This is a genomic window from Hamadaea flava (genome assembly GCF_024172085.1).
GTDB lineage: Bacteria > Actinomycetota > Actinomycetes > Mycobacteriales > Micromonosporaceae > Hamadaea > Hamadaea flava.
Map to the genome: position 1 here is coordinate 57,672 of NZ_JAMZDZ010000001.1, position 53,922 is coordinate 111,593.

60 protein-coding genes and 3 pseudogenes (2 of these 63 running past the window's edge) are annotated in these 53,922 nt (G+C 71.0%); 32 read left to right on the forward strand and 31 right to left on the reverse strand.

The window, feature by feature from the left end; genetic code table 11:
- Window positions 1–509, reverse strand: partial view of a MarR family winged helix-turn-helix transcriptional regulator gene (locus HDA40_RS00220; RefSeq protein WP_253749847.1) — the 5' portion only. The gene continues 13 nt to the left of window position 1, outside the view; 509 of the gene's 522 nt are visible here — the first part of the coding sequence; the start codon lies at window positions 507–509; its stop codon lies beyond the left edge, outside the window.
- A gap of 88 nt (window positions 510–597) precedes the next feature.
- Between HDA40_RS00220 and HDA40_RS00225 the strand changes: the two genes are divergently transcribed.
- From HDA40_RS00225 to HDA40_RS00235, 3 genes are all read left to right on the forward strand, one after another.
- Window positions 598–1,827 carry an MFS transporter gene (locus HDA40_RS00225; RefSeq protein WP_253749850.1) on the forward strand — a complete coding sequence of 410 codons (1,230 nt, stop codon included), beginning with the start codon at window positions 598–600 and terminating at the stop codon, window positions 1,825–1,827.
- Window positions 1,828–2,001: 174 nt separating this feature from the next.
- Window positions 2,002–2,622, forward strand: a complete 621-nt coding sequence (locus HDA40_RS00230; protein ID WP_253749853.1) for a hypothetical protein — start codon at window positions 2,002–2,004, stop codon at window positions 2,620–2,622.
- Between the two features lie 118 nt (window positions 2,623–2,740).
- Window positions 2,741–3,520, forward strand: coding sequence for a class I SAM-dependent methyltransferase (locus HDA40_RS00235; protein WP_253749856.1), 780 nt, complete (start codon window positions 2,741–2,743; stop codon window positions 3,518–3,520).
- Here the strand turns inward: HDA40_RS00235 and HDA40_RS00240 are convergent.
- From HDA40_RS00240 to HDA40_RS00250, 3 genes are all read right to left on the reverse strand, one after another.
- Complete coding sequence (locus HDA40_RS00240; protein ID WP_253749858.1) at window positions 3,517–3,855, reverse strand: hypothetical protein; 339 nt, start codon at window positions 3,853–3,855, stop codon at window positions 3,517–3,519. The two genes, HDA40_RS00235 and HDA40_RS00240, sit on opposite strands and share 4 nt — an antisense overlap.
- Before the next feature lie 185 nt (window positions 3,856–4,040).
- Window positions 4,041–4,703 (reverse strand): response regulator, encoded by a 663-nt coding sequence (locus tag HDA40_RS00245; protein WP_253749862.1) that lies wholly within the window; start codon window positions 4,701–4,703, stop codon window positions 4,041–4,043.
- Window positions 4,700–5,851, reverse strand: coding sequence for a sensor histidine kinase (locus HDA40_RS00250; RefSeq protein WP_253749865.1), 1,152 nt, complete (start codon window positions 5,849–5,851; stop codon window positions 4,700–4,702). Before HDA40_RS00250 ends, HDA40_RS00245 begins: the two co-directional genes overlap by 4 nt.
- A 120-nt stretch (window positions 5,852–5,971) precedes the next feature.
- Here HDA40_RS00250 and HDA40_RS00255 point away from each other — a divergent pair.
- A pseudogene (locus HDA40_RS00255) lies at window positions 5,972–6,616 on the forward strand (ABC transporter ATP-binding protein); the annotation flags it as partial.
- A 71-nt stretch (window positions 6,617–6,687) separates the two neighbouring features.
- A complete protein-coding gene (locus HDA40_RS00260; RefSeq protein ID WP_253749871.1) occupies window positions 6,688–7,440 on the forward strand; it encodes an ABC-2 family transporter permease in 753 nt (250 codons plus the stop codon).
- Between the two features lie 33 nt (window positions 7,441–7,473).
- Here the strand turns inward: HDA40_RS00260 and HDA40_RS00265 are convergent, their stop codons facing one another.
- Together HDA40_RS00265 and HDA40_RS00270 are read right to left on the reverse strand one after the other, a co-directional pair.
- Entirely contained in the window at window positions 7,474–8,643 is a 1,170-nt protein-coding gene (locus HDA40_RS00265; protein WP_253749873.1) for a HAMP domain-containing sensor histidine kinase, read from the reverse strand.
- Entirely contained in the window at window positions 8,640–9,296 is a 657-nt protein-coding gene (locus HDA40_RS00270; protein ID WP_253749876.1) for a response regulator transcription factor, read from the reverse strand. Before HDA40_RS00270 ends, HDA40_RS00265 begins: the two co-directional genes overlap by 4 nt.
- Window positions 9,297–9,383: 87 nt before the next feature.
- On the opposite strand from HDA40_RS00270, the gene alr reads away from it, so the two are divergent.
- From alr to HDA40_RS00285, 3 genes are read left to right on the forward strand one after another with little or no spacing between them, the layout of a single operon-like run.
- The gene (alr, locus tag HDA40_RS00275; RefSeq protein ID WP_253749878.1) at window positions 9,384–10,499 is read left to right on the forward strand and encodes an alanine racemase; all 1,116 of its coding nucleotides are present in this window, start codon (window positions 9,384–9,386) and stop codon (window positions 10,497–10,499) included.
- Entirely contained in the window at window positions 10,496–11,461 is a 966-nt protein-coding gene (locus HDA40_RS00280; RefSeq protein ID WP_253749881.1) for a D-alanine--D-alanine ligase family protein, read from the forward strand. The genes alr and HDA40_RS00280 overlap by 4 nt, the downstream gene beginning before the upstream one ends.
- Complete coding sequence (locus tag HDA40_RS00285; RefSeq protein WP_253749884.1) at window positions 11,445–12,086, forward strand: M15 family metallopeptidase; 642 nt, start codon at window positions 11,445–11,447, stop codon at window positions 12,084–12,086. Before HDA40_RS00280 ends, HDA40_RS00285 begins: the two co-directional genes overlap by 17 nt.
- Here the strand turns inward: HDA40_RS00285 and HDA40_RS00290 are convergent, their stop codons facing one another.
- The 3 genes from HDA40_RS00290 to HDA40_RS00300 form a co-directional block, all read right to left on the reverse strand.
- On the reverse strand, window positions 12,087–13,064 hold the full coding sequence (locus HDA40_RS00290; protein WP_253749887.1) for an RNA polymerase sigma-70 factor: 978 nt from the start codon (window positions 13,062–13,064) through the stop codon (window positions 12,087–12,089).
- A gap of 129 nt (window positions 13,065–13,193) precedes the next feature.
- On the reverse strand, window positions 13,194–13,379 hold the full coding sequence (locus HDA40_RS00295; protein WP_253749890.1) for a DUF2188 domain-containing protein: 186 nt from the start codon (window positions 13,377–13,379) through the stop codon (window positions 13,194–13,196).
- A gap of 106 nt (window positions 13,380–13,485) precedes the next feature.
- Complete coding sequence (locus HDA40_RS00300) at window positions 13,486–14,391, reverse strand: GNAT family N-acetyltransferase (protein ID WP_253749893.1); 906 nt, start codon at window positions 14,389–14,391, stop codon at window positions 13,486–13,488.
- Between the two features lie 51 nt (window positions 14,392–14,442).
- Between HDA40_RS00300 and HDA40_RS00305 the strand changes: the two genes are divergently transcribed.
- Both HDA40_RS00305 and HDA40_RS00310 read left to right on the forward strand, forming a co-directional pair.
- Complete coding sequence (locus HDA40_RS00305) at window positions 14,443–15,393, forward strand: hypothetical protein (RefSeq protein ID WP_253749896.1); 951 nt, start codon at window positions 14,443–14,445, stop codon at window positions 15,391–15,393.
- Entirely contained in the window at window positions 15,393–16,094 is a 702-nt protein-coding gene (locus tag HDA40_RS00310) for a dienelactone hydrolase family protein (protein WP_253749899.1), read from the forward strand. The genes HDA40_RS00305 and HDA40_RS00310 overlap by 1 nt, the downstream gene beginning before the upstream one ends.
- Window positions 16,095–16,098: 4 nt before the next feature.
- Here the strand turns inward: HDA40_RS00310 and HDA40_RS00315 are convergent, their stop codons facing one another.
- Complete coding sequence (locus HDA40_RS00315) at window positions 16,099–16,971, reverse strand: alpha/beta fold hydrolase (protein ID WP_253749902.1); 873 nt, start codon at window positions 16,969–16,971, stop codon at window positions 16,099–16,101.
- A gap of 197 nt (window positions 16,972–17,168) precedes the next feature.
- Between HDA40_RS00315 and HDA40_RS00320 the strand changes: the two genes are divergently transcribed.
- Window positions 17,169–17,765, forward strand: coding sequence for a hypothetical protein (locus tag HDA40_RS00320; RefSeq protein ID WP_253749904.1), 597 nt, complete (start codon window positions 17,169–17,171; stop codon window positions 17,763–17,765).
- 25 nt (window positions 17,766–17,790) lie between these two features.
- On the opposite strand, the gene HDA40_RS00325 is transcribed toward HDA40_RS00320, so the two are convergent.
- The 5 genes from HDA40_RS00325 to HDA40_RS00345 all read right to left on the reverse strand — a co-directional run bounded on the left by HDA40_RS00325 (window position 17,791) and on the right by HDA40_RS00345 (window position 22,591).
- Window positions 17,791–19,041, reverse strand: a complete 1,251-nt coding sequence (locus HDA40_RS00325; RefSeq protein ID WP_253749906.1) for a DUF1501 domain-containing protein — start codon at window positions 19,039–19,041, stop codon at window positions 17,791–17,793.
- A gap of 13 nt (window positions 19,042–19,054) precedes the next feature.
- Window positions 19,055–20,362, reverse strand: coding sequence for a DUF1800 domain-containing protein (locus HDA40_RS00330; RefSeq protein WP_253749908.1), 1,308 nt, complete (start codon window positions 20,360–20,362; stop codon window positions 19,055–19,057).
- A gap of 62 nt (window positions 20,363–20,424) precedes the next feature.
- Window positions 20,425–20,838, reverse strand: coding sequence for an ASCH domain-containing protein (locus tag HDA40_RS00335; RefSeq protein WP_253749910.1), 414 nt, complete (start codon window positions 20,836–20,838; stop codon window positions 20,425–20,427).
- A 19-nt stretch (window positions 20,839–20,857) separates the two neighbouring features.
- On the reverse strand, window positions 20,858–22,075 hold the full coding sequence (locus tag HDA40_RS00340; protein ID WP_253749912.1) for an MFS transporter: 1,218 nt from the start codon (window positions 22,073–22,075) through the stop codon (window positions 20,858–20,860).
- A gap of 45 nt (window positions 22,076–22,120) precedes the next feature.
- On the reverse strand, window positions 22,121–22,591 hold the full coding sequence (locus HDA40_RS00345; protein WP_253749914.1) for a MarR family winged helix-turn-helix transcriptional regulator: 471 nt from the start codon (window positions 22,589–22,591) through the stop codon (window positions 22,121–22,123).
- Window positions 22,592–22,677: 86 nt separating this feature from the next.
- Between HDA40_RS00345 and HDA40_RS00350 the strand changes: the two genes are divergently transcribed.
- On the forward strand, window positions 22,678–23,052 hold the full coding sequence (locus HDA40_RS00350) for a cupin domain-containing protein (RefSeq protein ID WP_253749916.1): 375 nt from the start codon (window positions 22,678–22,680) through the stop codon (window positions 23,050–23,052).
- 66 nt (window positions 23,053–23,118) lie between these two features.
- Here HDA40_RS00350 and HDA40_RS00355 read toward each other — a convergent pair whose 3' ends face one another.
- From HDA40_RS00355 to HDA40_RS00365, 3 genes are read right to left on the reverse strand one after another with little or no spacing between them, the layout of a single operon-like run.
- The gene (locus tag HDA40_RS00355) at window positions 23,119–24,015 is read right to left on the reverse strand and encodes a hypothetical protein (protein ID WP_253749918.1); all 897 of its coding nucleotides are present in this window, start codon (window positions 24,013–24,015) and stop codon (window positions 23,119–23,121) included.
- Between the two features lies 1 nt (window position 24,016).
- Window positions 24,017–24,505 (reverse strand): SigE family RNA polymerase sigma factor, encoded by a 489-nt coding sequence (locus tag HDA40_RS00360; RefSeq protein ID WP_253749921.1) that lies wholly within the window; start codon window positions 24,503–24,505, stop codon window positions 24,017–24,019.
- A 40-nt stretch (window positions 24,506–24,545) separates the two neighbouring features.
- Window positions 24,546–24,914 carry a MarR family winged helix-turn-helix transcriptional regulator gene (locus tag HDA40_RS00365; RefSeq protein ID WP_253749924.1) on the reverse strand — a complete coding sequence of 123 codons (369 nt, stop codon included), beginning with the start codon at window positions 24,912–24,914 and terminating at the stop codon, window positions 24,546–24,548.
- A gap of 55 nt (window positions 24,915–24,969) precedes the next feature.
- On the opposite strand from HDA40_RS00365, the gene HDA40_RS00370 reads away from it, so the two are divergent.
- Window positions 24,970–25,989, forward strand: a complete 1,020-nt coding sequence (locus HDA40_RS00370; RefSeq protein WP_253749927.1) for a quinone oxidoreductase family protein — start codon at window positions 24,970–24,972, stop codon at window positions 25,987–25,989.
- A 101-nt stretch (window positions 25,990–26,090) separates the two neighbouring features.
- Here the strand turns inward: HDA40_RS00370 and HDA40_RS00375 are convergent, their stop codons facing one another.
- Complete coding sequence (locus tag HDA40_RS00375) at window positions 26,091–26,540, reverse strand: MarR family transcriptional regulator (RefSeq protein WP_253749930.1); 450 nt, start codon at window positions 26,538–26,540, stop codon at window positions 26,091–26,093.
- Window positions 26,541–26,597: 57 nt separating this feature from the next.
- On the opposite strand from HDA40_RS00375, the gene HDA40_RS00380 reads away from it, so the two are divergent.
- Entirely contained in the window at window positions 26,598–27,422 is an 825-nt protein-coding gene (locus tag HDA40_RS00380) for an alpha/beta fold hydrolase (protein ID WP_253749933.1), read from the forward strand.
- 15 nt (window positions 27,423–27,437) lie between these two features.
- Here HDA40_RS00380 and HDA40_RS00385 read toward each other — a convergent pair whose 3' ends face one another.
- Window positions 27,438–28,025 (reverse strand): TMEM165/GDT1 family protein, encoded by a 588-nt coding sequence (locus HDA40_RS00385; RefSeq protein ID WP_253749936.1) that lies wholly within the window; start codon window positions 28,023–28,025, stop codon window positions 27,438–27,440.
- Window positions 28,026–28,324: 299 nt separating this feature from the next.
- Between HDA40_RS00385 and HDA40_RS00390 the strand changes: the two genes are divergently transcribed.
- Window positions 28,325–29,455: an LCP family protein gene (locus tag HDA40_RS00390; RefSeq protein ID WP_253749939.1), complete on the forward strand. Its 1,131-nt coding sequence runs from the start codon at window positions 28,325–28,327 to the stop codon at window positions 29,453–29,455.
- Here the strand turns inward: HDA40_RS00390 and HDA40_RS00395 are convergent.
- Window positions 29,436–29,750: a putative quinol monooxygenase gene (locus HDA40_RS00395; protein WP_253749942.1), complete on the reverse strand. Its 315-nt coding sequence runs from the start codon at window positions 29,748–29,750 to the stop codon at window positions 29,436–29,438. The two genes, HDA40_RS00390 and HDA40_RS00395, sit on opposite strands and share 20 nt — an antisense overlap.
- 58 nt (window positions 29,751–29,808) lie before the next feature.
- On the opposite strand from HDA40_RS00395, the gene HDA40_RS00400 reads away from it, so the two are divergent.
- Window positions 29,809–30,183 carry a MerR family transcriptional regulator gene (locus tag HDA40_RS00400; protein ID WP_253749945.1) on the forward strand — a complete coding sequence of 125 codons (375 nt, stop codon included), beginning with the start codon at window positions 29,809–29,811 and terminating at the stop codon, window positions 30,181–30,183.
- Between the two features lie 67 nt (window positions 30,184–30,250).
- On the opposite strand, the gene HDA40_RS00405 is transcribed toward HDA40_RS00400, so the two are convergent.
- A complete protein-coding gene (locus tag HDA40_RS00405; protein WP_253749948.1) occupies window positions 30,251–30,733 on the reverse strand; it encodes a hypothetical protein in 483 nt (160 codons plus the stop codon).
- Between the two features lie 105 nt (window positions 30,734–30,838).
- The gene (locus HDA40_RS00410; protein WP_253749951.1) at window positions 30,839–32,899 is read right to left on the reverse strand and encodes a vWA domain-containing protein; all 2,061 of its coding nucleotides are present in this window, start codon (window positions 32,897–32,899) and stop codon (window positions 30,839–30,841) included.
- 199 nt (window positions 32,900–33,098) lie between these two features.
- Here HDA40_RS00410 and HDA40_RS00415 point away from each other — a divergent pair, with 199 nt between their 5' ends.
- The 3 genes from HDA40_RS00415 (at window position 33,099) to HDA40_RS00425 (ending at window position 38,828) form a co-directional block, all read left to right on the forward strand.
- On the forward strand, window positions 33,099–34,286 hold the full coding sequence (locus tag HDA40_RS00415; RefSeq protein ID WP_253749953.1) for an RNA ligase RtcB family protein: 1,188 nt from the start codon (window positions 33,099–33,101) through the stop codon (window positions 34,284–34,286).
- Entirely contained in the window at window positions 34,283–34,924 is a 642-nt protein-coding gene (gene prfH, locus HDA40_RS00420) for a peptide chain release factor H (protein ID WP_253749956.1), read from the forward strand. Before HDA40_RS00415 ends, prfH begins: the two co-directional genes overlap by 4 nt.
- A gap of 190 nt (window positions 34,925–35,114) precedes the next feature.
- Entirely contained in the window at window positions 35,115–38,828 is a 3,714-nt protein-coding gene (locus HDA40_RS00425; protein WP_253749959.1) for a S8 family peptidase, read from the forward strand.
- 63 nt (window positions 38,829–38,891) lie between these two features.
- On the opposite strand, the gene pseI is transcribed toward HDA40_RS00425, so the two are convergent.
- Entirely contained in the window at window positions 38,892–39,950 is a 1,059-nt protein-coding gene (pseI, locus tag HDA40_RS00430; RefSeq protein ID WP_253749962.1) for a pseudaminic acid synthase, read from the reverse strand.
- A gap of 71 nt (window positions 39,951–40,021) precedes the next feature.
- On the opposite strand from pseI, the gene HDA40_RS00435 reads away from it, so the two are divergent.
- From HDA40_RS00435 to HDA40_RS00455, 5 genes are read left to right on the forward strand one after another with little or no spacing between them, the layout of a single operon-like run.
- Window positions 40,022–40,945, forward strand: coding sequence for a LysR family transcriptional regulator (locus HDA40_RS00435; RefSeq protein WP_253749965.1), 924 nt, complete (start codon window positions 40,022–40,024; stop codon window positions 40,943–40,945).
- A 44-nt stretch (window positions 40,946–40,989) separates the two neighbouring features.
- Complete coding sequence (locus HDA40_RS00440; protein ID WP_253749966.1) at window positions 40,990–41,454, forward strand: hypothetical protein; 465 nt, start codon at window positions 40,990–40,992, stop codon at window positions 41,452–41,454.
- Entirely contained in the window at window positions 41,451–41,738 is a 288-nt protein-coding gene (locus HDA40_RS00445) for a transcriptional regulator (protein WP_253749969.1), read from the forward strand. Before HDA40_RS00440 ends, HDA40_RS00445 begins: the two co-directional genes overlap by 4 nt.
- Before the next feature lie 60 nt (window positions 41,739–41,798).
- Complete coding sequence (locus HDA40_RS00450) at window positions 41,799–42,197, forward strand: VOC family protein (RefSeq protein ID WP_253749971.1); 399 nt, start codon at window positions 41,799–41,801, stop codon at window positions 42,195–42,197.
- Between the two features lie 22 nt (window positions 42,198–42,219).
- Window positions 42,220–42,777, forward strand: a complete 558-nt coding sequence (locus tag HDA40_RS00455) for a dihydrofolate reductase family protein (RefSeq protein WP_253749973.1) — start codon at window positions 42,220–42,222, stop codon at window positions 42,775–42,777.
- A gap of 234 nt (window positions 42,778–43,011) precedes the next feature.
- Here HDA40_RS00455 and HDA40_RS00460 read toward each other — a convergent pair whose 3' ends face one another.
- On the reverse strand, window positions 43,012–43,626 hold the full coding sequence (locus HDA40_RS00460; protein ID WP_253749975.1) for a TetR/AcrR family transcriptional regulator: 615 nt from the start codon (window positions 43,624–43,626) through the stop codon (window positions 43,012–43,014).
- Between the two features lie 71 nt (window positions 43,627–43,697).
- Here HDA40_RS00460 and HDA40_RS00465 point away from each other — a divergent pair, with 71 nt between their 5' ends.
- The 3 genes from HDA40_RS00465 to HDA40_RS00475 all read left to right on the forward strand — a co-directional run bounded on the left by HDA40_RS00465 (window position 43,698) and on the right by HDA40_RS00475 (window position 46,476).
- Window positions 43,698–44,441 (forward strand): MBL fold metallo-hydrolase, encoded by a 744-nt coding sequence (locus HDA40_RS00465; RefSeq protein ID WP_253749977.1) that lies wholly within the window; start codon window positions 43,698–43,700, stop codon window positions 44,439–44,441.
- Between the two features lie 73 nt (window positions 44,442–44,514).
- Complete coding sequence (locus HDA40_RS00470) at window positions 44,515–45,450, forward strand: beta-ketoacyl-ACP synthase III (protein WP_253749979.1); 936 nt, start codon at window positions 44,515–44,517, stop codon at window positions 45,448–45,450.
- 192 nt (window positions 45,451–45,642) lie between these two features.
- Window positions 45,643–46,476, forward strand: coding sequence for an alpha/beta fold hydrolase (locus tag HDA40_RS00475; RefSeq protein WP_253749981.1), 834 nt, complete (start codon window positions 45,643–45,645; stop codon window positions 46,474–46,476).
- Here the strand turns inward: HDA40_RS00475 and HDA40_RS00480 are convergent.
- Together HDA40_RS00480 and HDA40_RS00485 are read right to left on the reverse strand one after the other, a co-directional pair.
- Complete coding sequence (locus tag HDA40_RS00480) at window positions 46,471–47,121, reverse strand: response regulator (RefSeq protein WP_253749983.1); 651 nt, start codon at window positions 47,119–47,121, stop codon at window positions 46,471–46,473. The genes HDA40_RS00475 and HDA40_RS00480 overlap by 6 nt on opposite strands.
- A 37-nt stretch (window positions 47,122–47,158) precedes the next feature.
- The gene (locus HDA40_RS00485; protein WP_253749985.1) at window positions 47,159–48,307 is read right to left on the reverse strand and encodes a sensor histidine kinase; all 1,149 of its coding nucleotides are present in this window, start codon (window positions 48,305–48,307) and stop codon (window positions 47,159–47,161) included.
- Between the two features lie 120 nt (window positions 48,308–48,427).
- Here HDA40_RS00485 and HDA40_RS00490 point away from each other — a divergent pair.
- Window positions 48,428–49,090 (forward strand): annotated as a pseudogene (locus HDA40_RS00490) (ABC transporter ATP-binding protein); the annotation flags it as partial.
- A gap of 50 nt (window positions 49,091–49,140) precedes the next feature.
- Window positions 49,141–50,172: an ABC-2 membrane transporter-related protein gene (locus HDA40_RS00495; RefSeq protein WP_253749988.1), complete on the forward strand. Its 1,032-nt coding sequence runs from the start codon at window positions 49,141–49,143 to the stop codon at window positions 50,170–50,172.
- 66 nt (window positions 50,173–50,238) lie between these two features.
- Here HDA40_RS00495 and HDA40_RS00500 read toward each other — a convergent pair whose 3' ends face one another.
- Window positions 50,239–50,415, reverse strand: a complete 177-nt coding sequence (locus HDA40_RS00500) for a hypothetical protein (RefSeq protein ID WP_253749990.1) — start codon at window positions 50,413–50,415, stop codon at window positions 50,239–50,241.
- 126 nt (window positions 50,416–50,541) lie between these two features.
- Between HDA40_RS00500 and HDA40_RS00505 the strand changes: the two genes are divergently transcribed.
- Both HDA40_RS00505 and HDA40_RS00510 read left to right on the forward strand, forming a co-directional pair.
- Window positions 50,542–51,435: an SDR family NAD(P)-dependent oxidoreductase gene (locus HDA40_RS00505; protein ID WP_253749993.1), complete on the forward strand. Its 894-nt coding sequence runs from the start codon at window positions 50,542–50,544 to the stop codon at window positions 51,433–51,435.
- Window positions 51,436–51,445: 10 nt separating this feature from the next.
- Window positions 51,446–51,919 carry a MerR family transcriptional regulator gene (locus tag HDA40_RS00510; RefSeq protein WP_253749996.1) on the forward strand — a complete coding sequence of 158 codons (474 nt, stop codon included), beginning with the start codon at window positions 51,446–51,448 and terminating at the stop codon, window positions 51,917–51,919.
- Window positions 51,920–51,923: 4 nt separating this feature from the next.
- On the opposite strand, the gene HDA40_RS00515 is transcribed toward HDA40_RS00510, so the two are convergent.
- Together HDA40_RS00515 and HDA40_RS00520 are read right to left on the reverse strand one after the other, a co-directional pair.
- Window positions 51,924–52,949 (reverse strand): fatty acid desaturase family protein, encoded by a 1,026-nt coding sequence (locus tag HDA40_RS00515; RefSeq protein ID WP_253749999.1) that lies wholly within the window; start codon window positions 52,947–52,949, stop codon window positions 51,924–51,926.
- 219 nt (window positions 52,950–53,168) lie between these two features.
- Window positions 53,169–53,471, reverse strand: a complete 303-nt coding sequence (locus HDA40_RS00520; RefSeq protein ID WP_253750002.1) for a hypothetical protein — start codon at window positions 53,469–53,471, stop codon at window positions 53,169–53,171.
- A gap of 91 nt (window positions 53,472–53,562) precedes the next feature.
- Here HDA40_RS00520 and HDA40_RS00525 point away from each other — a divergent pair.
- Window positions 53,563–53,844 (forward strand): annotated as a pseudogene (locus HDA40_RS00525) (ester cyclase); the annotation flags it as partial.
- Between the two features lie 77 nt (window positions 53,845–53,921).
- Here HDA40_RS00525 and HDA40_RS00530 read toward each other — a convergent pair.
- A protein-coding gene (locus tag HDA40_RS00530; protein ID WP_253750005.1) for a serine/threonine-protein kinase crosses the window boundary here: on the reverse strand, window position 53,922 shows a 1-nt sliver of it. 1,658 nt of this gene lie beyond the right edge of the window; just 1 of its 1,659 coding nucleotides falls inside the window; the start codon falls outside the window, past its right edge; the stop codon is cut by the window's right edge — 1 of its three bases falls inside, at window position 53,922.

Below are 53,922 nucleotides of genomic sequence, written 5' to 3' on the forward strand. Positions count from 1 at the left end.
GACAGCATCACCTTGCGCAGCAGGGTGTTGAGCTGGACCAATTCCTTTCCGGTCAGCGCGGAGAGCAGCCTGTTCTCCCGTTCCAGCCCTTCGGACAGGTGCCGCTGCCACACCGTACGCCCGGCGGCGGTGGGCCGGATCAGCACGCGGCGGCGGTCGTTCGGCTCGCTTTCGCGGGTGATCAGCCCCGCGCCCGCCAGCCGGTCCAGCCGGCTGGTCATCGCGGCGCGGGTGACGGCGGTGGCCTCGGCCAGTTGCCCCGGGGTCGCCTCGTTGGGATACGGCTGCACCATCAGCGCGTGCAGTGTCTTGTAGTCCTCGATGGTGAACTCGGAGCCGGCGAACGCGGCGACGTCGTCTCGCCGCATCCGGCGCAGGATGTGGCCCATCCGGATCACCGCCGCCTCGACCTCGGGGGAGAAGGCCGGGTCGTCCCGGAGGTAGTCGGCCCAACGGGCGACGTGGTGGTCGGCGGCGTCGCGGTCCGATGCCCGGTCCGGTGCGGTCATGGAGTTCATGATGGCAGGTCGCCGACCGCCTGGGCGGCGTCCGATAATTAGTTGTCGAATAGTTCGATGGTGAACTACTCTACGCGGCATGAAACAGATGAGCCGCGACTTCCGGCTGCTCGCCGCCGGGCAGGGACTGTCCTGGCTGGGCAACGGCTTCCAGACCGTCGCCCTCGCGGTGGCGATCCTGCTCGCGGGCGGCGGCGCCGGCGACCTCGGCCTGGTCATGGCGGCCTCGGTGGTCGCCATGCTCTGCGGCACGCTCTTCGGTGGTGTCTGGGCCGACCGGATGCAGCCCCAGCGGGTCATGGTCCTCTCCGATGTCGTACGGGCGGTCGCCGCGACCGGCATCGCGCTCGTGTTCGGCACCGGTCACTACGCGTTGCCGCTCGTCATGGCGTTCGCCGCGATCTCCGCCGGGGCCGGGGCGTTCTTCGGGCCCGCGTTCACCTCCCTCAAGCCGATGCTCGTCCCGGCCGATCGGCGGCAGTCGGCCAACGCGACGCTCAGTCTCCTGCAGACCACCTGCGCCGTCATCGGACCGGCGTTGGGCGGTCTCGTCGTCGCCCGGTTCGGCGCGACGACCGGTTTCGCCGTGAACGCGTTCAGCTTCGCGGTCTCCACCGTGACCGCGCTGCTCATCCGGGCCCGCGTCACGCGTCCGCCCCGGCAGGGGATGCTGCGCGAGCTCGGCGCGGGCTGGCTGGAGATCCGGCGGCGCGACTGGCTGCTGGTGGGCGTACTGGCGGCGACGGTGTATCACATCGCCAACGGCGTGGTCCTCGTCCTGATTCAGGTCCTGGCGATCGAGCGGCTCGGCGGCGCGAGCGCGGCCGGTCTCGTCGCGGCGGCGGAGGGACTCGGCGGGGTGGTCGGCGCGGCTGTCGGCATGCGCTTCAAACCCCGGCGGCTGCTGCGCGCCGGCTGGCTCACCCTCATGTTGATGCCGGTCTGGGTCCTGGTGTACGTGTGGCCGGGCGTCCTCACCGCCGTCGCGGCTGGAGCGGTCGTCGGGTACGCCGGCCTCGCGTTCTTCTCGGTCGCCTGGGAAACCGCGCTGCAGGACCACATCCCGCACGACCGGCTGGCCAGGGTCGCGTCCTGGGACATGCTGACCTCGTTCCTGGCCATGCCGCTCGGCAACGCTTTGGCCGGTCCGCTGGCCTCGGCCTTCGGCTACGACCCCGTTCTGGTGGTCTGCGCGATCGTGCTGCTCGGTGCGAGCGTCACTCCACTGGCGGTCGCGGGCTCGCGCCGCCTGACGCGATCCACTGTGGAGACAGCGGCGGCTCCTGAGCCCGCTACGGCCTCCGTGTGACCAGGTATGCGAACTCCATCGACTAACGCGAGGTGGTGAGCCTAGTTCGTCTGCGTACATCCGGATGTGCCGATGTCCGTTCGGGCCGTGCCGCTGCTGGGGGACGCTGAAGGTGAAGCGGAACGCGAATCGGTGGTGCCCAGCCGGACATCGCCTGGAGGCATGGGAGTGGAAGTGTACGCACGTTCAACAACCCTGATCACGGATCCGTCGTCGATCGACCGGGCTGTCGCGCTCGTACGCGACGAGGTCATGCCCGAGCTGATGGAGTTCGACGGCTGCCTTGGCCTGTCGTGCCTGATCGAGCGGGATTCCGGGCGCTGCATCGCGACCTCGGCCTGGCAGACCTTGGCCACCATGAAGGCGAGCGAGGAGGACGTCTCGCAGATTCGGAGTCAGCTGACCGCCCGGCTGGGAGCCATCGGGCTGCTGGTCCAGGAATGGGACATCCCGGTTATGCATCGCGCCCAACCGGCCCCGGCCGGCGCGTACGCCCGGCTGTCGTGGCTGCGGGGCGAACCGGAGAACATCGACAACGCGGTCGAGTCGTTCAAGTCGGTGATTCCGATGATCGACGACATGCCGGGCTTCTGCAGCGCCAGCCTGCTGATCGACGGCGACATCGGTCAGGCCGTGTCGACGGTGGTGTACGAGAGCTCGGAAGCGGTGGCGCGGTCCCGCGAGGTGGCCCAGATGCTGCGGAGCCGGGTCGCGCAGCAGGCCGGCGCGGACATCGTCGAGGTGGCGGAGTTCGAGCTGGCGCTGGCCCATCTGCGGGTTCCCGAAATGGTCTGACGCCTTGGATTGAAGGCTTGGATTGAAGGCTTGATCTGAGACTTCCGATGAGGTCGCCCCGGCTGGGCGGCCTCATCGGTGATCCGAAGCGGCGCGACGTGCGGGCTACAGTGGCTCGATGGATCTTGAAGATCGCAAGTTGCACAGCTCCTCGTTCGGCGCGGCGGCGACCGCGTACGCCGAGCACCGCCCGGACTATGCGCAGGCGGCGCTGCGATGGGTGCTGGACCTCGCGCCCGGTACGCGAGTGCTCGACCTCGGCGCGGGCACGGGCAAGCTGACCGCCACGTTGATCGACCTGGGCGTGGACGTCGTCGCGGTCGAGCCCGACCCGCAGATGCTGGCCGAGCTGCGCCGTGGACTGCCCGGCGTACGGGCGCTGCCGGGGAGCGCCGAGCAGATCCCGCTGCCGGACGCGTCCGTCGACGCGGTGGTGGCCGGAAACGCCATGCACTGGTTCGACATGGCCGTCGCCGGGCCGGAGATCGCCCGCGTCCTGGCGCCAGGCGGAGTCCTGGCCGGGTTGTGGAACGTGATCGACGACCGGGTCGGCTGGGCCGCCGGGCTCGAACAGGTCAGCGGGCCGGCGGCGATCGGCCCGCGCGACACGTTCGGCGCCTGGCGGGCCGCGACGGCGAAGCTGCACCTGACCCGGGACGGCGCGCCCGCCGGGTTCGGCTCGCCGGAGCAGGCCGAGTTCCCGCACGGGCAGCGGCGTACCGCCGATTCGCTCGTCGCTACCCTCGGGACGCGGGCCGGCATGCTGGTCATGCCGGAGACGGACCGGGCGGCCCGGCTGAGCGAGATCCGGGCCTACCTCGCTGGGCGGCCCGAGACCGCCGACGGGGACTTCACCCTTCCGATGCTGACCGGCGTGCTCCGCGTACGCCGCACCTAGGCCGCAACCAGGTCGGACCGCTTCGGCTGGACCAGCTGGACCGCGGCGATCAGCCCGACGACGGTTCCGCTGAGCAGCCGCAACAGGGAAACCAACCCGAGCAGGCCCATCGGCCCGCCGTCAGCGGCCAGCGGCGAGTCGACCACCAGATTGAGCGTCAGCCACAGGCCCCAGGCGAAGGAGGCACCGGAACCGAGCCAGGTCAGCGTGAGGGCAGTCCACGTCGGGCCGCCCTTCATGCGGTGCAGTCCGACCGCGCCGGCCATCGACAGCAGCCCGAACACGGCCATCAGGAACCGGCCGCTGAAGCTGGTAGATCCGGCGGGGAGGCCCACGTCGCCGCCTAGCCCTCACCAGGTACGGCAGGGCGGCGGCCACGGCCGCGTACGCCGCGATGTGCTTGGCTTTCGTCATGCGCCCAGCGTCGTCGTGGGTTGAGCCCGACGACTCCCCAGCGCGCGGGATGCGACCTCGCTCGGATGGGGGATCCTCAGTCAGGGATGACGAGCCGGCGGAATGTTCAGGTGCCCGGCGCGACCAGCCCGCTCTCGTACGCCGCGATCACGAGCTGAGCCCGATCGCGCGCGCCGACCTTGGTCAGCAGATGCCCGATGTGCGTCTTCACCGTCGCCGCCCCGACGTGCAGCCGATCGGCGATCTCCGCATTGGACAGTCCACGGGCGATCAGCTCCAGCACGTCGCGTTCGCGCTCGGTCACACCGGGCAGGCCCGTGCGCGGCGTCGGTTCGGGGCGGCGGGCGAACTCGGCGATGAGCCGCCGGGTGACACCGGGGGCGAGCAGCCCGTCCCCGGCGGCGACCACGCGGATCGCGGTCAGCAGGTCGGCCGGGGGAGTGTCCTTGAGCAGGAACCCGCTCGCGCCCGCCCGCAACGCCGTGAACACGTACTGATCGAGGTCGAACATCGTCAGCATCAGCACTTTCACGGCGCTGCCCGGCTCGGCGCAGATGCGCCGGGTCGCCTCGATGCCGTCCAGGCCCGGCATGCGTACGTCCATCAGGACGACGTCGGGTCGTTGGCTGCGCGCGAGGCGTACGGCCTGCTCGCCGTCGGCCGCCTCACCGGTCGTCACCATGCCCGGCTCGGCGTCGACGAGCACCCGCAGACTTCCGCGGAGCAGCGTCTGATCGTCGGCGAGCAGCACCCGGAGATCCTCGGTCATCGGGCCGCCTCGTAACGCAGGGTGGCGCGGACAGCGAATCCGCCCCCGGGTTCCGGACCGGCTGCGAGGGCGCCGCCGTACATCGCGACCCGTTCGCGCATGCCGATCAGGCCATGCCCACCGGCGTTCGGCGGGGCGGGGTTCGTGCCGTCGTCGACGACCGACAGGCGTACCTCGCCGCCGTCGGCCTCGACGGCGATCACGCACCGGGCCCGCGGTCCGGCGTGCTTGGCGACGTTCGTCAGCGCCTCCTGCACGATCCGGTGCACGGCCAGCCCGACCCCGTCCGGCAGGTCCGCGAGCCCGCGCGCGGTCAGCTCGGCGCCGGCCCGCCGCGCCAGGTCCCCGAGCGCCTCCGGTCCGGGCGCGGGCGCGAGGTCCGCGGGTTGTTCGTCCGATCTGAGTACGCCGACCATGCGACGCATGTCGTTCAAAGCGTTGCGGCTGGTCTGCTCGATGACGCGCAACGCCTCGTGGGCCTCTTCCGGGCGGGTGCGGACGACGTGGTTCGCGACCCCGGCTTTCACCGCGATCAGGCCCATGCTGTGGGTCACGACGTCATGCAGTTCCCGGGCGATGCGCAGCCGTTCCTCGTCGACCGCCTGCCGGGCGATCCGCTGCGCCGTGCGTACGGCGTCGGCCCGGCGCTGCTGGGCGGCCCGGCCGAGTTCGGCCGCGGCGAGCAACGCCAGGAATCCCAGCACCAGCGGCCCGGCGTTGCCCCGCCACCAGTCCTGCCCGGGTTCGCGGGCCACGCCGAGGGCGGCCGTTCCGAGCAGCAGCCCGATGGACAACCCGGGCAGCCACCGTTCCCACCACGACCGGGGCATACGCGCGGCGGTCACCGCGTAGAGGGCGTACGCGGCGGGCAGCAGTGGATCCCAGAGCTGGTCGCGCAGCACCGCGAGGACGCTGACGGCCAGCGTCACCAGATACACCGGCAACGGCCACAACCGGCGTACGGCGAGCGGGGCCAACGCCGCCCCGGCCAGCGCGAACTGCTCCCACGGAGCCGCCGTCGCCGGCCGGGCCGCCGAGGGGCCGACCGGGCCGGTCGCCAGCAGCACCACCACGTACGCCAGCACGACGACGCCGTCGAGGGCGATCAGCCGGACCGCCCGGCTCCGGGGCTGCGCTGGGGGGTGCACCGGTCGACAATAGCCACGGCCAGGGCGTACGCGCCTCCGCCCACGGGGGGAGAGCCGCCCGGTCGCGATCCGACTCCGGTCCGACGCGGCCGGGCGCCCCCGCGATCCACGATGGCTCGCATGATCGAGGTCTCTCACCTGACCAAACGCTATGGGCGGACCACCGCCGTCGACGACCTGACGTTCACCGTCCGGCCCGGCGTAGTGACCGGCTTCCTCGGCCCCAACGGGGCGGGGAAGTCGACGACGATGCGGCTCATGCTGGGCCTGGACCGCCCGACCACGGGCGAGGTACGCGTCGCGGGGCAGCGGTACGAGCGCCTGAACCCGCCACTGCGCACGGTCGGGTCGCTGCTCGACGGCCGCTCCGTCCATCCGGGCCGGTCCGCACTCAATCATCTGCGGTATCTGGCTCGCAGCAACGGGATCGGGCGTCATCGCGTACAGGAGGTGATCGACCTGACCGGGCTGACGACGGCAGCCCGCCGCCGTGCGGGCAAGTTCTCCCTGGGCATGGGCCAGCGGCTGGGGCTGGCCGCGGCGTTGCTCGGCGACCCGGCGGTGCTGATCCTGGACGAGCCGGTCAACGGACTCGATCCCGAGGGCGTGCGATGGATTCGTGATCTGCTGCGCGACCTGGCCGCGCAGGGGCGGACGGTGCTCGTCTCCAGCCATCTGATGAGCGAGGCCGCGCAGACCGCCGACCACCTCATCGTGATCGGCCGCGGCCGTTTGCTGGCCGACGTCGCCACCGCCGACTTCGTGGCCGGAGCGCCGTCGCTGGAGGACGCGTTCCTGCGCCTCACGGCCGACGCGGTCGAGTATCGGGGGCAGCGATGAACCTGCTCGCCGCCGAATGGATCAAGGTACGCAGCGTCCGCTCGACACTGTGGACACTGCTGGCGACGGCCGGGCTGGCCGTCGGGCTGAGCGCGTTCATCGCCTCGAACTTCCGGGCGAACATCGACCGGGTGCAGAACTTCGATCCGATCGTCACCGCGCTCTACGGGCTGACCCTGGCCCAGTTGGCGCTCGTCGTCTTCGGAGTGCTCGCGATCGGCGCGGAGTACTCGTCCGGTTCGATCCGGCCGACCCTCGCCGCGACACCCCGGCGCGGCCGGTTCTACGCCGCGAAGACGGCCGTGGCCGGGCTCGTCGCCCTGGCGGTGTCGGCGCCGTCGGTGCTGATCGCGTTCGTCGTCGGGCAGCACGTGCTTGGCCCGTACGCCGTCGCCGACGGCGATCCCGACACCGTGCCCGCCCTCCTGGGCGCGATCGCGTACCTGCCGCTGATCTGCCTGTTCGCCACCGGAGTCGCGACGATGGTACGCAGTTCGGCCATCGCGCTGGGCGTGCTCATCCCGGTGCTGTTCCTCGGCTCGCAGGGACTGGGCAACGTGCCCGGACTGCGCCCGGTCCTGCAATACCTGCCCGACCAGGCCGGGATGGAGCTGATGCGGATCGCCGGTGGACCGGAGAGCGGCTTCGGCCCCACCTACGGGCCGGTCGCCGCACTGTTCATTCTGCTCGGGTGGACCGTGGCCGCACTGGCCGGCGGCTATCTCGTGCTGCGCCGCCGCGACGCCTAGCCCCGGCTCCGCTCACCGGCTCAGCCGACCGGCTCAGCGGACGGACAGAGCCGGCAGCGTCACGCAGACCTGGAGGCCACCGCCGGGCCGGGGAGTCGCGCTCACGTCTCCCTTGTGCGCCTGCGCGACGGCGCGGACGATCGACAGTCCGAGGCCGCTGCCGCGGGCGGACCCGACCCGGTCGGTGAGCCGCCGGAACGGCTCGAACAGCGCCGGCACCTCGTGCGGGGCGATGATCGGGCCGGTGTTGACCACCATCACCTGAACCTCGTGCACGAAGGAGCGGGTGTGGATCTCGACCCGGCCGCCGGGCACGTTGTAGCGGACGGCGTTGTCGACGAGGTTGCGGATGACCTGTTCCAGGAGGATCGCGTCGCCGACCGTACGCGCCGGCCGCAGGTCCGAGACGATGATCGCGTCCTGCGTGTCGGTGGCGGCGAGCGCCGACTGCGCCAGGTCGGCCAGGTCGGCCGGGCGTGGCTGGGTGATGGCGTGCCCGGCGCTGGCCAGCGTGAGCAGCGATTCGATCAGCCGCTCGTGCCGCAGGTTGATCTCCAGGAGGTTCTCGCCCAGGGCCTGAATCTCCGGCGGGGCGGTGCGTTTGCGCATGGCGACCTCGACGAGCGTACGGTTCATCGCGATCGGCGTCTTCAGCTCGTGCGCGGCGTTGGCGATGAACCGCTCCTGGCCGGCGAACGCGTCGTCGATGCGGTCGAGCATCCGGTCGAACGAGTCGGCCAGCGTCTTGACCTCCCCGGGCGGATGGCCGAGGGAGATCCGGCGATGCAGCGTACGCCCCGCGATCCGTTGCGCCGCCGCAGTGATGGTGTTGAGCGGCCGCAGCACCCGGCCGGCGAGGAACCAGCCGGTGGCAGTGCCCACCAGCCAGACGCCGAGGACCGTCGCGCCGCCCTTGCGGAGCAGGTTGGCCTGCATGCTGTCGATGATGACCTGCTTGGTGACCTGGTCGGCCTCCAGCTGTTCGTAGATCGCCTCCTTGTCCTGCCTCGGCTCGCCGCTGCCAGGGGTTCGCGTGCCGATCTGTTCGTACTTCGACTCGATCGCGCCGTTCAGCGCGTAGCTCATGCTGTTGCGGACCAGGATCACCGAGCCGAACAACACCGCCGCCCCGCCGAACAGGAAGATCAGGCTGAAGGCGAGGGTCATGCGCAGACGCAGGCTGCCCCGGGACAGCGAACTCATCGGACCCGGTATCCCACGCCGGTGACCGTCTCGATCAGCTGCGGCTCGCCGAGCTTGCGGCGCAGCGAACTCAGCGTGACCCGGACGATCGTGGTGAACGGGTCGGCGTTCTCGTCCCACACCTTCTCGAGCAGCGTCTCGGCCGAGACCGTCCCGCCGTCGGCCCGCAGCAGCTCCTCCAGCAGCGCGAACTCCTTGCGGGAGAGGCTGACGTAGCGGCCGTCGCGATACGTCTCGCGGTGGTGCGGGTCCAGCCGGATCCCGGCGCGCTGCAGCACCGGCGGCAGCGCCGGGCGGCTGCGCCGGCCCAACGCCCGGATCCGGGCCACCAACTCGTCGAACTCGAACGGCTTCGGCAGGTAGTCGTCCGCGCCCAGCGACAGGCCGCGCACGCGCTCGGACACCGTCCCCGACGCCGTCAGCATCAGCACGCGGACTACGCCCTCGCCCGCCACGACCTGCCGGCACACCTCGTCGCCGTGCACCTTGGGCAGGTCACGGTCGAGGACCAGCACGTCGTAGTCGTTGATCGAGAGCCGCTCCAGCGCCGCGGCACCGTCATGCACGACATCGACCGCGAACGCCTCGTCCCGCAGCCCGTCGGCGATCGCCGCGGCCATCATGGGCTCGTCCTCGGCCACCAGTACTCGCACCCGCGCAAGTATGCCAGCGGCGTGTTAGCCCAGCGTGAGGACTTTCGCTCGCGGCCGGCTCACACCCGGCCTGGTGAACTCACCCCCATGATCGAACAGACGGCCCGGCTCGCGGTCGATCTCGCGGCCGTGCGGGCCAACGTCCGCGCGGTCTCAACTGGTACGCGAGCCGCGGTGATGGCGGTCGTGAAGGCGGACGGCTTCGGCCACGGCGCGGTCCCGGTGGCGCGGGCGGCCCTGGATGCCGGCGCGACCTGGCTCGGGGTGACCTCGGCCGCCGAGGCGTTGCGGCTGCGCCAGGCGGGGATCGAAGCTCCAGTCCTGAGCTGGCTGCATCCGATCGAGACCGATTTCGAGCCGTTGATTCGCCGAGAGGTCGATCTGGGCGTTTCCACGGTCGCCCATCTGCGCCGGATCGCCGTCGCTGCCGAGACCGCAGGGCGGGCGGTACGCGTACACCTGAAAGCCGACACGGGACTGGCGCGCAACGGCGCGACCGCGGACGACTGGCCGGACCTGGTGGCGTGGGCCGCGAAACTGGCGGCCGAGGGCTGGCTGACGGTGACCGGCGTCTGGTCGCACCTGGCCGCCGCCGACGTGCCCGGAGACCGGCTGACCGACCTGCAGCTGGCGGCGTTCCGCGACGCCGTCGCCGCCGTGCGCGCCGCGGGCCTGCGCCCGGAGCTGCTGCATGTGGCGAACTCGGCGGCCACCCTGACCCGGCCCGACACACACTTCGACCTGTGCCGCGTGGGGTTGGCGCTTTACGGTGTCGAGCCGGTCGCGGGCCGTCGGCACGGGCTGCGACCGGCGATGACGCTGACCACGAGTGTGATCAACGTCAAACGGGCGCCGGCCGGGACGGGCGTCTCCTACCGGCACGAATACACCGTCCGGCGGCCCAGCACGCTGGCTCTCCTGCCGGTCGGGTACGCCGACGGCCTGCCCCGCACGGCGGAGGGCCGCGCGCACGTGTGGCTGGCCGGGCAACGCTGCCCGATCGTCGGCCGGATCACGATGGATCAATGCGTCGTGGACGCCGGGGGACTGCCGGTGGCGATCGGCGATCCGGTGACCGTGTTCGGCCCCGGCGACGAGGGCGAACCGACGGCCGCCGACTGGGCGACCTGGGCGGGCACGAACCCGCACGAAATCCTGACCGGCGCGGGCGCGCGGGCCGAACGAACGTGGGTGGGGGCATGAGCAGCATCGACATCGGTGTGCTGTCGGGTGGGCGCAGCGGCGAGCACGAGGTCTCCCGGAACTCGGCGCGCAGCATCATCGCGCACCTGGACCCGGTGCGATACACGGTGACCGACGTCGTGATCGGGCGCGACGGCGGCTGGTCCGTCGACGGCGTGCCGGCGACGTTCGGGCAGGCGCTCGGCGTCCTCGCGGCGCAGACGGTCGTGCTGCCCGCACTGCACGGCCCGTACGGCGAGGACGGGACCGTCCAAGCGATGCTGGAACACCTCGGGGTGACCTACGTCGGCAACGGGGTGCTCGCGAGCGCGGCCGGGATGGACAAGGAGTTCACCAAGAAACTGCTGGCCGCCGACGGTCTGCGGGTCGCGCCCGGGGTGGTGTTGCGGCGTGGCTCGGTGCTGGAGGAGTTCCGGCTGCCGGTGTTCGTCAAACCGGCCCGCGCCGGTTCCAGCCTCGGCGTCTCGCGTGTGACCCGGGCCGAGGATCTGGTGACCGCCATCGACCTGGCCTTCGCCAGCGACGACAAGGTCCTGGTGGAACCGGAGATCAGCGGCCGCGAGATCGACGTGGCGGTGCTGGAGTTCCCGGACGGCCGGATCGAGGCCGGGCCGCCGCTGGAGATCCGGGTCACCGGCGACGGCTTCTTCGACTATTCGGCCAAGTACGCCGCCGGCGCGACGTTCGACATCCCCGCCCGGCTCGACGCCGCCACCACGGCGCTGCTCCAGGACCAGGCGATCCGGGCGTTCCGTGCGCTCGACTGCCGGGGCCTGCTGCGCGTCGACTTCTTCCTCCCGCCGACCGGGGAGCCGGTCGTCAACGAGGTCAACACGTTCCCCGGCTTCACCGCGGCCTCCCAGTTCCCGCAGATCTGGGCCACCGCCGGAATCCCGTTCCCAAACCTGCTCGACATCCTCATCGCCACCGCATTGGGGGCATCCCGTGATTCTCTTGTCTGACCGCCGCATCGCCGAGTTGCCCGTCACCGACAACGGCGAGGCGCTGGTCGACGTGCGTACCGTCGACGGGTTGCGGGTCGACGACCGGCTCGCCGACCCCGGCGGGGCGTACGCCCACCTGCGGGAAGGTGTCGTCGACCGGCTCCTGACGGCGCAACGGCGGTTGCCGGACGGCCTGCGGTTCCTGATCGTCGAGGGTTATCGGCCGCTGACCCTGCAAGCGTCGTACTTCGCCGAGTATCGCGAGCGACTGCGGGCCGCGTACCCGGAATGGGACGGCGCGCGCCTGCACGTCGAGGCGAGCAAGTACATCTCGCCGCCCGAGGTCGCCCCGCACAGCACCGGCGGCACCGTCGACCTGACGCTGTGCACGGAGGACGGCGTCGAGCTGGACCTCGGCACACCGATCAACGCCACCCCGCTGGAAAGCGCCGATCGCTGCTTCACCGCCGCCCCGGACGTCCCGGAGGCGGCGAAGCGGGCGCGGTCGGCTCTCGGCGCGGCGCTCACCAGCGCAGGAATGATCAACTATCCGACCGAGTGGTGGCACTGGTCGTTCGGCGACCGCTACTGGGCGTTGCAGGCGGGCGCGGGCCACACCTGGTACGGCCCGGTCGACCGCTGATCATTCACCCGGCTTCGGCATGGCCTCTTCGGCGGGCGCGGGGCGGTACGCGTTCGCCGCGTCCGCGACCGCCCACGCGTCGGCGACCGGGCCGAGGTGGCGCAGCTTGTCCGGGTTGATCACCGAACGAATCGTCTGGATGCGCCCGTCGAGGATGTCCAGCGACAGGATGTTGAGCACCTTGCCGTCGCCGGCGCGCAGGATCGCGCCCGGCTGGCCGTTCACCGAGTGCGGCTCCACCGTGCCGCCGATCTCGGCGAACCTCGGCACGACGAAGGCCAGCAGCGCGGCCACGTTGGCCGCACCGAACGCGCCGGTGCCGAACTGCGGCGCCTTGCCGCCGCCGTCGCCGACCATGTGCACGTCAGCGGCGAGCAGTTCCATGAGCCCGGCGACGTCACCCTCCCGGAAGGCGTCGAAGAACCGCCCGGCCAGCTCCTCGCGCTCCCGGCGGTCGGCTTCGAACCGGGGGCGGCCGGAGTCCATGTGGCGGCGGGCGCGGACGGCGAGCTGGCGGCAGGCCGCCTCGGGCCGCCCGACCGCCGCGGACACCTCGGCGAAGCCGAAGCCGAACACCTCCCGCAGGACGAACACCGCCCGTTCGAGCGGGCTCAGCCGCTCCAGGAGCAGCAAGGCCGCCATCGACACGGAGTCGGCCAGTTCCGCCGCCCGCTCCGGATCCTCGTACGGGTCGTCGACCAGCGGCTCCGGGAACCACGGCCCGACATACTGCTCCCGGCGTACGCGGGCGGACCGCAGCACGTCGATCGCGATCCGGGTGACGACGGCCGACAGGAACGCCTTGACCGACTTCGGCCGCGTCGCCGAGCCTTCGTACCGCAGCCAGGTCTCCTGCACGGCGTCCTCCGCCTCGCTGACGCTGCCGAGAATCCGGTACGCGATCGCGAACAGCAGCGACCGCAGCTGTTCGAACTCCGTCGCCCGATCCTCGCCGGAGCCACGTTCCGTGGTCGTCATGGCTGCTGCTCGATCCGCATGTCACTGGCCTTCCGTCGCCTCATGATCCTTCCGTACGGAGACGAGGTAGCCCACGCTTTTGTGACATGCCTGTTGTGTGACCTGCCTCCCGTACGGAGGGTGTGAGACTCAGGTCCGCGGCCTGCCCGGCGGCGTGTCCTGGATGTGCAGGCGACTCGGCTTCTCCCCGCGGGCGGCTAGGCGGCCCGCCGCCACCGCGTCCGCCCGGGTCTCGTGCCGGGACACCATCTCGCCGTCCCGGCGGACCTGCCAAGATTCGCCGTCGGGGAGCACGCGGTATTCGATTTGGCGCATCGGCCGCCCATCCGTTCGCTGTCGTCTGTCCAGTGTGCTGCGACAGAGTTCTGCCCGAGGGGTGCCGCGCCGCGATTTCCCCAATTCGGGGTCGGCCAATCACAGGTCAGGCGCGCAGATAGGAGAACTGTGCGCCGCACGGCCGGTAGCCGAGCCACTCGTTGATCGCGAGCATCGGGCCGTTCTCCTCGTCGTTGGTGGTGAACGCGTCGGTGATGCCGCGCTCGGCCGCCCGGCGCAGCGCCACCGATTTGGCGTACTTGGCCAGGCCGCGGCCTCGGAACGCCCGCCGAGTCCCGGTCCCGCCCGACCACATGCGCCGATCGAGGTCGGTCTCCACCAGCGTGTACGCGGCCGGCTGCCCGTCGGCGTACACCAGGACGCTCGCCGCCTTGTCGGTGTCGGGCGCTTCCCAGATCGTCGACCGCCACTCGGCGAAGTCCATCGCGTCGGCGGGCGTGTCGCCGGGCTCGTCCAGCACCGCCTCCGAGTCGACCGCGAAGACCTCCTCGGGTGTGGTCTCGGCGAACGGCACCGCCCGCACGTGTTCCCCGGCGGCCGGTGCCGCCGGCAACGGCCCTGCGAGGTTCAGGTGCGAGTAACGCAGCTCATGCCGCTGCGTGAAGCCCCGCGTCCCGAGGAACCGAACGGTTGCCTCGTCGCCGTCGCCCCAGCCCTCGATCCGGGTGCCGCCAACCGCCTCGAGATGGGCCGAGAGCCGGTCGAACAGCTCACTACCGAGGCCGCGCCCTCGGTAGTCCGGTCGCACGAGGAGACCGAGCTGGCTCGCCCCCGGCAACGAACTGGAGATCGACAATCCGGCCCGCCCGACCCCGGCGACCCGGCCGTCCTCCTCGGCGACCAGGCGTAGCGCGTGTGCCCGGGCCGGTTCCGTCGCCCAGTGATGGCGGAAGGCCTCCTCGTGCACGACGGCGTACGCGTACAGGTCACGCTGGATGGCGACGAAGGCCGGTTCGTCGCCCGGGCCGGCCGGTCGAATGCTGAATGCCATGCCCCTGGTGTATCAGCGGCCGCAACCGCATTTCGTGGTTACACTCGCCCGATGGCCGTCCTCGACTGGCTCCTGGACTCCGATCCAGCGGTGCGCTGGCAGGTGCGGCGCGACCTGACCGACGCGCCCCCGGACGACATCGCCGCCGAGCGCCGGCGGGTCGCCGACGAGGGCTGGGGCGCGCGGCTGCTCGCGGCGCAGGGCGACGACGGCCAGTGGGACGGCGGCTCCTGCTTCCCGGCCGGGTGGTGGGCGGCCGATCACCGCGGCGAGCGCGGGCAGCCGTGGACGCCCACATTGCCCGTGCTGCATCTGCTGACGCAATTCGGCGTCGATCCCGGCGACGAGCGCGTCCGCTACGCGGTCGACCAGGTGCGGGAGAAGAGCCGCTGGGACTACGACGACCTCCCGTTCTTCGCCGGCGAGGTCGACTGCTGCATCAACGGGCGGACCCTCGCCATCGGAGTCTACTTCGGACAGAACGTGGACGGGATCGTCACCCGGTTGCTGGCCGACCAGCTCGGCGACGGCGGCTGGAACTGCTACGCCGAGGAGACGGGCTCGGCCAATTCCTCGTTCGCGTCGACGATCAACGTGCTGGAGGGCCTGCTCGCGTACGAACAGGCGATGGGCGGACCGCCCGAGGTGCGCGAGGCGCGCCGCCGGGGCGAGGAGTACCTGCTGGAACGAGACCTGCTGCGCCGCAGGAGCACCGGTGAGATCGTCGACCCCGCGTGGCTCCAGTTCTCCTTCCCCACACGCTGGCACTACGACGCGTTGCGATGCCTGGAGTACTTCAGCGACACGGGCGACCCGCCCGATCCACGCATAGACGAGGCGATCCGCCTGGTGCGATCCAAGCAGCAGCCGGACGGGACCTGGCTGCTGGAGAACACCCACCAGGGCCGGACCTACTTCGAGCTGGAGGACGGCGACGGCCGGCCGAGCCGGTGGAACACGCTGCGGGCCACGCGCGTGCTCACCTGGTACGACCAGCGTTGATGGGGGTCGCCGAACGGTCCTTCCGGATCGAGGGAGCGACCGGTCCGGTTCCCGGCGTGGCCTGGCTGCCGCCGGGGGCCGGCGGTCTGGTCCTGCTCGGCCACGGCGGCAGCGGCGACAAGCGCAGCCCCCGCATCGTCGAACTGGCGACCTGGTTCGCCGCGAACGGGCTCGCCGCGGCCGCCATCGACGGGCCGTATCACGGCGAGCGGGTGCCCGCGCCGGTCCCCGCTCCCGAATACCAGGCCCGGATGGTTGCCGACGGCATCGACGACGTCCTCGACCGGATGACAGCGGACTGGCTGGCGGTGGTGCGGCACCTCGGCTTCGCCCGGGTCGGCTACCTCGGCGTCTCCCTCGGCACGCGGTTCGGTCTGCCGCTGGCAGCCGCGCTCGGCGACCGGCTGCACTGCGCGGTCCTCGGCAAGTTCGGCCTGCGGCAGCATCCCGCGATGCCGGCCGGGCTGGCCACGCCCGACCGTGCGGTCCGGGAGGCGCGGGCGATCACCGCCTCGGTGCTGTTCCACGTCCAGTGGGACGACGAGATCTTCCCGCGCGACGGGCAACTGGCCCTCTTCGACGCGTTGGGCGCCTCGGGCAAGCAGCTCATCGCGTACGCGGGCGGGCATGGCGTGACCCCGCCCGGGGCGGTGGAGCACTGGCGGACCTTCGTCCACCGCCACCTGGGCGAGGAAGGGTAGCGCTTTACAGCACCGAGCGCAGCGTGGCGGCGAAGCCGTCGGGGTCGCCCTTCATCCACGGGTTCTCCCCGAGGAAGCCGCCGTGGTGGCTCGGGAAGGTGACCGGCTCGACACCGAGCCGGGCCGCGATCGCCTCGCCGCCCCGGTGGGCCATCTCGCCCACGGACTCCGCGCCGACGCCGATGACGATCCGGGTGCTGGACGCCTTCAGCGTGGCGAAGTCGTGCTCGTAGTGCGTGCAGCTCAGCAGGTTCTGACCGATCAGCACGTCGTCGCGGCGGCCGTCGTCCTCGGTGGGCAGCCCGAACGCAGCCGGGTCCGGGGCGGGCATCGTCGCGAACTCCGCCGGGTATTCGCCCCGGTGGCTGGTCAGCGCGATGAACATCGCCATCCCCGCGCCGAAGCCGTGCTCGGTGTACACGGCGTCGAGCCGCTTCGCGGCGGCCAGCGCCACCTCGGCGTCGGGCAGGTTCCGCATCGCCGGCGGCTCGTGCGCGACGAGCGTACGCACCAGGCCGGGGTACTGGGCGACCAGCGCCAGCATGTTGATCGCGCCGCCGCTGCTGGCGAAGACGTCGACCGGCCCGCCGACCGCCTCGATCACCCGGCGCAGGTCGTCGGCGTGCTGGTCGGGGGTGGACTTCGACGCCGGCTCGTCCTTGGTGCTGCGCCCGGCGCCGCGCGGGTCGTAGGTGACCACCGTGCGGTCGGGGAACCGGGCGGCCAGCTCGCCGAAACCGGACGCGTCCATCGGCGAGCCGACCATCAGCAGGGCGGGCTCGGTCGTGCCGTCAGCCAGGCGCACGTCGTAGGTGATGACGGCGCCGGGCGCCTCGACGGTGCTGGTCTTGACGGTGTTGTTCGAGATCGCGGTCATCGTTGACTCCTTCGGAAACTGAGGACTACACCCCTAAGACGACCCGGCCGCACGAAACTCATCGGCCCCACCGGACGAAGATTTCGCCTCACCAGACGGAGACCGATTATGCGGTTTTGTGACGGACCCGGCGCGTGATCACACCGGCGGTCGCCGGGGACATCGCGATGGGGTGAACCCCGCTAGACTCACCCGCCATGCGCGCAGCCCCTAGATCCATTACCCGACTCGCCGTTCTGCTGCCGAGCGCCGGGGTGATCGGTGCCGTCGAGGTCGCCTACGGCCTCCTGCAAGTGTTTCGCCTCAACGCGAACGAGGCGGCCGCGTACGCCGCCGCGCCGGCCGCCGCCGAGGCCGTCGCCCGCGCCGTGTCCAATCTGGAGGCTTCCGCGCAGTTCTGCTTGTGGACCGGTCTGGCGGCGACGTTGCTCCTGGCCGGTGGACTGCTCGTCCGCAAGGCGGTGCCCTACACGCGGGTCATACTGTGGCTGCTGTGGGGCGAGGCGCTGCTGGGGAACCTGCTGCTCTTCGGTGACACCTCGGTCGGGCTCAAGGCGTTCGTCGATCCAGACCCGGCAACGGAGGCTCTGGTCAACCAGCTCCTGCTTGCCCCGGGACGATCGCTCGTGCTCTACACCGCCGAGGTGATGATGATCGGCCTGCTGGGCTGGATCGCGATGCTGCTGCGAAACGAGGAGACGGTCGAGTTCCTCAAGATCCGAACCGAGTCCGTCACCGACCCGGCCTGGGAAGCGCTCATGGCGGCCCGGCGGAACCGGGAGAACGTCGGCTGACCCAGCCCTCGCCGACGGAGCGGGGTCAGGTCAGCAGACCCGGGAGGCGGCCGTCCCAGCCGTCGAGGACCGGATCGGGATCGGCCCCGAGGACGTCGGCGAGCACGGCGGCGTACACGTCGCGGAAGTCGGTGTGGTACTTCAGGTCGCCATGGTCGAGATCGGTCAGGCTCGGCTGGTCGCCGATGAGCCGACCGCCCGCGACGGACGCCCCGGCGATCAGGATGTTCGACGCCGTGCCGTGGTCGGTGCCGTCCGAGGCGTTCGCGCGTACGCGCCGCCCGAACTCCGAGTAGACCATGACCACGACCTTGCGGCCGTTCTCGGTGCGGCCCATCCGCTCCAGGAACCCGGCGACGGCGGTGTCGACCGTCTTGAGCTGGGTCTCCTGCCCAGTCCTCTCCCCGGCGTGGAAGTCGAACCCGCCCATCGACACCGAGAACACCCGGGTCATGACGCCCGCCTCGACGCAGGTCGCGACGAGGTCGAGCTGGGCCTTCAGCGTCGACACCGCGCCACCGGTGCCGGTCGCGGGCTCGTTGTCGTGGTCGCCGTCGTTGTCGTCGTCCTCGGCGAGCGCGTCGGTGAGCAGTTTGTCGACGCTGGCCAGGTCGCCGAAGCAGGCGGCCGCCCGCGCTTGGAGCGCGGGTTCGCCTGACGAGGTGCTTCCGAGGGCGTGCAGGTCGGCGGCGGTGATGCTCTTGGGCACCGTGACGCTGCCCAGCGGCACCGCGGCCCCAGCGCAGCTCGCCCCGGCCAGGATCGGCGGCAGCACCGGCTCCAACGAGATGGCCGTGCGCGGGTCGCGTCCGGCCCGGTCCAGCCAGCGGCCGAGCCAGCCGGTGGTTCCGGGTTGGACCGGGTTCGCGGTCTGCCAGATGTCCATCGACCGGAAATGGCTGCGGTCCGGCTTCGGATAACCGACGCCATGCACGATCGCCAGTTGCTTGCGGTCGTACGCCGCCTTCAGCCCCGTCATCGCCGGGTTCAGTCCGGTGTGCGCGTCGAGGTGCAGCACTTTCGACGCCTCGTACGCCATCTCGCCGCGAGCGTCGTGGTACGCGTCGTCGGCATACGGGATGACCGTGGCCAGCCCGTCGTTGCCGCCGTAGAGCGTCACGAGCACCAGGGTGCGGTCGCCGGCCGAGGCGGCGGCCGGATCGTCGGCGGTCGCGAGGATGTCGGCGATCGTGTAGACGCCGGCTCCGGCGGCCAGCGCGGTGCCGCCGACGACGCCGGAGGCGATCAGGAACTTGCGTCTGGTGACGGTGTCCATCCGAGATCCTCCCTCAGCTGACCGCGTACTCGGGGCTGATCAGGGCGAGCGTGATCAGGCGCTGTGGTTTCTTGGCGGCGTCGAGCAGCGCCTTGCGGGTGCGGCCGGTCCACTCGTCGACGGCCAGGAGCCGGCCCACCGCGTCGACCTTCGTGGCGGCGGCACCGTTCCGGAGTGTGTCCAGGGTGGAATCCGGGACGGCCGTGGCGATCGCGGCCGCGCACCGCATCCGCGCCTGGAGCGAGGAGGTCGTCAGCCAGGCCGCTCCGGCGGGCCAGCCGCCGACGCTGGGCGGACGCAGCGGCAGCTGGCCCATGGCGCGGGTCGCGTTGAGCGTCGTGGCCAGTGTCTTCTCCGCCGTGGGTACGCCGAGCTGCCGGTACGCGCCGACCGCCCATTCGACCGGCGACTTGACGAGGTGCCCGGCGCTGGCAGTGAACGCGTCGTCGGTGAACAACGCCGTGAGCAGGGCGCTGATGTCGTGGCCACGCCCGTACGCCGTCACCAGGCTGTCCCGGGTGGACGAGGGCATCGGCTCGCCCGACCCGAAGCGCAGCCAGAACCGGTTCGCCAGGAAGATCGGATGAGCGCGCTGTTCCACCAGTACGCGGACGAACGAGTCGCCGTCGTGGGCCGCGGTTTGACCGAGGATGGTCGTCCGGCCTACGGCGTGGCGGCGTGGATCGAAGACGGCGGCGCCCCGGGCGCGGTCGAGGGTCCATCCGGTGAGCGCCTTCGCTCCGGCCTTCACATCGTCCTCGGTGTACGCGCCCACGCCGAGCGTGAACAGCTCCATCAGTTCCCGGGCCAGGTTCTCGTTGGGTGCCTTGGCCGTGTTGCGCTGCCCGTCGAGCCAGTAGGCGAGGGCTCCGTCCCGCAGCATCTGCCGGGCGAGCAGTTCGAAGTCGCCGGCGCCTGACGCGCGGAACTTCTCCAGTTGCGCCCGCATCAGCCGGGCCGACACCACCTTCTGCGCGCTCGTGGCCCAATGCCCGTGCCAGAAGAAGACCAGCTTCTCGGCCAGCCGGTGATCGGCGGTGACCATTCGGGTCACCCAGGCTCGGGTCAGCTCGCCGAGCAACGCCCGCGCCCGCTGCTGGGCGGCCGCCCGCTGTTCCCGCGTGCGCTTGCCGGGAATCGGCCCGAGCAGCGGATCCTCGGCGTACGCCGGCAGGGGTGCGGCCGATTCGGCGGCCGTCGGCCGGACCAGCTCCCGGACCACGTCGCCGTAGTCGCGGGCCGCCGCGGCGTCCACCTCGGCCGCGGTGGGGCCGAAGGTCGCCCGGCGCAACAAGTGCGCGGCCAGCTTCCGATCTGCCATGGCCAGACGGTACCGAGCGGAGCGTCGTCGCGCAGCGGCGGCAGGTTCGGGAAACGTAAGGCTTAAAGCCGCTCGACGACGCGGAACCGTTGCAGGACCGCCATCGTGTCGTCGGTCACCGTGAACTCCGGATCGCCCAGCCAGCCCCGATAGTCCGCGCCGTGCCAGTAGTCCTCGTGCCCGGCCCGCCACTCGGCGACCGACGTGTATCCCTCGCCTTCGTCGCGCGCGAAGTCGAGGTCGACGTCACCGACGCGCGCCACCCGCACCTCGACCAGCTCGATCACCGCGACCGGGCGCTCGTCGGAGTCGACTACGGCGTGCCGGGTGCCCTCGACCGGCAGCGGATCGCCGTCGATCTCGTAGTCCTGCAGCAGTGCGGAGGTCGACGTCTTCGTCCCGTCGAGGACGGCGGCGACGAGCAGGTCCCGCAGCGGACCGGGGAAGGCGAACTGGAAGGTGGGGAGGTCAGTCACCGGGCGAGGCTAACAAGGCTCACTGCTCCTGCGCGCCGGCTTTTCTGCGGTCCACCTGCTCGACCTCGGGCGTGCGCGGCAGCGGGCGTACGCTGTCGGCCACCAGCGCGGCCAGGCCCAGCATCACCGCCACCACGATCAACGCGCGCAGCACCGTGAGGTGCTCGCCGAGGAACCCGATCAGCGGCGGCCCGGCGAGGAACGCGCAATAGCCGATGGACGCGATGACGCTGACCCGTGCCGCCGCCCGATGAGGGTCGTCGCCGCCGGCGCTCATCCCGACCGGGAAGCCAAGGCAGACGCCGACGCCCCAGAGCAGCGTTCCGGCGAACGCGTACGCCGGGTTCGGGGCGAAGATGAACAGCAGCACGCCGCCGACCCCGATCGCGCACAGCACCCGCACGACCGGTACGCGTCCGAAGCGGTCGAGCAGCCCGGGGCCGAACCAGCGGCCGATCGTCATCGCGGTGAGGAAGGCCGCGAACGCCAGCGTGCCCAGGGCGGGGGAGACGTGGTGGCCGTCGATCGCGGCGACGCTGATCCAGTCGTTGCCGGTGCCCTCGGCGAACGCGAAGGCCAGCGTGAACACCCCGACGAGCAGCGTACGCGGCTCCCGCCAGGCGGTCAGGGCGCTCGGCTTGACGGTGCCGTCGCCCGGCTCCTCCGGAGTCTCCGCCCGGTCGTCGAGGAAGCGTTGTGCGTACCAAGGGATGCTGACGGCGATGATCACCGCGACGCCGAGCAGATGTGCGGTGACCGGCACGTTCAAGGCGATCATGAGCGTGCCCAGCAGCGCACCGGCTACCGTGCCCAGGCTGAATCCCGCGTGGAAGCGCGACATGATCGAGCGGCCGAGTCGCCGCTCCACGACGGTGCCCTGCACGTTCATCGCGACGTCCCACGCGCCGTTGGCGAACCCGAGCATGGCGAGGCCGATGACGACCGGGAAGACGCCGGCGAGCGCGCCGAGCGCGACTACGGTCAGGGCCAAGGCCAGCAGCAAGGCCATCGCGGCCACGGTCTTGGCCGAGCCGAACCGCGTGACGACCGGACCGGACAAGGGCAGTGCGAGCAGCGAGCCGGCCGCGATGGCGAGCAGCACCAGACCGAGCGTCGCGGGTTCGAGCTCCAGCTGGTCGCGGACCTGCGGAATACGCGCGGCCCAGCTGGCGAAGGCGAAGCCCGAGCCGATGAAGGCGGCGTAGGTGGCCGTCGTCGCGGCGCGCGTGCTCGTCATGATCTCGAAAGTACCCGAGCCGCCCTGGTCACCTGCGCAGCCAGGTCACCACTGCGGGCGCAGCGCGGGCAGCGTGTCGCCGGTCATCTCGCGGATCAGCCGGGCGAGCGCGGTACGCAACTGGCTGAGCTCCGCCGCGCCGAGGCTCCCCTCGAGTTCGGCCTCCAGCCCGTGCAGCACCCGGCCGGCCGCCCGAAGATGCGCTTCGGCCTGCTCGGTGAGGACGACGAGCTTGCGGCGGCCCCCGGCCGGATGCGGCTCCCGGCGTACGTAGCCGCGTGCCTCCAGGTCGTCGACGAGCTGCCCGGCGGCCTGTTTCGTCACCCCGAGCCGCTCGGCCAGTTCGGTCCCGGTCGCGCCCGGCCCCTTGAGCGCCTGGAACACCGCGCCGTGGACGGGACGCAGATCACTGTGCCCGGCGGCGTCCATGCGGCGGACGAACTCGCCCAGCACGAGCTGGAAGCCCAGCCCCATCAGGTAGGTCAGCTCGGCGTCAGCGAGCGGATCGGTCCTCACCCGTCCATGTTGACACAGCCGAGTCAAGTTGCTTTACTCGAATCAGCGAGTAAAGCCACTTGACTCACCACCCCGGGGAGAAGATCATGAGAATCGTCAGCGCCACCGAAGACCGCGTCATCACCACCCCCGCCGCCGTCACGACCGCCCTCGCGGCGCCGAGCCAAGGCAGCACCGAGCTGTGCAATTGGCGCGTACGCATGGCGCCCGGCACGACCGGGCCACTGCACTCCATCGACCGCGAACAACTCTGGACGGTGCTGGCCGGCTCGCTCAGCATCGACTCCGGCGGCGTCACCGGCCACGTGGCGGCAGGGGAGACCGTGATCCTGCCGCCCGGCGTGGACCGGCAGGTCACCTCCGGCGACGAAGTCACCGACGTCCTGGTCTGCATGGCAGTCGGCGGGGTGGCCACGGTGCCCGGCAACCCCGCTCCCGTGCCGCTGCCGTGGGCGCGCTGACGGCCGCCCCGCTGGCGCCCGCCCCGCCGGCGCCCGCCCCAGTGCCCTAAGCCGGCGAACAGGGGGTCAGGGCCAGAGGACCAGGTCGGGGTCGCAGGCGATCGTGATGAGCTGGTCGAGGGTGACCGGCGGGGTCGGCCGGCTGACCGGCCACCGTCCTTCGACGTCGGGCGTGTTGTGCGTACGCGCCACGACAGCGGTCTGTCCGGTGTAGACGTAGAGGACGTAGCCGATCATGCCGCCGTCACCGGTGGTCGGATACACCTCGATCACCTCACCGTGCGGCCCCGTACGCAGGCTGCACAGCGAGCCGGTGGTGCAGCGATCCGCCTCCGGCCGCAGTTCGACGTGATTGGCCTCGATCACGATGGAACCCTGGCCGAGACGGTCGGTCGTCGCCGCGCCGGCCAGGACGGCGGCCGTTCCGTTCAACCTCGTCGAGGTGCCGACGGTCAGCGGCGGAGGGCCGGACCAGGACTCGTCTCGCAGCTGGGCGAAGGTGGTGTCCGGCAGCGCCGCCACGACACTGCGGCGGACCGCGCACGTGAACCTGTCCAGCTGCTCCGGCGACAGCGACTCCGGATAGTCCGGTTGCTGCGGCTGAACGCTCTCGCTGGGCAGATCGGTCGGAGCCGGCGAGTACCCGACGTCGCCGCTGGGGGCCACGCCCGGCAGGTCGTCGCCGAACGGGAACTCGGAGCCGGTCGGCAGCGGCGTCGGCGCGTTCGTCGGCACTGCTGTGTCGCACGAGCCCGCCGCAGGACCGCCGCCGAACGGCTCGAAGTAGAAGGTCGCGCCGAACAGCACCACGCCCGCGCCCATCGCGGCGGTGGCCATCCGCAACATCTCCGCGCGCCGCTTCCGGCGTCCGGCCGCGATCGCCTGCCGGGCCGTGATGCCCAGCGGCGGCTCGTCCCGCCCGATCTGCTCGCGCAACGCGTCGGTGAACCAGTCCTCGGTCATCTCACGCCTCCTCGACCAGTCGCGACCGCAACAACGCCAGACCCCGCGAGGTCTGGCTCTTCACCGAGCCCTCGCTGATCCCCACCAACTCGGCCACCTCGGCGATCGGCAGGTCCTCCAGATGCCGCAACACGATCACCGCGCGCTGCCGCGGCGGCAACTGCGCGAGCAGCGCCAGCACATCGGTCTCCGGCCCGGCGGACGGCTCGGCTCCGGCGAGGTCCGGCACGTCGGCCACGATCCGTTCGCGCTTGCTCACCCTCCTATTGCTCAGATACGCGTTGAGCAGCGTCCGTCGCGTGTAGGCATCGAGAGTGGTCGCCTGAATCCGTCGCCAATGCCGATACAGCTGCACGAACGTGTGCTGGACCAGATCCTCGGCGAGGTGCCAGTCCCCGCACAGCGCGTACGCGACTCGGCGCAGCTGCGCCGCGCGCGCGGCGAAGTACTCCGCGAACTCGGCATCCCTGTCGTGCCCGGCATCCGTCACACATCAAGTACGCACGAGCCCCCGCAAAGGTTGAGACGATTCAGGCCAACTCTTGGTCCAGCGTCCGGCCGAAGGTGCGCGCGGCGGCCTTCTGCATACGCCGCCCGTCCGGTGTGATCTGCGTGAACACGCCGCGGCGGTCGTCGGGACACACGTAACGTGCCAGGAGGCCGACTGTTTCCAGTCGGCTCACCAGCCGGCTCGTGGTGCTCAACGGCAGCCCGGTCGCGTCGGCGAGACGCTGCATACGCAGATAGCCGCCGTCGGTGGAAGTGAGGGCGGACAGGATCTCGAAGTCGTTCGCCGACACGGCGTGACTCTGTTGCAACGCCGACTCCAGCGCGGCCGAGACCCGGGTGTAGGTCCGGGCGAGCTCGCGCCAGGTCTGCGCCCGATTGTCGTCGGCCATGTGATCCTCCTCGCTCTTGACCGGGCTCCGTCGTACTCTCCAAGATTACTTCCAGATGGAAACTTCCACGTGGAAACAATTGGAGGCGATCATGGAGGCGTACGCCCTCGACACCAATGGCGGCCCCGAGGTGCTGCGCCGGGTCACGATAGCCGACCCGGTGCCCGGGGCGGGCGAGGTGCTCGTCCGGATCGCGTACGCCGGCGTGAACTATGCCGAGGCCGAGCACCGGCGCGGAGTGTTCGGCCCGGCCGAGGGCTGGGAGGTGCCGGGGTTGGAGGCGTCCGGGCAGATCGCCGCGATCGGGTCCGGTGTCGAAGGTTTCCGGATCGGCCAGCCCGTCGCCGCCTACCTGCCACGCTTCGGCGGGTACGCCGAGCTGGTGGCGGTCGCTGCGCCCTTCGTGTTGCCGCTGCCTCAGCAGTTTGACCTGACGGCGGCGGGAGGCTTCGGCTGCGTCGCGCCGACGGCGTACGGCGTGGTCTCGGCGGCTGCCCGGGTGTCGGCTGGCGACACGGTGCTGATCCACGCCGCCGCCGGTGGCGTCGGTTCACTGGCGGTGCAGATCGCGCGGGCACTCGGGGCCAGCCGGCTGATCGGCACGGTCGGCGATCCTGCCAAGGTCTCGTACGCCCAGCGCCTGGGCTACGACCTGGTACTGCCTCGGGCGGGCTTCGCGGCGGAGGTGCTGGACGCCACCGGCGGGCGAGGCGTCGACGTCGTCCTCGACCCGGTCGGCGGACCGGTACGCGAGGAGAGCCTGACACTGCTGGCGCCGTTCGGGCGGCTCGTCGCCTTCGGGGACGCCGCCGCGGCGCCGGACGTCGAGCTGCCCATGCTGAGCCTGTGGAAGAACAATCGCACGGCGGGCGGCTACAACATCGGCGACCTGGCTCGGCGCGCGCCGGAACTCTGGCGAGCGCACGCGCTGACCGTGCTCGACCTCGTCGCGAAGGGTGTGGTCCGGATCGACGTCGCCGAGGTCGTCCCGTGGGACCGTGTGCGCGACGTCCACAAGCGACTCGACGCGGGCTCCACGACGGGAAAGATCGTGCTGCACGTCGCCGATCTCTAGGGGCGCGACGGCGACGGCTACGGGCGAAGGGCTACGGGCGAAGGGCTACGGGCGAAGGGCTACGGGCGAAGGGCTACGGGCGAAGGGCTACGGGCGAAGGGCTACGGGCGGAGGCGGGCGATCGTTTCGGGGGTGAGGCGCTTCCCGAGTGTTTCGAGGGCGGCGAGCACTTCGGCCAGGTCGGCGGGGGAGTGCTCGCCGAGGGCGGCGGCAATCGCGTCGTCGATGCCGGCCGTGGCCACCTTTTGACGGCGAGGTGTCAGTTCGGGGTTGCGGCGTAACAGTTGCCGCCGTTTGTCGGCCGCGTCGGGTTCCGCGATGACCGAGCCGACCTCGCGCAGCCGGGCCACCGCGCCGGAGACGGCGCTCTGCGGCAGGCCCGTACGCCGGGCGACTTCCACGACGGTGGTGCCGGCATGGGCGTACACGTCGCTCATGACGATGACGACGGTGCGTTCGCCGCCGGTCGGGCCGCTTTCGGGGGCGGGCAGCGCCTGCTCGCCGAGTTTCATCAGGGTTCGGCCGAGCAGGATCAGTTCGACGGGGCTCACGTGATCCAGGGTACATCACTCTTGATGCATCAGAAATGATGGACTACGGTCCTGATCATGACTGACACGAGGAACGGTTACGTGACCGCCGACGGCGCTCGCATCCACTACCAGGTCGTCGGCTCCGGGCCGACGCTGTTCGTCTCGCAGAGCGGCGAGGGCGACGCCGACCGTACGGTCGACCTCGTCGGCCGACTGGCCGACCGGTTCACTGTGGTGACCTACGACCGGCGTGGGCTGTCGCGGAGCATCCCCGCCGACCCCGCTGTTCCGGTGTCGCTGCGACGGCATGCGGATGACGCGGCGGCGGTCCTCCGCGAGGTCGCCGATGGGCCGGTGCTCATGCTGGGACTCAGCCTCGGGGCCGCCGTTGGACTGCACCTGCTGTCGGCGTACCCGGGGATTGTGCAGAAACTGATCGCCCACGAGCCGATCGCAGTGCGCTTCCTGGACCCGGCCGAGGAGCGAGTGGCCCGCGAGAAGCTGGCGGGAGTGGTGGCCGTGCACCGCGAGAGCGGCTGGCGTGCGGCCGCCGCGCAGGTCGCGGCCGTGCTCGGGATCAACCCGCGCGAGCAGGACACCGAGCCCGGCATCACACAGTTCCCGTTCACCGATCAGCGGGCCGCGAACTTCGAGTTCTTTCTGCGCAACGACCTCGACGCGGCGCTGACCGACTCGCTGAGCCTGGCCGACGTGGCGCGCGGCGCGCCGGTGATTCCGGCGGTCGGGGCGACCAGCCCGAGCGACGGGTTCGACTACCTGTCGGCGCTGGCGCTCGCCGAACATCTCGACGTCGCCCCGGTACGCTTCCCCGGCGGTCACAACGGCAACCTGACCCATCCGCGCGCGTTCGGCGAGAAGGTCGCTGAGCTGCTGAAGTGACCGCCGGGGCGCGGCTCAGGTGAGCTGGCCGATCGAGTCGACGAGCAACCAGACGCCGAAGATCACGAACAGGACGGCCGCGCCGTACTTGATCGCCTTCTCCGGCAGCGCCTTGCCGAGCCAGCGTCCGACGAGGATCGCCAGCGCGTCGGCGGCGACCATGCCGATCGTCGAGCCGATCCAGGTGCCGAACCAGCCGTGCTGGGTGGCTAGCGTGATCGTCGCCAGCATCGTCTTGTCGCCGAGTTCGGCGAGGAAGAACGCCCCGCCGACGGCCCACAACGCCGATCGGCCGGTGCGTCCGGCCTTGGCCTTCTCGTCCTCGGTCAGGCTGTCGCCGCGCAGCGTCCACGCGCCGAAGACCAGGAACGCGATGCCGGCCGCCAGGCCGATCCACCCGGTCGGCAACGCCGCCCCGAGTCCGTAACCGACCGCGACCGAGACCAGGTGCACCACCGCCGTGGCGATGCTGATGCCGGCCAGCACGGTCGTCGCGCGATAACGGGTCGCGAACGTCATGGCCATGAGCTGTGACTTGTCGCCGAGCTCGGCGACGAAGATCACGCCGAAACTGATCGCGAGCGCGACCAGGAAACCTTCCACTTGCGTCCTCCCGGGGATGTACGCCGGGAGGAGAGCGCGTGCGACGACCTCGACCCGGCATTGCTGCCTGAGCCGAAGGTCTCGCCCACCCGCGCCCGGTAAGCCGGATGCGGGCCGGAGGGCCGGGTCCCGGGGGACCAGTGTGTCGACCACTCCGTGCGGGGGCTACTCCCCTTCGCTGTGCCTAAGGCTAACGGCGAAGGCCGGACCGGCGCGCGGCGACGTGATCAACGCCACGGGCAACGTTTTCGCGTCCTGGATCCGTCTCCCTGACGACACAGGAGAACGGGGAGGCGACGATGACGAAGTCCCGGCGCGTACGCACGACGCGGTCACCGATCTGGGCCCGGCTCGTCGTGGCCTTCGGGCTGCTGGTCAGCCTGGCCGGGTTCGGTGGGCTGGCCATGGTCGGCAAGTTCTTCGGCGACCTGACCAGCGGCATCGAGACCGGCACCACCGAGGAATCGCCCGCCGCGATCGAGAAGGTCAGCAACGACAAGGCCCTGAAAGGCCCGATCACGCTGCTGCTGCTCGGCATCGACCATCGGCAGGGCTGGGCCGCCGACGACGCCCGGTCGGACACGATCATCATCCTGCACATCTCGGCCGACCACGAGCAGGCGTACCTGATCTCGGTTCCCCGTGACTTCGCGCTGCCCATCCCGGCCTGGACGAAGTCCGGGTTCAAGGGGCGGGTCGCGAAGATCACCGCGGCGTACCAGTTCGGGTCCGAGCGCGGCGCGGGCTGGCAGGGCGGCGCCGGCCTGATGCAGAAGACGATCAAGCAGCTCGCCGGGATCACCTTCGACGGCGTGATCGTCATCGACTTCGACGGCTTCAAGAACGTCATCGCGGCCATGGGCGGCGTACACCTGTGCGTCGACCGTGACACGTGGTCGAGCCACTACATCAAGAACGCCAAGGGGCAGCCCGAGTACTACAGCTACAAGGGCGACCACAAGCTGTCCAACAGCTGGATCCACAAGAAGGGCTGCCGCGACATGGCCGCCTGGGAGGCGCTGGACTACTCGCGGCAGCGCTACGGGCTGCCCAACAGCGACTACGACCGGCAGAAGCACCAGCAGCAGCTGCTGAAATCGCTGGCGAAGAAGGCGACCAGCGCCGGCGTCCTCGGCGACCCGGGCAAGCTGTCACAGGTCGTCAGGGCCGCCGGCTCCTCGTTGAAGATGGACACCAAGGGCGTACAGCTGGACACGTTCGTCTTCTCGCTCAAGTCGCTGGGCGCCGCTGATCTGATCACCTTGAAGACCAACGGCGGCACCTACGCCTCCTGCGGCTACGACCTCGGCGGGGAGAGCTGTGAGGGGATCACCCAGGGGACGAAGGACATGCTCGCCGCGGTGAAGACCGACACCCTGGGCGACTTCATCACCGACAACCCCGAGTTCCTCAGCCAACCGGCGAGCTGAGCAGTTCACCGAAGTACGCCTCCGGCCCGCCGTCGAGGTGCTCGGGCGCCTCGGCCAGGAACTCCCGCAAGACCTCGGTCGCGTTGTGCCGATCGAGGTCGGCCTGGCTGCGCCACTGCTCGTAGAGGAAGAAGCGGCCGTCGCTCTGCTCGTGCAGGTGGTACTGGAGGTTGCCCTCGTGGCCGCGCGACGGCTCGACCAGGTCGGCCAGCCGCCGCCGCAGGACGTCGGCGTGGCCGGGCTTGGCGGTGAGGAATCCGTAGAGGGCGATGGGCCCTGCTGAACTCGTCGTCATATGATCACCGTACGAGCTGACATCAGTGTCAGATTCAAGGTCGGGTAAGGCGGGTCACATGGAACCGGGCCATCTCAAGATCGGCGAGCTGTCCGAGCGCACCGGCGTCGCCATCCGGCTGCTGCGCTATTACGAGGCGCAGGGCCTGCTCGTCGCCCGGCGCAGCGAGGGCGGCCATCGCCACTACGGCCCTGACGCGGTCACCGCCGTCGCCCGCATCCGGACGCTGCTCGCCGCCGGTCTGCCCACGCGGGTCATCCGCGACCTCATGCCGTGCTTCGCGGGCGACGGCGTCGAACTCCAGGCCTGCGTCCTGGACCATCTGCGGGTCCAGCTCGCCGACCTCGACTCGCGGATCGCGGATCTCACCCAGGCCCGCGTGGCGCTCGGCGGCATTCTCGCCGACTCCACGCGGGCCCTCGCTGTCGTCTAAGCCCAGCTGGTACGCCGAAAGCCGGGTCCGCCGTCCGTCAAGCGGATCGGCAGAACAGCGGAATCCGTCAGAACAGCGGAATGCCCGCGATCTTGCACAGCTCCTGCATCGCCTTGTACGCCTTGGCGAAGTCCGCGCCCGACCGAGCGCCGAGCACGCTCTTCAACGCGTCCGTGCAGCTGTTGAGCTGCTGGACCTTGTTGGTGTCGGACCCCTCCGAGGTGTTCGCCGCCTGGGCCTTGGCCGCCTCGGCCTCCGCCTTGGCCGCGGCGACCTCGGCCTGCATCTCCTGGACCTTGCGCTGCCCGTCGGCCACCTGGACGGCCAGCTGGTCCTCGCGCTCCCGGTGCGCCTTGTCGGCCGAGACGAAGTAGCCGGTGACCGCGGTCACCAGCACGACCAGCACCACCACGACACCGGTGAGGATCTTCACCGCCGGGCGGCGCGGCGGAGTCGGGTAGGGGACCGCGGTCACGGGGTATTCCTGCACCGTGGTCGGCACGGCGGCCTGGCCGTGCACCGGCACGGTCGGATCGTCGGAGTTCGGCATCGGAGTCTCCCCAGTGGATCTAGCAGAGTCAATCAAGCGGAGTGGATCTAGCGTGCGGTCGCCCCCAGTGTGGCCCCCGCTGTCCACTCCAGCCAGACAGTGTCGTCAGGCTGTCAGCGGCCGCCGCCGGAACCAGATCAGCAGCACGATACCCGCGAGCACACTCCCGGCGCCCCATAGGATCGGCTTCGCCGACATGCCTGTGTCGGCGAGGCCGCCTTCGCAGGTCACCGTGTTGGTGACCGTGTAGTGCGCGTGCTCGACGGCCAGCGTGGCGGCGTACGGGAGAGAGTGGTCGACGGCCGCGCCGTCGGCTTCGGTGATCCGGCTGCCGGCCAGACGGCACTTGCCGAGGTCGGTCCCGCCCACGTGGACTGCATCCGCGACGTGAGCGGACTCGGCGATCTCGACGGCCGCGCCGGGGGTGTACCCGTCGCGGAGCATGTCCCAGTCCTGCGGGGTTGCGCCGGCCTCGCCCGGATCGGTGAGACTCAGATCGGCGGTCAGTCCGCTGGGCTGCTCGCCGTGCGCGAAACGTTCGCCGTTGACGATCCACTTCTTGGCCACGGTGACGTCGGCGTCGGTGTCGATCGGCCGGTTGTAGACGGTGCAGCTGACCGCGACGCCGCTGGCCACCGCGACGGAGAAGCCGGTACCGCCGGTATCGGTCACCGGCAGGGCGGCGTCGGTGGCGACGTTGACGCAGACGGCGTTCTTACCGCCTGGCGTCACCAGTGTGTGCCCGTCGTGCTGAGTCTCGGTCACCGCGACGTCGGCGGAGGTGACCCCGGGGTCGTAGTCGAGGTCGAAGTTGACCGAGCCGGTGCCGTCGTCGGTCGTGGTCTCGGTGGCCGGCAGGCCGCTGACGCCCGAGGTGGTGGTCGACGCGTCGAACACCCAACCGGGTCCGGCCGGGGTCGCTCCGGTGACGTCCTCGCCCTCGTTCTCGTCCGGGACGAGCTGCTTGACCACGGTGAGCGTACCGGTGCAGCTGGTCAGCAGCAGGTCGTGGATGTCTGCGGCCGCGCTGGAGTAGTCGGCCGCCTGGAAATAGTCGGCCGCGGCGGCGTTCGAGCCGGTGAACGCGGTCGGCCCGGACAACGCCCGCAGGTTGAGCCCGCTGACGCCCTCGACGCCCTTGCCGACGCCGACCGCCACGACGCGGGTGCCCTCGGCCTTGAGGGCGTTGGCGGAGAAGACGCCGTTCTCGACGTCCCGGAAATGGGTGTTGCTGCCGTCGCCGCTGCGCGGCTTGCCGAACCGCGTCGGGTTGCCGTCGGTCAGCACCAGCGCGACGTCGTACGCCGGAGCGGCCTGGGCCATCGCGAACAGCCCTTGGTCCCAGTTCGTGCCCTTGCCGAGGGCCCAGCCTGAGTAGATGTTCTTGACCTGGGCCGCCCCCGCATCGGTCGACACCGGGACGAGGTTCGGGTGGTTGGTCGTGCCCGTGCTGGGGGAGTCGCCGTCGAAGGAGAAGATCGCCATCCGGGACGGCGTACCGGTCAGCGCGTCGACGATCGTGTTCGCGGCCGCCTTGAGCTGCGGCAACGCCGATCCGACCGAGGCGGACAGGTCGAGCAACAGCGCCACGTCGAGCCCGCAGGTCGCCGGGAAGCGCGGGTTGTTCCGCGACTGCTGCCACACCCCGCCGGAGGCGGCCGGATCCGACCACGTCGAACTGATCATGAAGTCGCTGGCGGAGGTGTAGGTCTGGCCGCCGGCCAGCGCGGGCGCCGGGAACCGATAGGGGCGCGCGGTCGAGTTGGAGCCGCTGCCGTTGCCGGTCCGCAGCGTCGGGTTCTCGAACCAGCCCACCGGTACGCCGACCTGGCCGACGAAGAACCGCACGCCGTTGTTCGCGCCGCCGGTCTGCGTGTCGGGGACGATGAAGCTGCAATCGCCGTCGGCGTCCGATGTGCACAGCGCCCAGGAGCCGTTCACCGGGTCGGCGGAGCCTGCGGCCGCGTACAGGCCCAGCTCCACCCCGGCGAGGGGGCCGACGGTCAGATCGCCGGTCCGATCACCGCCCACCTTGACGGCGATCACCGATGTCGTCGCGGCGGGGATCGGGACGACGGCCGAGGCGACGCGCGCCGGGCCGACGGCCACAGCCAGGGCGAAGGCTGAGGCGAGGACTACTCGGCCCAGAGTGAAGCGTCCGGCCACGCCGAGACCTCCCGAAGTATGACAAATCGATCATCGGTTCAACGCCGGACCGCCATGACGGTGACTGGCCGCAGCGACGACCGGTGCGAAAATCGGTTGGCCCGGCAGGCGGTTTCGGCGATCCTCATGGCATGACGTACTGACGCGCACCCTCCCGGTTTCTCGAATCCGTCTCCCGTTGCGAAGTGAGCGTCTCTCCTTGTCTCAGCCCTCTGCGGCCGTCACCGAGTCCGGTACGGCCAGCGTCACCGTGTTCGCCGCCCCCACCAGCTGGATCGAGTCCGACGCGGTCGACCAGTGCCACCAGGTCGCGGCGCTGCCCGGCATGATCCATGTCGCGGGCCTGCCCGACCTGCACCCCGGCAAGGGCGCGCCGATCGGCGCGGCCATGTCGTCGTCGGTGCTCTATCCGCTGCTCGTCGGGTCCGACATCGGATGCGGCATCGCCGTCTTCCCCATCCGCCTCAAGCGGGTCGTGCCCGAGAAGCTCGCCGCCCGGTTCCCGGACCTCGACGTGCCGCTCGACCCCGAGGCCGACGCCGACGACCCGGCCTGGTCGGTGGTCGACGGCGACACTGCCGCGGCGATTCCGGCCGGGCATCGTGACAGCCTGGCGACCGTCGGCCGGGGCAACCACTTCGTCGAGCTGGCCCGGGTCGGCCCGGTGCTCGCCGCCGCGCACGCCGAGCGTCTCGGGCTGGCCGAGCACGACCTCGTCCTCATCGTCCACAGCGGATCGCGCGGGTTCGGCGAGCGGATCCTGCGCGAGCACACGGAGGTTCACGGGGCCGGTCCGGCCGCCGACCCGGCGGCCTACCTCGCCGCGCACGACGATGCCGTTCGATGGGGATCGCTCAATCGGCGGCTCATGGCGGCGCGGGTGGCGTACGCCCTGGGCGCGGAACCGCTGCCGCCGATCGTCGACGAATGCCACAACCTCGTCGAGGTACGCGACGGCGCCTACCTGCACCGCAAGGGAGCTGCCCGGGGCGACGGGCGCGACGTGCTGATCGCCGGCACCCGGGGTACGCCGTCCTACCTGGTCGCCACGCACGCCGGCCCGGAAGCCAACTACTCCGTCGCGCACGGGGCCGGGCGCAAGATGTCCCGCGCCGACGCGCTGCGGCGTGGCCGGGCCAAGCACACCGTCGAGGAGTTGCGGCGTACGCCGGTCGGCTCGGTGGTCGTCTGCGGTGAACGGCAGCTGCTGTTCGAGGAGGCGCCGACCGCGTACAAGCGGATCGAGCAGGTGATCGGCGACCTGGTCGAGCATCGGCTCGCGACGCCGATCGCCACGACGATTCCCCTCGTCACGTACAAGACCGCCGATGTGGGCAGCGCCGACCAGGATGCCCGGCGCGACCGGCGGAAGCGGGGACGGCGGTGAGCGTACACCTGCTGTTGTCGGCTGGACGTGGGCCGCAGGAATGCGCGTGGGCCGTGGCGATGCTGGCCCGGCGGCTTGAAGCCGACGCCGGGCGACGCGGGGTGACCACGCGCCGGGTCGAGAGCGTGCCCGGGGAACGGCCCGGCACGCTGCTGTCGGTGCTCGTGGCGATCGACGGGGCAGTCGATGGGGCAGTCGACGGCGATCATGATCCGGCCGCCGCCGAGACGTTCGCCGCGAGCTGGACGGGCACGCTGTGCTGGCAGGCGCCGAGTCCTTACCGGACGGTCGGGCGCAAGAACTGGTACGTCACCGCGCAGCCCTGCCAGGTCGACGCCGAGCGGATCGGGTTCGCCGAGTCCGACGTCGAGATCGTGGCCTGCCGCACCGGCGGACCCGGCGGCCAGCATCGCAACAAGGCCAGCACCGCGGTACGCGCGACGCACCGGCCTACGGGGATGGTCGTCGTGGTGGACACCGAACGGCAGTTCGCGCTGAACCGGAGGATCGCGTTGCAGTTGCTCCGGACGCGGATCGAGGACCGCGACACGGCGGCCGGGCGGGAACTGGTCGCGGACCGCTGGAAGATCCACGACGAGCTGGTCCGGGGTAACCCGACGCGGGTCGAACGCCCCTAGCTCGTCCACAGTAGATGATTGGCGGTTTTGCGTCATTGCGCAAAGCCGCCAGCCGGAAACGTATCCGGGGGAAACCCCCCGCTGTCAGGATCCCTAGCCAGGATCTGCGCACGCGGAAGGAAACCCCCACATGCATGTCCATTCCAGACGGGCGCGCGTCGCACGCATAGCCGCTGCCGCCACCCTGACCATGTCCGTCCTCGCCGTGCCGGAGCGCACGACGGCAGCGGAGAGCCACCCGCTCGTCGGCTCGACCGCCGCTACGACCGCCGCGACCGCGGGCCGGGAGATCACCCTGATCACCGGCGACCGCGCCCTGCTGACCACCGACGCCCAAGGCCACCCGTCGGCCACCCTGTTGCCGGGACCGGCGACCGAACAGGACGGCTACGTCACGCGCCAGTTCCGTGGCGACCTGTACGTCATCCCTGCGCAGGCCATGCCGCTGATCAGCCAGGGGCGGCTCGACGAGGAACTGTTCAACGTCACGGCGCTGGCCCGCCAGGGCTACGACGACGCGACCACCGACGACCTTCCGCTGCTCGCGACGTACGCGGGACAGGTCGCCCGGAGCCGCACGGCCCCGGCGGCGCTCGACGGCACCAGCGTCACCGCCACGCTGCCCGTCGCCGACGCCGTCGCGTTGACGGCCGACAAGGAGAAGACCGCCGAACTATGGCGTGACCTGACCGACGACGACGGCCCGGTGATCGGCAAGCTGTGGCTGGACGGCAAGGTCACCGCCGACCTGGCCGAGAGCAACGCGCAGATCCACTCCCCGCAGGCGTGGGCGGCCGGGTTCGACGGAACGGGCGTGACCGTCGCCGTGCTCGACACCGGGTACGACGCGACCCACCCGGACCTGGCCGGGCAGGTCGTCGGCTCGAAGAACTTCACCACCGACAGCGGCGGAGCCGTCGACCGGCACGGCCACGGCACCCACGTCGCCTCCACCATCGCCGGCACCGGCGCGGCCTCGGGCGGAGCCGAGAAGGGCGTCGCCCCGGGCGCGAAACTGCTCGTCGGCAAGGTGCTCAACTACTCCGGCAGCGGCCAGGACTCGTGGATCATCGCCGGCATGCAGTGGGCGGTCGACTCCGGTGCGGACGTCATCAGCATGAGCCTCGGCGGCAACGTCGGCACCGACTGCACCGACCCGATCGGGGTGGCCGCGCAGCAGCTCGCCCAACAGTCGAAGTCGCTGTTCGTCATCGCCGCGGGCAACACCGGCAAGCTCCAGACCATCAGCGCGCCGGCCTGCGCCGCCGACGTGCTCACCGTCGGCGCGGCCGACTCGGCCGGCAAGACGGCGTACTTCTCCAGCCGTGGCCCGGTCACCGGGCAGCACACGGTCAAGCCGGAGATCGCGGCGCCCGGCGTCGACATCGTCGCGGCGGCGCTCGGCACCGGCGGCTACACCGCCATGTCCGGCACGTCGATGGCCACCCCGCACGTCGCAGGCGTCGCGGCCCTGCTCAAGCAGCGGCACCCCGACTGGACCGCCCAGCAGCGCAAGACCGCGCTGGTCTCGGCGGCCACGCCCAGCCCCGACTCCCAGGTGTACGCACAAGGCACCGGCGTCGTGGACGCGTACCGGTCGCTGACCGCGACCGTGTTCGGCCCGGGGACGGCGTACGCCGGATCGTTCAGCTGGCCGCACGGGCACCAGCAGTCGTCCACCACGACGGTGACGCTGACCAACACCGGCGCCGAGGCGGTCGCCTTCGACCTGTCGATCGTCGGCGCGACCGGCGAAGACGGTACGCCGCTGAAGAACCGGACGTTCACCCCCGGACTCTCGAAGATCACCGTCCCGGCGCACGGAACGGCCGAGGTGCCTGTCGTCTTCGACCCGGCCAAGAACCAGACCGCCGCCGCGTACGGCGACATCGGCGCCCGCCTGGTCGCCACCGCCGCCGACGGCAGCACCGTGACCACGGCCATCGGGGCGTACGTGGAACCGCACATCGTCACCGTGCAGCTGCACGTCGTCGACCGGCGCGGACTCGCCCCCGCCTCGCCGTCCTTCGTGGACGTCGTCGACGCCGACCGGCTCACCGCCCAGCGCTTCACGGTGTTCGGCACCGATCCGGTGCTGCGGCTGCGGGACGGCGACTACTCGATCACCGGTGTCATCGCGAGCCGGGACGAAGGCACCACCGACGCGAACGGACTCGTCAAGTCGCTGACCTTCGTCGGCGACCCGGATTTGCGGGTCAACACCGACGACGTCGACCGGACGCTGACCCTCGACGCCCGCGACGCGGTGAAGCAGCGGGTCCAGGGAGAACGGCCGCTGGAGGCGCAGTCGACCGCGATGGAGTACGTCCGGGACTGGGACGGCGTCTACCTGGCCGCCGGCCTGGTGGGCGGCACCTCGATCGACGACGTCTACGTGCAGCGAACCGACGCGGTCACCGACGGAGCGTTCACCCTCGGCACCTTCTACCGCATGTACGCGCCGGAGCTGAGCCTGCGCACCACGAGCGGCATGTCACTCGCCCCGGAGTACGTCCAGCCGCCGACCTTCGGGCCGCTGCTGCCGGTGAAGTTCGACGGGTCCGGTCAGGCCGACCTGGTCGCGGCGGGCAAGGGCACGGCCGCCGAGCTGGCAGCGGCGGGCGTCGGCGGCAAGCTGGCGTTCGTCGTCGGCGCGGCCAACCTGGCGACGGTGATGAACGCGGCTGGCGCGGCGGGCGCGAAGGGCGTCGTCTTCGGGCAGGCCGCGGCCGGCCGATGGACCGGGATCTCCAGCGCTGCGACCACCATCCCGGGCGTCACCCTCAGCGGGGCCGACACGGCCGCGGTGCAGAGCGCGCTGTCCGCCGGTCCGGTCACGCTGTCCTGGGACGGGGTCGCCGCCAGCCCGTACGTCTACAACCTGGCCTTCACCGACACCAAGAAGACGTATCCGGACGCCCCGAAGCAGGTCCACGACCGGGACCTCGGCCGGGTCGACGAGCGATTCTTCGCCCAGCGTACGGATCGGCCGCTGCTGGACTTCGCGATCGCGGCCTGGGACGGCTTCCCGGTGACGATCGCGTCGGCCTACCTGAAGATCGGCGCGCCGCTGACGCGGACGGCATACTTCACGGCGGGCCGGCAGTGGCAGTCGCTGGTCGGCGGGTCTGGCTTCTATTCCGAGACCATGGTGGACAAGCCGCGGGTCTACACGGCCGGCTCCGTGCGGTCGACCGACTGGTACCGGGGCCCGGTCCGTTCCACCGGCACGCGACGGGCGGACTACTCGCCCGAGCACATCGGTGAACGGCAAGAGGGCCTGATCGGCATGGCGATGCTGCCCTGGGGCGACAGCGACCCCGACCACTGGAGCCAAGGCGGCTCCTTCGGTGACATCGGCAACGCCGAACTGCTGCGCGACGGCGTCAGCCTGGGCACGTCGGCCTGGCCGTCGGGTCTCTGGGACGTGCCGGACAGCGACGGCGCGTACGAGCTGCGCGTCATGACGGCCCGGTTCAGCACCAACCAGGCGTGGTATCCGGGCTGGAACATGTACCGCAGCACGCAGACGGCGTTCCGGTTCCACTCGGCGCGCCCGTCCGACGCGGGCCTGTACGCGTTGCCGCTGCTCGTCCCGACCTACGACATCCCCGCCGACCAGCGCAGCCTGACCCCGGCGACCGCCGGATTCCAGCTGGGCTTCGGCGCGACCGGGCAGCGCGACTACGACGCTGGCACCATCGTCGCCGCGCGGGCCTGGGTCTCGTTCGACGACGGAACTACCTGGGTCGAAGCGCCGGTGACCCGATCAGGTAACGGATTCACCGCGACCGTCGACCAGTCGGCCGCGGCGGGCAAGTACGTGTCGCTGCGGGTCGACCTGACCGATGAGCACGGCAACGGCGTCCAGCAGACCATCGTGCGGGCGTACGGCGTGCAGTGATCGCGGAATGAGGGACGCCGGGGCGGATGCGCCCCGGCGTCCTTGCGTTCACGCGTGGCCGGCTCAGATCAGTTCCCAGCTGAGCGGGGTGCCTTTGGCGGCGTCGCGGGTGAAGGTGCGGCCGAGGACCTTGTCGATCTCGATCGGGGGCAGGCCGTTGGCGGGCCGGATCGAGCGGACGTTGGCCGGGGTGACCGGGTCGCCGGCTGTGACGTCTTCGACGACGTAGAGGGAGCGGCGGAAGCGCAATCCTTCCTTCTCCGACTCGGTCGGGCCGATGTGTGTGGAGCCCAGGGCGAGCCAGGCGCGTTCGGATTCGTCGACCAGGGCGCGCATCTCGGCCGGGGTCATGGAGAACGCCGAGTCGACGCCGCCGTCTTCGCGGGCCAGGGTGATGTGCTTTTCGATCACGGTCGCGCCGAACGCGACGCTGGCGATGGGTACGCCGATGCCCAGGGTGTGGTCGGACAGGCCGACCTGGACGTCGAAGGTCTCGGCCAGGATCGGGATGCGGCGCAGGTTGGAGTCCTGCGGCGGCGACGGGTACGAGGCGGTGCAGGCCAGCAGCACGATCTGGGTCGCGCCCGCACCACGGGCGGTGTCCAGGGCATGGGCGATGTCGGCGACGCTGGCCATGCCGGTGGAGATGATCAAAGGTTTGCCGGTCTGCGCGGCGAGCCGGATCAGCGGCAGGTCGACCAGCTCCGACGAGGCGATCTTGTACGCCGGCGCGCCCAACGATTCGAGCAGCTCGATCGCGGTGGGGTCGAACGGGGCGGAGAACACGGTCAGCCCGTGCGACGCGGCCCGGTCGAAGATCGGCTTGTGCCACTCGAACGGCGTGTGCGCCTTCTGGAACAGCTGGTAGAGCGACTCCCCGCCCCACAGGTCGTGCCCGGCCGAGATCCGGAACTCCGGCGTGTCCACGTCGATGGTGATCGTGTCCGGGGTGTAGGTCTGCAACTTCAACGCGTGCGCGCCGGACTCGGCGACCGCGTCGACGATCTGCAACGCCCGGTCCAGGGAACCGTTGTGGTTGCCCGACATCTCGGCGATGATGAACGGCCGATGCCCCGGCCCGACCTGCTGGTCACCGATCCTGATCGTGTTCTTGTCCGTCATGAGAAGAAGTCTGGTGCGTACGCCGTGGGGCGGTCCAAGACATGGGGACGCGGCAGTGACAGGATCTGGTTATGAATCCAGGTCAGGAGGGGTCCGCCGCGGACGACATCGACCTGCGGCTGCTGCGGTACTTCCTCGTCCTCGCCGAGGAGCTGCACTTCACCCGGGCGGCTCAGCGGCTGTTCGTCTCCCAGCCCGCGTTGAGCAATCAGATCCGTCGCCTGGAGCGGTACGCCGGAAGCACCCTGTTCGACCGGACCACCCGGGGCGTCGAGCTTACCGACGCGGGCCGGTCCTTCCGCCCGTACGCCGAACGTGCCGTCGCCGCGCTGCGGGCGGGGTTGGCCGCGATGGGGGACGACCTGGCGATCCGAGTCGACGTGCTGGACGCCGAGCTGGCCACCCCGCGAGCCGTGCTCAGCCGCCTGCGCCGGGCACAGCCGCAGGCCCGGGTGGTCGTCGGTGCGGAGGGCAGCGTCAGTCAACGTCGCCGGATCCTCGCCGGCGACCTGGACGCCGGGTTCTGCGGGCTCGGCGCGGTGACGCCCGATCTCGCGTACGCGGTGGTGCGGCACGAGCCGGTCGACCTCATCCTGCCGGCCGGGCATCGGCTGGCGCGTCGCCGTCGTGTCCCGTTCGCCGACCTCGCGGGGGAGAGCTTCTACCTGCCGAACGAGGGGCTGGCGCCGGAATGGAACGCCTTCGTGGCCGACGCCTGCCATCGGGCCGGCTTCGAACCCGTCCGGTACGCGGTGAGCACGGCCACCGCGACGGCAGCGCTGGACCTGGTCGCCGAGGGCGTCTGCGTGACGTTGAGTCTGCGCTCGACGCCGCATCCGGCGGGCACCGTGCGGCGCCGCCTCGATCCCGAGCTGAGCGGGGAGCGCGCGTACGCCTGGGTGCTGGTGTGGCATCCGGATCGTGCGGACGCCGAAGCCGTGCGGCTGATCCGGCAGGCCGTGGCGCTGACCAGGCGCGAGGAGGAGTGGACGTAAGTTTCACTTGCCAAGGTGGAAAGTTATCCCCTAAGCTTTCCGGTATGGAAAGTATTGACGTCGCCGCTCAGTTGCAAGCCGTCGAGCGCGGCGAGGCTGCCCCCTACATCAGCTACCCGCCGACCCCTTGGTGGTACGCCCCGGCCATCGGCGCCTGGGCCGCCGCGTTCATCGGCGTCTTCACCTGGTGGCGGGAGAACACGGCGCTGTTCACCTCGTTCCTGGTGCTGCTGATCGTGGTCGAGGGACTCTTCCTGCGCTGGATGCAGCAGCGGCACGGCGCGCTGCCGATGCCGGGCCGGGGCCGCCCGCCGGCCGAGATCGCCGTCGTGTGGCGCGGCTACTTCGCCGGCGTCCTCGTCGTCGCCGCGCTCGTCGGGCTGGTGTGGTGGCTCGCCGGGCTCGGCTTCGCCGCCGCGGCGGCCTTCGTCCTCGTCACCGCCGGATTGGCGCTCTACGAGGCCAAGTACGCCGTCGCCGCGGAACGAGTGAAGGCGCGCCTGCGGTGATCGAGGGCCTGGATCCGGTGATCCACGTGCCGAAGCGGCTGGCGGCGATGGCGATGCTGGCCAACGCCGCCACCGTCTCCTTCCGGTTCCTGCGGGAGCAGTTGGAGATCAGCGAATCGGACCTGTCCAAGCAGATGTCCGCGCTGGAGGCGGCCGGATATGTGAAGGCGACCAAGGACGGGCACGGCCGCGGCGCCACCACCACGTACGCCATGACGAAGCTAGGCCAGCGGGCGTACCAGGGGCACTGCGCCGCGCTGCGGAAACTCATCGGCCAGCCGTAACCCGGGCAGGTCGGGCCGCCGTGCCCCGGGCTTGTCGTAGTGGGCGGTTAAGGTGCCGGAATGGCGACCAAGGTGATCTTCCGCACGGTCAACCTCGACTGCTCCGACGCCCACGCGATGGCCCGGTTCTACGGCGGACTGCTCGGCTGGGAGCCGACCGACGTCGAGCCGGACTGGGTGCTGATGCGCGATCCGGGTGGGGCGACCGGTCTGTCGTTTCAGCAGACCCCGGACTTCATCCCGCCCGTCTGGCCCGAGGAACTCGGACGCCAGCAGAAGATGATCCACCTCGACCTGAAGGTGGAGCCCGGCGAGGGCCAGGACGAGCAGGCAGCGCTGGCCGACGCGGTCGCGCTGGCGCTCTCACTCGGCGGGAAGCTCCCCGAGCCGCAGGGGCGCGACGATCTGCGGGTGGTCCTCGACCCGTCCGGGCACCCGCTCTGCCTGTTCCTGGTGTGATCACTCGACGATGGGGGAGCAGATGACCGACTTCGCAGCGCAGACCGCGACCGGCAAAGTGCTCTGGCACTTCACGATGTCGCTGGACGGCTTCGTGGCCGGGCCGGAACATGAGATGGACTGGCTGGCCGGGATCACCGCCCGGCCCGGTCTGATCGACGAGTACGTCCGGACCACCGGTGCGATCCTCGGCGGCCGGGACGGGTGGGACGTGATCAAGGGCGCCCGGCCCTACGGCGGGGACTGGGACGGGCCGATCTTCGTGCTCACCCACCACCCTGAGGACGCCACTCCGGCCGACGGGGTCACCTTCCTCAGCTGCGATGTCGCCGAGGCGGCGCGGATCGCCCTCGAAGCGGCCGACGGAAAGAACCTCGAGGTCTTCTCGCCGACGATCGGGCGGCAGCTGCTGGAACTCGGCCTCATCGACGAGATCGACCTGCACATCGCGCCGGTCCTGCTCGGTGCGGGCAAACGGCTCTACGACAACCCGGGCGGGCCGGCGATCCGGCTGGAACGCATCGGCGACGGCGAACCTCGCGCGGTCGTCAACGTGCGCTACCGGCCGATCACGGACTGACCTCGCCCAGCCGGCCGGCGTGTGATTGGGGGCCTTGCGGTGCCGACCGCCGTCCGGTTCAGAGTTCAATGGCGTCGGCCGAGTGCCTGGCAGTGTCGGCGGGAATCCGATCAAGATCATGTGCCGAACGCGCCGAGCCGCCGCGGGGCCGAGAACGCACCGAACCGCCGCCCCGGCCGCGTCGCGCCGAGAAGGCGCCGACCGGCCGCCGGGTGGAAACGGTGGGCGACTGTCCTATGCCGACAGGCGGAGATGGGCGGCGAGGAGCGCGTCGACGAGCTGCTCGATCGGCGGCCACGGTACGCCCGCCCGGTCCTGACGCAGCAGCACCATCCCGTGCAGTGCGGCCCAGAGGCACAGCGTCGTCACAGAGCCGCCGGAGGCAGCCGAGCCAGGCGAGACAGCGGGAATATCGGCGGGCTGCTCACCGGTGCAGGCGCGTACGGCGGCATCGAATGTAGACAAGGCACCCAGTCGTGCTCCGGGGTCGACAGCCTGAACGGGTTCGGTGAACATCACGCGGTACTGCCGGGGCCGTCGCTCGGCGAATCGGCAGTAGGCCAGGCACATCGCCCGTAGCCGGGCGGTGGGCGTACGCCCGGTGGCGGCGGCCAGCTCGTCGGCCAGCTCGGCGAACCGCGTCTCGCAGACCGCGCCGAGCAGCCGGCCTTTGTCCGGGAAGTGCAGATAGAGGCTCTGCGGGGCGATGCCGGCCCGGCGGGCGACCGCGCGCAACGACGGGCCGTCGTCGGCCGGCTCTTCTTCCAGCAGGGCGGCAGCCGCCGCGACCAATTCGTCTCGCAGGCGGTCGCCTTCGCCTCGGCGGTTGCGTACGCGGGGGGTGGTCACGATTGACAACATTAGCAGACAAGCGTCTACTGAAATCCGTCAGCAGACACATGTCTACTTACGGAGCGCCTGTGACCACTACCCTGCACCGTGTCGTCCACGCGAGCGTGCTGCTCGACTTCGCCGGCGCACGCATCCTCACCGACCCGTGGTTCGCCGAACGGCCCGGCTACCGCCACGGCGAGCCGACGGCGTACGCGAGCGGCGCTGATCTGCCCGAACTGGCCGGGGTGGTCATCAGTCACGGCCATCACGATCACTGCGACGTCGCCGGGTTGGCGGCGTACCGGGACAAGGCGGTCCCGATCGCGACGATCGCGGGCGTCGGGAGGCGGCTGCGGGCGGCCGGGTTCACCAACGTCGTCGAGCTGGCCCCGTGGCAGACCGTCGACTTCGGACCGGTACGCGTCACCGCCACCCCCGCGCGGCACGGCGTACCGGAGTCGACCTTCGTGCTGACCGGCGACGGCCACTCGGTCTTCTTCGGGGCCGACACGCTCCGCATCCCCGAACTGGACGAGGTCGCCCGGCGGTTCGACCTCGATCTGGCGCTGCTGCCGATCAACGGTCTGCGTATCCGTCCGTTCAACCGGCAGGTCGTCATGGACGCCGAGCAGGCGGCCGAGCTGACCCGAGCTTTGCGCCCCCGGTACGCCGTCCCGATCCATTACGCGTTCACGGCGGGCCCGGTCGGCGATCGGTTGTTCGTCCGGCACGAGCGGCTGCGGCCGGACCGTTTCGCGGACGCCGTCGCGGCTCTCGCGCCGGAGACGGCGGTACGCGTCCTGGAGACCGGCGTGCTTCTCACCCTCTGAACGCTGCGTAGACAGTGTCTATCGGGGTGTGGTAGACAGCGTCTACGGCATCCGATCATGGAAGGTGACGGCGATGCGTGGTTCTCGAGTCGTCTCAGCGGGCCATTTCCAGCCCGAGAAGGTCGTCACGAACGACGACCTCGCGCAGCTCGTCGACACCAATGACGAATGGATCCGCAGCCGCGTCGGCATCGCCGAACGCCGCATCGGCGGCCCGGACGAACCGCTCGACCTGCTGGCCGCCGAGGCCGCGGCCGACGCGTTGCGGCAGGGCGGCATCGACCCGGCCGAGGTCGACCTGGTGATCGTGGCGACCTGCACGGCGATCGACCGCAGCCCCAACATCGCCGCCCGGGTAGCCCGCCGGCTCGGCCTGGGCTCGCCCGCGGTGATGGATGTCAACGTGGCCTGCTCCGGATTCGGCCACGCGTTGGCCACCGCCGACGCGCTCATCCGGGTCGGCTCGGCGTCGACCGCCGTCGTGATCGGGGCGGAGCGGCTGTCCGACTTCACCGACTGGACCGACCGGACGACGTGTGTGCTGATCGGCGACGGGGCGGGCGCGGTCGTGCTCACGGCGAGCGATGAGCCCGCGGTCAGCCCGGTCGTCTGGGGATCGTTCCCGGAGATGGGCGACGCCGTCGTCATCGAGGGCGACCAGAAGTTCACCCAGGCCGGGCAGAAGGTCTACCGCTGGGCCACCACGACGCTGCCCGGCATCGCCCACCAGATCTGCGCGGCCGCCGGCATCACCCCGGAAGACCTCGGTGGCATCGTCCTGCACCAGGCCAACCTGCGCATCATCGAACCCGTCGCGCAGAAGATCGGCGCGCCCAAGGCGATCGTCGCCCGGGACGTCACCGAGTCGGGCAACACCTCGGCCGCGAGCATTCCGATCGCGCTGTCCAAACTGTTGCGGCGCGGTGAGATCGCCTCGGGCGAACCGGTGCTGCTGCTCGGCTTCGGCGGCGGGCTGGCGTACGCGGGCCAAGTGATCCGCTGGCCGTGAATCCGCTTGCCCGGGATCCGCGGCCCGTGATCCAGCAGCCGGGGACGTCTGCTACCGTCGCGGGGACGTGACCGACCGAGGGAGGTGAGACCCATTACCGCAGTAGCAGGCCGGGTGCTCCCTCCCCATCACGGCTGAACGGTTCCGGGACCGAACCGTCGGAGCGCCCACGTGGCATCCGAAGGGAACCCCATGAACACCTATCTCACGCACGACGGTGCTGAACTCCACTACGAGCGGTTGGGCTCCGCCGACGGTGAGCCGATCGTCGTCCTCGCCGGCGGCGCGGCCGCTCATCCGTCCTACTTGGACGACTTGGCCGGGCTGTCCGGCGTACGCCCACTGGTGGTCCCGCAGCTGCGCGGGGTCGGCGACTCGCCGTTGCCCGCCGATCCCGAGGTCGCGTCGTTCTGGCGGCAGGCCGAGGACGTCGACCGCCTCCGGCGGCATCTCGGGCTCGATCGCGTCGTCCTGCTCGGTCACTCGGCCGGTACGCGGCTGGCGATCAGCTATGCGGCCCAGTTCCCGGCGTACGTGGGCGGCCTCGTGCTGGTCACGCCGCCGACCGGGTACCTGATCCCGGGCGGGCCCGGGGTCGATCGCGTTACCGACGCCCGGCACGGCGAACCCGCCTTCGACGCCGCGTACGCGGCCTGGCAGACCGGACCCGAGCAGCTGGACGACGACGGGCTCAACGAGTGGTACGGCCGCATCGCGCCGATGTCGTACGCGACGTGGGGCCCGGCCGAGCAGGCGCATTCCCAGAAGTTCCGCTACCGGTTCGCCGCGAACCGGGCGTACTTCAGCGTCGACCCACCGGACGACCTCGCCGCCCGGCTGCGAGCCGTCGAGGTTCCGGTGCTGGTCGTCGCGGGCGCGCAGGACACCAGCGTCGGCGTCGGCCCGGCGACCGAGCTGGCCCGGTTGTTCCCGGCCGGGGAGATCGCCGTGCTCGACGGCAGCGGTCACTTCCCCTGGTTCGAACAGCCCGCCGCGTTCCGCTCCGCGGTAGCTGCGTTCCTATGAGACCAGCCTGGTCTGCCACGCCCACGCGGCGATCTCGACGCGGTTGCGTACGCCGAGCTTGGTCTGGATGCCCGACACGTGGCTCTTCACCGTGCTCAGCGAGATGAACAACTCGGCGGCGATCTCCTGATTGGTCAGTCCACGGGCGATCGCCCGGACGACGTCCAGCTCCCGGTCGGACAGCTTGCGCCACGGCTTGACCGGGTCGACCGCCGTCGACGTGGTGATGTGCCGCAACAGCCGCACGGTGATCGACGGTGAGATGAGAGAGTCGCCGGCGTGGGCGGCGCGGACGGCCTCGGCCAGCAGCGCCGGCCCGGAGTCCTTCAGCAGGAACCCGGCCGCGCCGTCCCGCAGCGCACCGTAGACGTATTCGTCGAGGTCGAACGTGGTGACCACGACGACCCGCAGCGGCGCCGTGACGCCGGGCCCAGCCAGGGCCCGGGTCACGGCCAGCCCGTCCAGCCGGGGCATCCGGATGTCGACCAGGCAGACGTCCGGCCGCAGCCGCCGCGCCTGCTCGATCGCGTCGACGCCGTCGGCCGCCTCGCCGACGACGGTGATGTCCGGCTGGTCGGACAGGATCAGCCGCAGCCCACTGCGGACCATCGCCTGGTCGTCGGCGATCAGGACGCTGATGGTCACGCCGCACCCCCGGGCGCGAAGCGAACGACGCTGATGGTCATGCCGCACCACCTGAGCCCGGGAGGACCGCGCGGACGAGCCAGCCGCGCGGTCCGGGCCCAGCGTCGAGCGTCCCGCCGAGCGCCTCGACCCGTTCGCGCATGCCGAGCAGCCCGTGTCCGTCCCCCGTGGACGAAGAACCGGGGCGCCTGGGGTCCCCGTCGTCGGCGACCTCCACCGTGACCACTCCGGGGGACTCGGCGAGGCCGACCGTGACGTGCCGAGCCGACGGCGCGTGCCGGGCCACGTTCGTCAGCGACTCCTGCACGATGCGATAGACGGTCGCGGCCAGCTCGGGCGGCCAGTCCGCGCCGGAGGCGAAGCCGGGTGGCGTACGCAGGTCGACGGCCGGGCCGGGGAACCGCCGCACCAGGTCGGCCAGGCTCTCGGGCTGGGGCGTGGTCGGCGGGGCGTCGCCGGAGTCGCGCAGTACGCCGACGACCCGCCGTGTCGCGGTGAGCGCCTCGGCCGCGGCCGTTTCGATCTGGTCCAGCGCCCCGGTGACCTCGGCCGGCCGCGTACGCGCGACGATCCGGGCCGCCTGGGCCTGCACCACGATCCCCGTCAGGTGGTGGGCGGCGACGTCATGCAGCTCGCGGGCCAGCGCCACCCGCTCGTCTCGGCGTACGCGCTCGGCGGCGAACCGGCGGCGCAGGTCGACCAGTCGCAGCAGCAATCCGGCGGCCACCGCGCCGAACCAGCCGGCCGTGGCGAACGCCGTGATCACGTCGGACGAGGACGCCGGGGCGAGCAGGTGACTGCCGACCACGATCACCGCGTAGCCGATGGTCAGGCCGACCCCCCACCCGGTGGACAGCCGCCGGATCGCCGAGCCCACGAGCACCGACAACGCCAGGATCATCGCCGGGCCCGGCTCGCGGGGGAGTTCGGCGGCCGACGCGATCGGCACCGCGATGGCCGCCACGCCCAGCGCGCCCAATGCGGCGGCCGAGCCGGGTAGCCGGTCGCGGACCAGGGCGAACACCGCCGTCGCGGCGCCTGCCGAGATGTCGAACAGAGCCGCCCGGCCGCCCCAGGTGATCGAGACGGCGAGCGCCACGCCGGCCAGGACGACGGCGAACGTGGCGGCCAGTGCCGCGTTCGCGGCGGAGACGAGGCGTCGCTCGAACTGCTCCCAGGTAGTCACGCGGCCACGCTACCCAGCCGGTGAGCTGCGCCGTCACCGCCGAAAGTAGGGTTCGCCGCTGGGCGTACCCCTTCTTCGGGCCGATGCGCGCGGATCCGGCGGGGGCCGACGCTGGGCCGCATGTCAACGCAAGCATTGTGGGCCACGGCCCTCACCAAACGGTACGGCCGGCGCACCGCGCTGGCCGATTGTCACCTGGCCGTGCCGCCGGGCCGGATCGTGGGCCTGGTGGGCCCGAACGGCGCGGGCAAGTCCACGTTGTTGCAGCTCATCTGCGGTCTGATCGAACCGAGCAGTGGCGAGCTGACGGTGCTCGGCCGCCGGCCGGGCGCGGATCCGGCGGCCATCGGCTTCGTCGCGCAGGACACGCCGGTCTATGCGGGCCTCACCGTCGCCGAGCACCTGAAGATGGGCGAGCGATTGAATCCGCGGTGGGACGCGGCTCTGGCCCGGCGGCGGATCGAGCAGCTCGGGCTGCAACCGGGCCAGCGCGCCGGGCGGTTGTCCGGCGGTCAGCGCGCGCAGCTCGCGCTCACCGTGGCGGTGGCCAAACGGCCCGACCTGCTGGTTCTCGACGAACCGGCGGCGGCGCTGGATCCGTTGGCCCGCAACGCGTTCATGACCAGTCTCGTGGAGTTCGTCGCCGACCTCGGCGCGAGCGCCGTGCTGTCCTCCCACTTGATGTCCGATGTAGAGCGAGCCTGCGACTACCTGGTGTTGTTGCGCGACGGCCAGGTTCAGCTCGCGGGTGACGTCCACGACATCCTCGCCCGCCACGGCCGCGGTCCCGGCCACCTCGAAGAGATCGCGCTCGGCTACATGGGAGGGTCCCGATGATCTGGCTCAGCTGGCGGCAATTCCGGACCTCCGCGCTGGCCGGGCTGATCGCCCTGGTCGCGTCCGCGCTTCCGCTTCTCCTTTTAGGAGTACGCCTGAGGCAGTCCCGTCGTTCGTACCTCGCGTCCTGTGTAGACGCGGCCGGTTGTGCCGACGCGCTGCGGCAGTTCGCCGCCGAGCACCAGAACACGCTGCTGTTCATCGACGCGGGAGTGTTGCTGGTGCCCGCCCTGATCGGCATGTTCTGGGGCGCGCCGCTGATCGCCCGGGAGTTCGAGGCGGGCACTCATCGTCTGGTGTGGAGTCAGAGCATCCGGCGGCAGCGGTGGCTCACGCGCAAGCTGTTGGTCGTCGCGTCGGCCGTCGTCGTCACGGCGTCCCTGCTGAGCCTGGCGTTGAGCTGGGCGGCGAGCCCGGTCGACACGGCGGCGGGGGACCGGTTCACCACGATCGTCTTCGGCGCTCGGCACCTCGTGCCGGTGGCGTACGCGGTCTTCGGGTTCGCGGCCGGAGCGGTCCTCGGGCTGCTGATCCGGCGCACCGTGCCCGCGATGGCGTTGACCGGGCTGCTCGTGATCGTCCTGCAGTTCGTACTGGCCAACACCGTACGCCCGCACCTGATGCCGCCGCGGACGGAGACGCGGGCGATGACTGTGTCCGCTATCAACGAATTGCGAGGATTGGGAGGTCTGACCAATCGACCCTCGGTACGCGGCCTGACCGTGCCGGACGCGTGGGTCACGTCGGTCACCGATCTGCGTACGCCCGACGGCGAGACGCTCGATCCGGGAGTCTTCGGCGACTGCATCGCGCCTGGCCGGCCTGCTGGTTCGTCGGGCGGGTCCGGCAGCGGCGGCACCTTCGGCGCGGCGGCGGACTGTCTGGCGGCGCACGACCTGCACGTCGACGTGGAGTACCAGCCGAACCGGCGGTACTGGCCGTTCCAGCTCCTGGAATCGGCGCTTCTGCTAGGGCTGGCCGTGCTCGCGGCCGGATTCGGCTGGTGGCGGCTCGGCCGCCGGGCCTGATCTGCCAGGCCGCTTCGGGGTGCGGCTCTCTTCGGGTGGCGCTGGGTCGCTTCGGGTGGCGCCGGGTCAGGTGAGGCCGACCTGGTGCCGCCCGGCGCAGTCCTGGTCCGTGTGGTTCAGAGTGTGACAAGGCGACATGAAGTCTCCGGCGTCGGAGACCTCCGCGAAGTCACGGGGTCGCTGGTCAGCGGATTCGTTCCGGGGTAGGTCGGCGACGACGGTCTGGCCAGGCTCGGTGATCATGGCCTGTCCATACCCAATTGCGCGGTTCGGTAACCGTGCAAGATCGAATTCCGGGGGTGGGCGTGGTCACATCCGGGCGGTTCGGGGTTTGCGTTCGAGCGCGCTCGAAGCCATAGCGTCGCCGCCATGACACAGACGCAGTCCCAGCCGAAGACACAGCCGCAGAGCTTGACCTGGATCATCACTGGAGCTTCCCGGGGCTTCGGCCGGGCGCTCACCGAGAAGGCGCTGGCGAGCGGGGACATCGTCGTTGCGGCGGTGCGACGGCCCGAGAGCCTGGCCGACCTGGCGGCGAAGTATCCGGACACCTGCCTGGTCACGGCGTACGACGCGCGGGACGTCACCGCCGCCGCCGGACTCGTCCGGCAGACCGTCGAGCGGTTCGACCGGATCGACGTGCTAGTCAACAACGCCGGCCGGGCGGTCGTCGGCGCGGTCGAGGAGGTCAGCGACGCCCAACTGCGCGAATTGATGGACCTGCACCTGTTCGGCCCGGCCGCGCTCGTCCGGGCGGCGCTGCCGGTGATGCGCGCTCAGGGATCAGGGTCCGTCGTCCAGATGAGCAGCCAGGGCGGCCGGACGTCGTTCCCCGGGGTGGCGGCGTACTCGGCGTCGAAGTTCGCGCTGGAAGGCTGGTCGGAGGCTCTGGCGGGGGAGGTCGCCCCGTTCGGCATCGGCGTCATGATCGTCGAGCCCAGCCGGTTCCGGACCGAGTTCAACGCCGGCGACACGCTCGAATTCGCCGGCTCCTCCGACGCGTACGCCCAGGTGCTCGAGGCCGTCCGTGCGGACATGGCCGGCGCCGACGGACGCCAGGAGGGCGACCCCGACCGAGCTGGCGAGATCATCGTCTCGCTGGTGCACGGCGGCTCGCTGCCGCTGCGGCTGCCGCTGGGGCGGGAGGCGGTCGAGCGGATCTCCGGGGCGTACCGGCGGGGCCTGGCCGAGGTGGAACGCTGGGCGGACACCGCCCGCAGCGCCGACTTCGACGACGTGCCGCCGTCGTCACGCCCGGTCTAGGCTCGTGGGCATGGCTACGGAAGACCTGATGACGCGGGTGCTGGAGACCTTCGGTGAGGACGATCCGCTGTCGGTCGACGCCATCCACCGGCTCACCGGCCTGACGGAGATGCCCACGGCGATGGCGATCACCGAGGTCGCCGACCTGCTGGACATCTCCCCGCACACGTTGCGCTACTACGAGCGGGCGGGCCTGGTCGAGGTGGCCCGGGACGCCAACGGCTACCGCGTCTACGACGCGGACGCCGTGCGGCGGCTGGTCTTCCTGACCCGGATGCGGCTGTCGGGGATGCCCATGCGGGATCTGCAGCACTACATCGAGCTGGTCGACGCCGGACCGGACACGGTGCCCGAGCGGCTGGACATGCTGCTCGAGCACCGTGACATCATCCGCCGTCGGATCCGGGAGCTGACGCTGTCGCTGGCCGCGACCGAGTACAAGATCGCGACGTACGGCGGGGAGACCGGCCCGGAAGTGGTGTAGTGCGTCAGACGGTCCGCAGCGGACGCCCGACCTCGTGCAGGTGGTGCAGCGCGATCGAGTACGACCGGAACAGTCCGCACTCCTCGTAGGGCACCCCGATCTCGGCGCAGAACCGGCGGACGATCGGCTTGGCACGCCGCAGGTTGGCCGACGGCATACTCGGGAACAAGTGGTGCTCGATCTGGTGGTTCAGCCCGCCGAGCACGACGTCCAGCACCGGGCCCCCGCTCACGTTCCGGGAGGTCAGCACCTGCTTGCGCAGGTAGTCGAGGTCGTCGGTCGCCATCGGCATGCCCTTGTGGTTCGGGGCGAAGGTGCAGCCGAGGTAGAGGCCGAAGGCGGCCTGGTGGATCGCGATGAACGCCAGGCCTTTGCCCAGCGGCAGCACGGTGAACACCGCGCCGAGGTACGCCGCGAAGTGGAGGGCGAACAGCATGGCCTCGGCCGCCCGGTGGCGCATGCCCCCCTTGCGCAGCGCCCGAGCCCCGGAGACGTGCAGGTTCAACCCTTCCAGCAACAGCAGCGGGAAGAACAGGTACGCCTGGAACCGCCCGACGAAGCGAGGCAGTCCCTTGGCCGCCCGCGCCTGGTCGGTGGACCAGATGAGGATGTCGGGGGAGACGTCGGGGTCGTGATCCTCGTGGTTGGGGTTGGCGTGGTGCCGGGTGTGCTTGTCCATCCACCAGCCGTAACTCATGCCGATGCCGAGATTGCCCGCCAGCAGCCCGGCGACCTCGCTCGCCCGGCGGCCGCTGAACACCTGGCGGTGCGCCAGATCGTGGGCGACCAGGGCGACCTGGGCGAACACGGCGGCGAGAGCGACGGCGACCAGCAGCTGAAGCCAGGAGTCGCCGATCAGGGCGAAGGCCGCCCAGGCTCCGGCGTACGCCGCGACCACCAGCCCGATGCGCAGGGTGTAGTAACCGGGTCGCCGATCCAGCAGACCGGCCCGTTTGACCCGGTCGGACAGGCGGGCGAAGTCGCTGCCGCGGAAGGTGGCCGGACGGGCGAGGGCCGTCGTATCAGTCATGATCCCAGCCTCGTGGTGCGGCGGGTCGTTCAGAATCCCGCTGACCCCCGAACCCGGGGTGGGGCTGCCCCCAGTCTGTTCCCTCGTGCTCGCATCAGCCGGGCAGGCCGGGCGGCTCGCACCCGGCCCGCCGCTGCGCTACTCAGACCGCGGCTTTGCCCGGCCGGCTGGTGAGTTCGGCGCGGACTTGGCCGCTCGGTTCGTGGCTCAGTTCGTGGCTCAGTTCGTTACGCAGGTCGTCTGGGCGATGTAGAGGCCGGGCTCGGACGTCTCCGTCAGAACGGCGACCGGGTGGGTCCCCTCGGCGCAGGTCGACACGTACTTCCAGTAGCGGTAGTAGGGGCTCCACTCGCAGGAGTAGACGTGCTGGTCGTGGCTGGCCGGGTACTGGCCGAACATGTACTTGCCGTCGGCCAGGCAGCCCCAATAGGTCTGGTCGGCGTGTGCCGGTGTGGCGGTCAGGGTGAGCCCGGACAGCGCGGTGACGACACCGACAGCCAGGGTGAGAACGCGACGTCGCATGGATGACCCTCCTCCAGATAGTTTAGGCGTTGACTAAACTATCTGGACGGTCGGCCGACTGTCCAGACTGGATTCACGTACACTTCCGCGCATGCCGCCCTCGGAGAGCCCGCGCGCCGTACGCGAGAAGACCGTCCTGGACCACTTCCGCGACGAGGTGCGGCAGGAGTGGGACGACGTGCTGTCGACGTTCCCGCACCCGCGCTACGAGCTGGTGCCGACGATGACCGTGCACGACGGCGACACCGCCGTCCGCGGCTACTACCACGACACCCGGGTCGCGTTTCCCGACCAGCACCACGAGATCATCGCGCTGCGGCACGCCGACGACGCCGTGATCGTCGAGTTCTGGCTCATGGGTACGCACCAGGGCGCGGGCTGCTGGCGATGTCGGGCGGCGAACCCGATCCGGCGCTCACCCGCTGATCACCCGCCACTGATCAATCGGCGC

Bases quoted from the DNA above. Each gene is read 5' to 3' on its own strand.
- HDA40_RS00435 (WP_253749965.1), top strand. From the start codon at position 40,022: ATGAATCCAGGTCAGGAGGGGTCCGCCGCGGACGACATCGACCTGCGG.
- HDA40_RS00280 (WP_253749881.1), top strand. From the start codon at position 10,496: ATGAGCAGCATCGACATCGGTGTGCTGTCGGGTGGGCGCAGCGGCGAG.
- HDA40_RS00305 (WP_253749896.1), top strand. From the start codon at position 14,443: ATGGCCGTCCTCGACTGGCTCCTGGACTCCGATCCAGCGGTGCGCTGG.
- HDA40_RS00310 (WP_253749899.1), top strand. From the start codon at position 15,393: ATGGGGGTCGCCGAACGGTCCTTCCGGATCGAGGGAGCGACCGGTCCG.
- HDA40_RS00340 (WP_253749912.1), bottom strand. From the start codon at position 22,075: ATGACGAGCACGCGCGCCGCGACGACGGCCACCTACGCCGCCTTCATC.
- HDA40_RS00245 (WP_253749862.1), bottom strand. From the start codon at position 4,703: ATGACCGAGGATCTCCGGGTGCTGCTCGCCGACGATCAGACGCTGCTC.
- HDA40_RS00470 (WP_253749979.1), top strand. From the start codon at position 44,515: ATGCGTGGTTCTCGAGTCGTCTCAGCGGGCCATTTCCAGCCCGAGAAG.
- HDA40_RS00260 (WP_253749871.1), top strand. From the start codon at position 6,688: ATGAACCTGCTCGCCGCCGAATGGATCAAGGTACGCAGCGTCCGCTCG.
- HDA40_RS00495 (WP_253749988.1), top strand. From the start codon at position 49,141: ATGATCTGGCTCAGCTGGCGGCAATTCCGGACCTCCGCGCTGGCCGGG.
- HDA40_RS00350 (WP_253749916.1), top strand. From the start codon at position 22,678: ATGAGAATCGTCAGCGCCACCGAAGACCGCGTCATCACCACCCCCGCC.
- HDA40_RS00425 (WP_253749959.1), top strand. From the start codon at position 35,115: ATGTCCGTCCTCGCCGTGCCGGAGCGCACGACGGCAGCGGAGAGCCAC.
- HDA40_RS00505 (WP_253749993.1), top strand. From the start codon at position 50,542: ATGACACAGACGCAGTCCCAGCCGAAGACACAGCCGCAGAGCTTGACC.
- HDA40_RS00520 (WP_253750002.1), bottom strand. From the start codon at position 53,471: ATGCGACGTCGCGTTCTCACCCTGGCTGTCGGTGTCGTCACCGCGCTG.
- alr (WP_253749878.1), top strand. From the start codon at position 9,384: ATGATCGAACAGACGGCCCGGCTCGCGGTCGATCTCGCGGCCGTGCGG.
- HDA40_RS00440 (WP_253749966.1), top strand. From the start codon at position 40,990: ATGGAAAGTATTGACGTCGCCGCTCAGTTGCAAGCCGTCGAGCGCGGC.
- HDA40_RS00450 (WP_253749971.1), top strand. From the start codon at position 41,799: ATGGCGACCAAGGTGATCTTCCGCACGGTCAACCTCGACTGCTCCGAC.
- HDA40_RS00265 (WP_253749873.1), bottom strand. From the start codon at position 8,643: ATGAGTTCGCTGTCCCGGGGCAGCCTGCGTCTGCGCATGACCCTCGCC.
- HDA40_RS00235 (WP_253749856.1), top strand. From the start codon at position 2,741: ATGGATCTTGAAGATCGCAAGTTGCACAGCTCCTCGTTCGGCGCGGCG.
- HDA40_RS00515 (WP_253749999.1), bottom strand. From the start codon at position 52,949: ATGACTGATACGACGGCCCTCGCCCGTCCGGCCACCTTCCGCGGCAGC.
- HDA40_RS00475 (WP_253749981.1), top strand. From the start codon at position 45,643: ATGAACACCTATCTCACGCACGACGGTGCTGAACTCCACTACGAGCGG.
- HDA40_RS00330 (WP_253749908.1), bottom strand. From the start codon at position 20,362: ATGGCAGATCGGAAGCTGGCCGCGCACTTGTTGCGCCGGGCGACCTTC.
- HDA40_RS00355 (WP_253749918.1), bottom strand. From the start codon at position 24,015: ATGACCGAGGACTGGTTCACCGACGCGTTGCGCGAGCAGATCGGGCGG.
- HDA40_RS00300 (WP_253749893.1), bottom strand. From the start codon at position 14,391: ATGGCATTCAGCATTCGACCGGCCGGCCCGGGCGACGAACCGGCCTTC.
- HDA40_RS00390 (WP_253749939.1), top strand. From the start codon at position 28,325: ATGACGAAGTCCCGGCGCGTACGCACGACGCGGTCACCGATCTGGGCC.
- HDA40_RS00225 (WP_253749850.1), top strand. From the start codon at position 598: ATGAAACAGATGAGCCGCGACTTCCGGCTGCTCGCCGCCGGGCAGGGA.
- HDA40_RS00405 (WP_253749948.1), bottom strand. From the start codon at position 30,733: ATGCCGAACTCCGACGATCCGACCGTGCCGGTGCACGGCCAGGCCGCC.
- HDA40_RS00400 (WP_253749945.1), top strand. From the start codon at position 29,809: ATGGAACCGGGCCATCTCAAGATCGGCGAGCTGTCCGAGCGCACCGGC.
- HDA40_RS00290 (WP_253749887.1), bottom strand. From the start codon at position 13,064: ATGACGACCACGGAACGTGGCTCCGGCGAGGATCGGGCGACGGAGTTC.
- HDA40_RS00370 (WP_253749927.1), top strand. From the start codon at position 24,970: ATGGAAACTTCCACGTGGAAACAATTGGAGGCGATCATGGAGGCGTAC.
- HDA40_RS00295 (WP_253749890.1), bottom strand. From the start codon at position 13,379: ATGCGCCAAATCGAATACCGCGTGCTCCCCGACGGCGAATCTTGGCAG.
- HDA40_RS00455 (WP_253749973.1), top strand. From the start codon at position 42,220: ATGACCGACTTCGCAGCGCAGACCGCGACCGGCAAAGTGCTCTGGCAC.
- HDA40_RS00365 (WP_253749924.1), bottom strand. From the start codon at position 24,914: ATGGCCGACGACAATCGGGCGCAGACCTGGCGCGAGCTCGCCCGGACC.
- HDA40_RS00380 (WP_253749933.1), top strand. From the start codon at position 26,598: ATGACTGACACGAGGAACGGTTACGTGACCGCCGACGGCGCTCGCATC.
- HDA40_RS00320 (WP_253749904.1), top strand. From the start codon at position 17,169: ATGCGCGCAGCCCCTAGATCCATTACCCGACTCGCCGTTCTGCTGCCG.
- HDA40_RS00395 (WP_253749942.1), bottom strand. From the start codon at position 29,750: ATGACGACGAGTTCAGCAGGGCCCATCGCCCTCTACGGATTCCTCACC.
- HDA40_RS00325 (WP_253749906.1), bottom strand. From the start codon at position 19,041: ATGGACACCGTCACCAGACGCAAGTTCCTGATCGCCTCCGGCGTCGTC.
- HDA40_RS00510 (WP_253749996.1), top strand. From the start codon at position 51,446: ATGGCTACGGAAGACCTGATGACGCGGGTGCTGGAGACCTTCGGTGAG.
- pseI (WP_253749962.1), bottom strand. From the start codon at position 39,950: ATGACGGACAAGAACACGATCAGGATCGGTGACCAGCAGGTCGGGCCG.
- HDA40_RS00500 (WP_253749990.1), bottom strand. From the start codon at position 50,415: ATGATCACCGAGCCTGGCCAGACCGTCGTCGCCGACCTACCCCGGAAC.
- HDA40_RS00315 (WP_253749902.1), bottom strand. From the start codon at position 16,971: ATGACCGCGATCTCGAACAACACCGTCAAGACCAGCACCGTCGAGGCG.